General features: G+C 63.1%; 38 protein-coding genes (1 of these 38 cut by a window edge). 10 read left to right on the top strand and 28 right to left on the bottom strand.

Going from position 1 to position 45,711, the window contains the following annotated elements:
• The coding region (locus ASC48_RS08320) for an integrase core domain-containing protein (protein ID WP_244270023.1) at positions 1 to 318 on the top strand (318 nt) is incomplete at its 5' end.
• 205 nt (positions 319 to 523) lie between these two features.
• Positions 524 to 736 carry a hypothetical protein gene (locus tag ASC48_RS08315; RefSeq protein WP_141658904.1) on the top strand — a complete coding sequence of 71 codons (213 nt, stop codon included), beginning with the start codon at positions 524 to 526 and terminating at the stop codon, positions 734 to 736.
• 133 nt (positions 737 to 869) lie between these two features.
• Here the strand turns inward: ASC48_RS08315 and ASC48_RS08310 are convergent, their stop codons facing one another.
• The gene (locus ASC48_RS08310) at positions 870 to 1,406 is read right to left on the bottom strand and encodes a response regulator (RefSeq protein ID WP_072242558.1); all 537 of its coding nucleotides are present in this window, start codon (positions 1,404 to 1,406) and stop codon (positions 870 to 872) included.
• Between the two features lie 479 nt (positions 1,407 to 1,885).
• Between ASC48_RS08310 and ASC48_RS19525 the strand changes: the two genes are divergently transcribed.
• Complete coding sequence (locus tag ASC48_RS19525; RefSeq protein WP_156367091.1) at positions 1,886 to 2,059, top strand: hypothetical protein; 174 nt, start codon at positions 1,886 to 1,888, stop codon at positions 2,057 to 2,059.
• 44 nt (positions 2,060 to 2,103) lie between these two features.
• Here the strand turns inward: ASC48_RS19525 and ccoS are convergent, their stop codons facing one another.
• The 9 genes from ccoS to ASC48_RS08265 all read right to left on the bottom strand — a co-directional run bounded on the left by ccoS (position 2,104) and on the right by ASC48_RS08265 (position 11,658).
• Positions 2,104 to 2,271 (bottom strand): cbb3-type cytochrome oxidase assembly protein CcoS, encoded by a 168-nt coding sequence (gene ccoS / locus ASC48_RS08305; protein WP_055455254.1) that lies wholly within the window; start codon positions 2,269 to 2,271, stop codon positions 2,104 to 2,106.
• Positions 2,268 to 4,553 carry a heavy metal translocating P-type ATPase gene (locus ASC48_RS08300; RefSeq protein ID WP_244270022.1) on the bottom strand — a complete coding sequence of 762 codons (2,286 nt, stop codon included), beginning with the start codon at positions 4,551 to 4,553 and terminating at the stop codon, positions 2,268 to 2,270. Before ASC48_RS08300 ends, ccoS begins: the two co-directional genes overlap by 4 nt.
• 72 nt (positions 4,554 to 4,625) lie before the next feature.
• Entirely contained in the window at positions 4,626 to 5,165 is a 540-nt protein-coding gene (locus tag ASC48_RS08295) for a FixH family protein (protein ID WP_208975601.1), read from the bottom strand.
• Positions 5,166 to 5,174: 9 nt separating this feature from the next.
• On the bottom strand, positions 5,175 to 6,632 hold the full coding sequence (gene ccoG, locus ASC48_RS08290; RefSeq protein ID WP_208975600.1) for a cytochrome c oxidase accessory protein CcoG: 1,458 nt from the start codon (positions 6,630 to 6,632) through the stop codon (positions 5,175 to 5,177).
• A gap of 255 nt (positions 6,633 to 6,887) precedes the next feature.
• On the bottom strand, positions 6,888 to 7,766 hold the full coding sequence (gene ccoP, locus ASC48_RS08285; RefSeq protein WP_055455250.1) for a cytochrome-c oxidase, cbb3-type subunit III: 879 nt from the start codon (positions 7,764 to 7,766) through the stop codon (positions 6,888 to 6,890).
• Positions 7,767 to 7,769: 3 nt separating this feature from the next.
• Positions 7,770 to 7,925 carry a cbb3-type cytochrome c oxidase subunit 3 gene (locus ASC48_RS08280; RefSeq protein ID WP_055455249.1) on the bottom strand — a complete coding sequence of 52 codons (156 nt, stop codon included), beginning with the start codon at positions 7,923 to 7,925 and terminating at the stop codon, positions 7,770 to 7,772.
• Between the two features lie 10 nt (positions 7,926 to 7,935).
• Positions 7,936 to 8,670 carry a cytochrome-c oxidase, cbb3-type subunit II gene (ccoO, locus tag ASC48_RS08275; protein WP_055455248.1) on the bottom strand — a complete coding sequence of 245 codons (735 nt, stop codon included), beginning with the start codon at positions 8,668 to 8,670 and terminating at the stop codon, positions 7,936 to 7,938.
• A gap of 15 nt (positions 8,671 to 8,685) precedes the next feature.
• Complete coding sequence (ccoN, locus tag ASC48_RS08270; protein ID WP_055455247.1) at positions 8,686 to 10,341, bottom strand: cytochrome-c oxidase, cbb3-type subunit I; 1,656 nt, start codon at positions 10,339 to 10,341, stop codon at positions 8,686 to 8,688.
• 234 nt (positions 10,342 to 10,575) lie between these two features.
• Positions 10,576 to 11,658, bottom strand: a complete 1,083-nt coding sequence (locus tag ASC48_RS08265; RefSeq protein ID WP_055455246.1) for an AbrB family transcriptional regulator — start codon at positions 11,656 to 11,658, stop codon at positions 10,576 to 10,578.
• A 205-nt stretch (positions 11,659 to 11,863) separates the two neighbouring features.
• Here ASC48_RS08265 and hemN point away from each other — a divergent pair, with 205 nt between their 5' ends.
• Positions 11,864 to 13,228, top strand: a complete 1,365-nt coding sequence (gene hemN / locus ASC48_RS08260) for an oxygen-independent coproporphyrinogen III oxidase (RefSeq protein ID WP_055455319.1) — start codon at positions 11,864 to 11,866, stop codon at positions 13,226 to 13,228.
• 158 nt (positions 13,229 to 13,386) lie between these two features.
• Here the strand turns inward: hemN and ASC48_RS08255 are convergent, their stop codons facing one another.
• From ASC48_RS08255 to mscL, 6 genes are all read right to left on the bottom strand, one after another.
• Positions 13,387 to 14,103: a helix-turn-helix domain-containing protein gene (locus ASC48_RS08255; protein WP_208975599.1), complete on the bottom strand. Its 717-nt coding sequence runs from the start codon at positions 14,101 to 14,103 to the stop codon at positions 13,387 to 13,389.
• Between the two features lie 352 nt (positions 14,104 to 14,455).
• Complete coding sequence (locus ASC48_RS08250; protein ID WP_208975598.1) at positions 14,456 to 14,794, bottom strand: response regulator; 339 nt, start codon at positions 14,792 to 14,794, stop codon at positions 14,456 to 14,458.
• A gap of 159 nt (positions 14,795 to 14,953) precedes the next feature.
• On the bottom strand, positions 14,954 to 15,550 hold the full coding sequence (locus ASC48_RS08245) for a response regulator transcription factor (RefSeq protein WP_055455244.1): 597 nt from the start codon (positions 15,548 to 15,550) through the stop codon (positions 14,954 to 14,956).
• Positions 15,551 to 15,589: 39 nt separating this feature from the next.
• On the bottom strand, positions 15,590 to 16,762 hold the full coding sequence (locus ASC48_RS08240) for a two-component system sensor histidine kinase NtrB (protein WP_055455243.1): 1,173 nt from the start codon (positions 16,760 to 16,762) through the stop codon (positions 15,590 to 15,592).
• A 93-nt stretch (positions 16,763 to 16,855) separates the two neighbouring features.
• Positions 16,856 to 18,079, bottom strand: a complete 1,224-nt coding sequence (locus ASC48_RS08235; RefSeq protein ID WP_055455242.1) for a pyridoxal phosphate-dependent aminotransferase — start codon at positions 18,077 to 18,079, stop codon at positions 16,856 to 16,858.
• Between the two features lie 117 nt (positions 18,080 to 18,196).
• Positions 18,197 to 18,622 (bottom strand): large conductance mechanosensitive channel protein MscL, encoded by a 426-nt coding sequence (mscL, locus tag ASC48_RS08230; protein ID WP_055455241.1) that lies wholly within the window; start codon positions 18,620 to 18,622, stop codon positions 18,197 to 18,199.
• A gap of 244 nt (positions 18,623 to 18,866) precedes the next feature.
• On the opposite strand from mscL, the gene ASC48_RS08225 reads away from it, so the two are divergent.
• On the top strand, positions 18,867 to 22,394 hold the full coding sequence (locus ASC48_RS08225; RefSeq protein ID WP_055455240.1) for a PAS domain-containing hybrid sensor histidine kinase/response regulator: 3,528 nt from the start codon (positions 18,867 to 18,869) through the stop codon (positions 22,392 to 22,394).
• Here ASC48_RS08225 and ASC48_RS08220 read toward each other — a convergent pair.
• The 3 genes from ASC48_RS08220 to ASC48_RS08210 all read right to left on the bottom strand — a co-directional run bounded on the left by ASC48_RS08220 (position 22,384) and on the right by ASC48_RS08210 (position 25,828).
• Positions 22,384 to 24,294: a putative bifunctional diguanylate cyclase/phosphodiesterase gene (locus ASC48_RS08220; protein ID WP_055455239.1), complete on the bottom strand. Its 1,911-nt coding sequence runs from the start codon at positions 24,292 to 24,294 to the stop codon at positions 22,384 to 22,386. The genes ASC48_RS08225 and ASC48_RS08220 overlap by 11 nt on opposite strands.
• A gap of 29 nt (positions 24,295 to 24,323) precedes the next feature.
• Positions 24,324 to 24,860: a hypothetical protein gene (locus ASC48_RS08215; RefSeq protein ID WP_055455238.1), complete on the bottom strand. Its 537-nt coding sequence runs from the start codon at positions 24,858 to 24,860 to the stop codon at positions 24,324 to 24,326.
• A 293-nt stretch (positions 24,861 to 25,153) separates the two neighbouring features.
• Positions 25,154 to 25,828 carry a response regulator gene (locus tag ASC48_RS08210; protein WP_055455237.1) on the bottom strand — a complete coding sequence of 225 codons (675 nt, stop codon included), beginning with the start codon at positions 25,826 to 25,828 and terminating at the stop codon, positions 25,154 to 25,156.
• Positions 25,829 to 26,216: 388 nt separating this feature from the next.
• Between ASC48_RS08210 and ASC48_RS08205 the strand changes: the two genes are divergently transcribed.
• Positions 26,217 to 27,206 (top strand): alpha/beta hydrolase, encoded by a 990-nt coding sequence (locus ASC48_RS08205; RefSeq protein ID WP_055455236.1) that lies wholly within the window; start codon positions 26,217 to 26,219, stop codon positions 27,204 to 27,206.
• Between the two features lie 52 nt (positions 27,207 to 27,258).
• Entirely contained in the window at positions 27,259 to 28,128 is an 870-nt protein-coding gene (locus ASC48_RS08200; RefSeq protein ID WP_055455235.1) for a hypothetical protein, read from the top strand.
• 65 nt (positions 28,129 to 28,193) lie between these two features.
• Here ASC48_RS08200 and ASC48_RS08195 read toward each other — a convergent pair whose 3' ends face one another.
• The 4 genes from ASC48_RS08195 to ASC48_RS08180 form a co-directional block, all read right to left on the bottom strand.
• The gene (locus ASC48_RS08195) at positions 28,194 to 29,003 is read right to left on the bottom strand and encodes a hypothetical protein (RefSeq protein WP_055455234.1); all 810 of its coding nucleotides are present in this window, start codon (positions 29,001 to 29,003) and stop codon (positions 28,194 to 28,196) included.
• A gap of 118 nt (positions 29,004 to 29,121) precedes the next feature.
• Positions 29,122 to 29,733 (bottom strand): 2-hydroxychromene-2-carboxylate isomerase, encoded by a 612-nt coding sequence (locus ASC48_RS08190; RefSeq protein ID WP_244270021.1) that lies wholly within the window; start codon positions 29,731 to 29,733, stop codon positions 29,122 to 29,124.
• 66 nt (positions 29,734 to 29,799) lie between these two features.
• Positions 29,800 to 31,446, bottom strand: a complete 1,647-nt coding sequence (locus ASC48_RS08185) for a cisplatin damage response ATP-dependent DNA ligase (RefSeq protein WP_055455232.1) — start codon at positions 31,444 to 31,446, stop codon at positions 29,800 to 29,802.
• A gap of 116 nt (positions 31,447 to 31,562) precedes the next feature.
• Complete coding sequence (locus ASC48_RS08180) at positions 31,563 to 33,530, bottom strand: methyl-accepting chemotaxis protein (protein ID WP_167345121.1); 1,968 nt, start codon at positions 33,528 to 33,530, stop codon at positions 31,563 to 31,565.
• A gap of 403 nt (positions 33,531 to 33,933) precedes the next feature.
• On the opposite strand from ASC48_RS08180, the gene ASC48_RS08175 reads away from it, so the two are divergent.
• Entirely contained in the window at positions 33,934 to 35,979 is a 2,046-nt protein-coding gene (locus ASC48_RS08175; protein WP_055455230.1) for a DEAD/DEAH box helicase, read from the top strand.
• 87 nt (positions 35,980 to 36,066) lie between these two features.
• Here the strand turns inward: ASC48_RS08175 and ASC48_RS08170 are convergent, their stop codons facing one another.
• Both ASC48_RS08170 and ASC48_RS08165 read right to left on the bottom strand, forming a co-directional pair.
• Positions 36,067 to 36,489, bottom strand: coding sequence for a DUF4440 domain-containing protein (locus ASC48_RS08170; protein ID WP_055455229.1), 423 nt, complete (start codon positions 36,487 to 36,489; stop codon positions 36,067 to 36,069).
• Between the two features lie 47 nt (positions 36,490 to 36,536).
• A complete protein-coding gene (locus ASC48_RS08165) occupies positions 36,537 to 37,577 on the bottom strand; it encodes a ligase-associated DNA damage response exonuclease (protein ID WP_055455228.1) in 1,041 nt (346 codons plus the stop codon).
• Between the two features lie 161 nt (positions 37,578 to 37,738).
• On the opposite strand from ASC48_RS08165, the gene ASC48_RS08160 reads away from it, so the two are divergent.
• Entirely contained in the window at positions 37,739 to 40,270 is a 2,532-nt protein-coding gene (locus ASC48_RS08160; protein WP_425270011.1) for a ligase-associated DNA damage response DEXH box helicase, read from the top strand.
• Complete coding sequence (gene pdeM / locus ASC48_RS08155; RefSeq protein ID WP_055455226.1) at positions 40,267 to 40,998, top strand: ligase-associated DNA damage response endonuclease PdeM; 732 nt, start codon at positions 40,267 to 40,269, stop codon at positions 40,996 to 40,998. Before ASC48_RS08160 ends, pdeM begins: the two co-directional genes overlap by 4 nt.
• A gap of 19 nt (positions 40,999 to 41,017) precedes the next feature.
• Here pdeM and ASC48_RS08150 read toward each other — a convergent pair whose 3' ends face one another.
• The 3 genes from ASC48_RS08150 to ASC48_RS08140 all read right to left on the bottom strand — a co-directional run.
• Positions 41,018 to 41,803 (bottom strand): TIGR02186 family protein, encoded by a 786-nt coding sequence (locus tag ASC48_RS08150; RefSeq protein ID WP_055455225.1) that lies wholly within the window; start codon positions 41,801 to 41,803, stop codon positions 41,018 to 41,020.
• The gene (locus ASC48_RS08145; RefSeq protein ID WP_055455224.1) at positions 41,803 to 42,732 is read right to left on the bottom strand and encodes a sulfite exporter TauE/SafE family protein; all 930 of its coding nucleotides are present in this window, start codon (positions 42,730 to 42,732) and stop codon (positions 41,803 to 41,805) included. The genes ASC48_RS08150 and ASC48_RS08145 overlap by 1 nt, the downstream gene beginning before the upstream one ends.
• Before the next feature lie 119 nt (positions 42,733 to 42,851).
• Positions 42,852 to 45,711: the 3' portion of a peptidoglycan-binding protein gene (locus ASC48_RS08140; RefSeq protein WP_055455223.1), read on the bottom strand. The gene runs 1,439 nt beyond the window's last position; only the last 2,860 of its 4,299 coding nucleotides appear in the window; its start codon lies off the right edge, out of view; the stop codon is at positions 42,852 to 42,854.

Genomic DNA, 45,711 nt, shown 5'->3' with positions numbered 1-45,711 from the left:
GTGCAGGACTGGATCACCGCAGTCGGGGCGAAGACCGCCTACATCGCTCCCGGCAGTCCATGGGAGAACGGCTACATCGAGAGCTTCAACGCGCGCCTGCGCGACGAACTCCTCGACGGCGAGATCTTCTACACGCTCAAAGAGGCCAGGATCATCGTGGAAAGCTGGCGTCGGCATTACAACACCGTGCGTCCGCATGGATCGCTCGGCTACAAGCCGCCGGCGCCGGAGGTCTTCATCCCGGCATTCGCGCGGGCGGCCCTGCAACCCCAACCAGCAATGCCGCCCGCGCTGGCGCCACGACCATCATTGCACTAACAATCAAATTGGACCCGTCCGTGGGGGCCGATCAGGAGCAGCGGCCGCGATGCTGCTGGGAGCAGCCGCGCCTTCCATTATCTAACCGCAGCCACTGACCCGAAAGCCTTGTAAAGATCTCTTTTCAGATGATCCAGACTCAGTCATTCATTTTGCATTAACCATAAATGCCGAAGCTGTAATCGTCGATATCGGGGAGACCGGCATGGTTCGCTTGCGCAAACGCCTTGAGACTTTGGACGACTTCTTTGCAGCGGTGGAAGGCTATACACATCTGCCCACCGAACTGCTGGTCCGCTTCCTGCTCGACAACTACCTCGTTGATCTGGACCAGCTTTCCGAGTTTGCCAGCGCAATGAAACTGCAGCAGGTCAATCACGCTGCCGCCAGTTCCGCCGCCGCCTCGGTCGCTGCCTGATACGGGCCCTTTGCGGTCCGTACGCGGTTGGGACGTGCTGCAGAACGGCAGCCAGAGCACTTTCGTTGAAAACGAAGCCGCCGAGAGTGCTCGATCTCTTTGTTTCTACGAAGTTCCCGGCGCAGAACCGGCCTCAGCCGATGGCCTGAGTTTCCTGGGATTCCTGCGCAGGCGCGCCGGCATTTCCCGGCTGCGGCAGCCCGCTCTGCCAGATCTTCTGGCGGTTGCGGATTTCGCGCGGCGCAGGGCCGAAGTAGCTCGGGGTCTTCACAAAGTCACGCGGCTGCATGATCACACTGGAGACCCGCTGATAAAGCGCCTTGGCCGAGATCGGCTTGGACAACAGCTCATGCACGCCCAGACGCCGCGCTTCGATGATGCGGCTGCGCTCCGTATGCCCTGTCACCATGATGATCGGGATATAGGCAAAGGGATTGTTCTGGGTGCGGATCATGCGCACCATGTCGGCGCCGTCGAGGATCGGCATCACCCAGTCGAGAATCAGAATGTCGGGATTGGCACGGTCCATGGCCTCAAGGCCAGACGCACCATCTTCGGCTTCGACAATACGCCGCGCCCCGAAACCCTGCAGCATGGTGCGCAGGATCGTGCGCATGTAGGCGCTGTCTTCCACCAGAAGAAATGTCAGCGAGGCAAGATCAAGGCTCACCGGCCACCTCCGTTCGTCCAGATCAGACTACAGGCAAAGGATGAAAAGAGAGTTAGTCAACTCTGCCAGTGCCCGGCGCTCCGTTGTCAGGCCACGGCCGCGCAAAAGGCCTCTGCACGGGAGCAGCTCAGCGCGACTGTTAACAGGCGCACAGGGTTTGACTGCTCAAGCGGGCATTTCCGTAGCCTGATGAGGACATTTTCAGTCTGCCCACCTATTTTTCCAATAAATTCAGCCCGTTGCACGAGCGAAGCAGTGGCAGAGGATTTTCTTTTACCCAAGGGCATTTAACCGGAGATGCCGCGAATTTGACATAAGATTCAAGTTACCGGGTTTAAACCTTGGTAAAGTTGCGAAGCATTAACTCGATCCGGAGCTATGGCTTAACGCGCCTTTCAGGGAGCCGTGCTATAAAAACGTCACAGTCAGACAAGGCGGGGTTTAGCTATAGCCTTTCATCCTGACGCCCGGAGCCAGCCATGCAGAGCGAACGCATCGAGAAGAAGAGGGAGGCACGCAGGGACAAACCTGTCGCGCAGATCCCATCCTTCAGTGCCAGCTCAGGCCCTGCTCACGAGAATATTCTCCTCTTCTCCGGTCTGGCTCTGCTGATCGTCTCCGCCAGCATGGTGATCACCGCGCTCGTCGGCTGAGGCATGTGCCCCGGCATCGCATTTCCTGGATATCGCGCAGCCGGTCAGGCTTTCTTTCCGTCCCCGTCTTCCAGATCATCATCATCCAGAATACGCCAGCTGGCGCCTTCGAGATCATCATACTGGCCGCTTTTCAGCGACCACAGGAAGCCCACCAGCCCCAATCCACCGAGGAACAGGGCGACCGGGATGAGAAACAGCAGGATGGTCATTCTGCCCCCCGAGGCTTGAGAGAAATGGCAGGCGCGCGGTCAGTGGCCGCGCCGGTTCCGGGCTGGCCGGGCACCGTGTCTTGTGCCATGCGCGCATTGACAAGGCGCAGGCGCAGGGCGTTGGCCGTGACGATGAGGGACGAGCCCGACATGGCGGCGGCCGCAATCAGCGGCGTGACAAAGCCCGCCACCGCAATCGGAACTGCGATCAGATTGTAGATGACCGAGATCCAAAGGTTCTCGATCATGGCGGCCTTGGCCTTGCGGGAGATGGCAAGCGCTTCGGCGACGGGGCGGAGCGGACCGCCCAGGAACACGGCATCGGCAGCGGCCTGGCTGATGTGAACCGCGGTCACCGGCGACAGCGACACATGCGCTGCGGCCAGAGCCGGAGCGTCATTCAGCCCGTCACCGACCATCAGCACGGTGCGGCCTGCCTGCTTCAACTCCTCCAGCCGGGCAATCTTGCCCGCAGGCGTCATCCCGGCCCGCCATTCACTGATGCCAAGGGCATTGGCGGCCTGCTCCACCGCGCCCGCCCGGTCACCGGACAGGATCTCCAGATGGTAGCCCATGGATCTAAGGCTGGCGGCAACGGCCGGAGCATCAGGCCGGAGCTTCTGCCGCAGGGCGATCAGCCGCACCTGTCCCTCACCGGCCCGATAGGCCAGCAGCGAGGCATCGGGATGGCGCTGCATCAGCGCCGCCACATCTGCCTCTGCCGCGCCGCAGAAGGCGGGGCTGCCAAGCCGGATTTCGCGTGCCCCCAGATCGCAGGAGACGCCTGCCCCGCTTGTCTCCGCCACACCGGCCAGCGGCTCGCTGGCCGCCGTTGCCTGGGCAAGGCCACGGGCCAAGGGATGACGGCTGGACAGGGCCAGACGCCCGGCGAGCAGCAGATCCCGGTCCGAAAGATCCGGCTCTTCCACCAGTTCCGGCTCGGACAGGGTCAGCGTGCCGGTCTTGTCGAAGACGATGGTGTCGGCAGCCGCCAGCCGCTCGATGGCATCGCCGGACCGGATCAGCACGCCTGCCTTGAACAATTGCCCGGAAGCGACGACCTGCACCGCCGGAATGGCAAGGCCAAGCGCGCAGGGGCAGGTGATGATGAGAACCGAAATGGCGATGACAAGCGCCGGCTGCCAGCCGATGCCATAAATCGCCCATCCGGCAAAGGTCAGCGCTGCCGCCGCATGCACCACCGGCGAATACATGGAGGCGGCCCGGTCGGCGAGCACGACATAGGAGGACTTGGCCTGTCCGGCCGCTTCCAGCAGACGGTTCACCTCATCCAGTACAGTGGAACCGGAGGCAGCCGCCACACGCACATGCAGCACGCCATCGGCATTGCTGGTGCCGGCATAGACCCGGTCCCCGGGCCTCACCGGCTCAAGCGCCGTTTCGCCGGTCACAAGGCTCTGATCGACCTCGGACACACCCTCTTCAATGATCCCGTCAACCGGAATGCGGTCACCGGCGGTGACCAGCACGAGGTCACCGGGTTGAATGCGGGAGAGCGGCACCTCGCGCACGCTGCCATCCGGATTGATCCGCGCCGCGACCTCGCCCTTCAAGGCCGCGATATTCTCCGCCAGCGACTGGGTGCGGCCGCGCATGTTGTGATCGAGATAGCGGCCGACCAGCAGGAAAAACAGAAGCATGGTGGCGGATTCGAAATAGGCGTGATGCTGGCTTTGCGCGGTCTGGACCAGCGACAGCCCGACCGCGAGGCACACGCCGATGGAAATCGGCACATCCATGTTGAGGCGGCGGCCGCGGATGGCATTGAAGGCACTTCTGAAGAAAGGGCGGCCCGCATAGGCAACCGCCGGAAGGGCGATCAGCGCCGAGATCCAGTGAAACAGATCGCGGGTTTCATCGGTGATATCTGTGACATTGCCCGACCAGACCGAGACGGAGAGCAGCATGATGTTCATCGCTGCAAAGCCGGAGACGGCGATGGCGCGCATCAGTTCCCGCCCCGTCTGGTCCTGACGGTTGCGCGCCGAAGCCGGATCGAACGGGTGGGCCTTGTAGCCCATGCGTGCCAGTGTGGCGACAATCTTGTCTGCGCCGGTGGCTGCGGCATCCCAGTCCACTGCGAGCCGGTGAGAGGTGAGGTTGACGCGCGCTCTGGCGACGCCCGGCAGGCGCATCAGCCCGCGCTCGATGTCGCCCATGCAGGCTGCACAGGTGATGCCCTCGACGGCCAGGTCCATATGGGCCCTGCCCTCTTCTCCGGGTGTGACGAATGCGTCCCAGTCACGCATATGCACAGTCATGATCCGTCCTTTTCGCGGGAGAAAATGCCATGCCCGGCTCGCCCCCCGAACCGCGCAGGGCGCTTGCCGGACTCAGTCCTTGAGGAAGAGCTTGTTCTCGGACCGGAACACCCGGCCCTCGGCCCCATGGGCCTCGATGATCAGGTGCCAGTTGCCCGCGGCCAGCGGCTCCGGCGTCAAGGCCGTGTAATGCCCGCTTTCCCCTTCGGTCAGGTCCACGGTCTGATCCTGTCCCTTTGCCACCGGGTGCATCAGCTTCGCTTCGAAGGTCACACCGGAAACCGGCGAGCCGTCGGCCTTTTCGGCATTGATGGCGATCTGGGCACGGCCTTCGATACTGCGCTCGAGATGCACGCCGACCTGCCAGCCGCGAGACGCCTGTTCGCGCGCCGCTGCCACCTCATTGTTGAAGGCCTGTCCCGCCCTGTAGGAACTGTCGACGACTGTTCCGGGGAAGCTGCCGAGAGCAACCCAGAGGAAGATACCGTTGACCGCAAAGATGACCCCGAAAAAGCCCGTCAGCCAGATCAGAACCGTCCATCCGGTCATGGGGCGGCGCGCCGCCCCTGCCATTCCATTACCCTTGCCCATCCTCGCAAGTGTCTGCGTCATCTGGTCCTCCTATGGGGCCTTGAAATAATCGCTGGTGTAGACAACCTCGCCCATCACCGTGTCCGTCAGGCGGAAGATGACGGGGGTCGAGGACGCAAGTTTTGCATCAGCCGGGGAATAGACCAGCACGCGGATCTCACGGCTCTGGTCCGGGCCGACAACGATGAAGGGACGGCCATCCACATAGTGGTCGATGCCGATCGCCTCGACCCTCGTACCGCCGGGCATGCCTTCAACATTGAGCATGAAAGTGCGTTCATGGTTCTGCTTGTTCAGCAGGCGGACGGTGAAGCCGTTGCGCACCGAGCCGTCATTCTGCTGGACGAAGATCGGGTTGCGGTCATGCAGCACGCTGATGCCGGCAAAGTCGCGGGCGAGCAGCGCATAGAGCATGATGGCCCCCGTGATGGCGATGACCGCAGCATAGATGATGGTGCGCGGACGCACGATATCATAGGCCGGGTCCTTGCCCTCCAGCCGCCGCTGGATGTTCTCGTCCGTGTCATAGCCGATGAGGCCCGTGGGCTTGCCGACGCGGGTCATCACCGCGTCGCAGGCGTCAATGCACAACCCGCACTGAATGCAATCGAGCTGCAGGCCGTTGCGGATGTCGACGCCCGTCGGGCAGACGTGGAAGCATTGGCCGCAGTCAACGCAGTCACCAGCCGGCTGGCCAAGCGCTGCCAGCTGCTTGTTGCGCTTCAGCGGTCCGCGCGGCTCGCCCCGGTCCCAGCGGTAGGTGACGTTCAGCGCCTTCTCGTCCGTCAGCGCCGCCTGAATGCGCGGCCAGGGGCACATGTAGATGCAGACCTGCTCGCGCATGAAGCCGGCCAGCAGATAGGTGGTCGTGGTCAGGATTCCGATCCACACATAGGCACTCAGCGGTGCCTGGAAGGTGGCGAGTTCATAGACCAGCGTCGGCGCATCGGAGAAATAGAGCACCCAGGCACCGCCGGTCCACCAGGCGATCATCAGCCAGGACACATGCTTGGCTGCGCGTTTGCCGAACTTCGACAGGCTCATCGGTGCCTTGTCGAGCGCAATGCGCTCGCGCCGGTCACCTTCGATCTTGCGCTCGACCCAGAGAAACAGGTCGGTCCACACCGTCTGCGGGCAGAGATAGCCGCACCACAGACGCCCGGCGACCGCGTTCATCAGAAACAGTGACAGAGCCGCAATGATCAGCAGCCCGGTGAGGTAATAGACCTCCTGCGGCCAGATCTCGATGAAGAAGAAATAGGCACGCCGGCCTTGAAGATCGACGAGAACCGCCTGGTTGGGAGCGTTCGGCCCCCGGTCCCAGCGGATGAAGGGAAGGAAATAGTAGATGCCCAGCGTGATGAACAGCAGCGCCCACTTGATCTTGCGGAAGGTTCCCTTGACCGCCATCGGATAGATCTTCCGGGCAGACGCAAACCACTCTTCTGGCTCACCGCCAGCACCGGCGGCATTTGGCTCGACTCGCATCATTCCGTCCTTTCGTCCCGGTTTCCGGCCCCAACGGCACCCGGGCGGGTCCGGGCGCAGCGCGAGGGCGCAGACCCGGGTTCATGCTGACCTTCAAGACACACTAGACGGCGCGGACGCTTCGGGCCTTGAGCCTGATCAAATGCGGCATCATGTCCAAAGGCCGGACACTTGCGTGCCCGGCCCTTGTATGTCTGGTCATTTTCGGTCCTCACGGTACCTGCACATCATGCAGCTCCCGCAAGATTTCCGGACTTATTCGCCGCCACCGAAGGAGTGCACGTAGACAGCCAGCGACTTGATGGTCGCCGGATCAAGACGGCCTTCCCAGGCAGGCATCACACCATGACGCGGGGCATTGACCTGCGCCTTGATGGCCTGAACCGACTTGCCGAACAGGTAGTTCGCCGAAAGCAGGTTCGGTGCGCCCATCTCGCGAATGCCGGCGAGATCCTCACCATGGCAGGATGCGCAGTTGTCCTGATAGACGACCTCGCCCGCAGCCAGATCCACACCGGGTTCGGTTTCCAGTCCGGCGCGCGATGCGACGAAGTTGGCGACCTGATCGATCTGGGTCTTGTCGAGGAGTTCATCACGGCCGAAGGCTGGCATTTCGCTCATCCGGGCCTCATCATGACCCGAGCGGATGCCATACTTGAGGGTTGTATAGATATCCTCAAGCGTGCCGCCCCAGATCCAGCTGTCATCCTGCAGGTTCGGATAGCCGATAGCACCCGTAGCACCCGAGCCGTGGCAGGCTGCGCAGTTGTCACCGAAAGCTGCACGGCCATTCGCCATGGCAAAGTCGAGCAGTTCCGGCTTGGCTGCAATCTCTTCCACGCTGGCATCATTGAGACCCGCACCCAGCTGGGCACGGGCGGCCTGACCGGCCTCGACAGCCGTCAGCGCGTCTGCGCGCTGGCTGTTGCCAAGGACGCCGGCGGTGTAACCGCTGAGCAGCGGCCAGGACGGATAGACCACCCAGTAGCCGATCGCCCAGACGATCGTGGCGTAGAAGACATAGAGCCACCACTTCGGCAGGGGATTGTTGAGCTCCTTGAGCCCGTCCCACTCGTGGCCTGTCGTTTCGACGCCGGAGACAGCATCGATCTCCTTCTTGTGAATGTCGCTCATCTGTCAGTCCTCCCGGAACGGGATCTTGGCGGCCTCGTCAAAGCGGTCTGCATTGCGGGGCCAGAGGGCATAGGCGAGCACACCTGCAAACATCAGCACGAAGTAGATCGTGCCACCCGTCTGGGCGAAGCTGGCCAGGGTCATGTAGGTCTCGTTCATGTGAGCCTCCTCAGCGCAGGTTCGCCTTGTCGTCGTAGATCGTGAAATCCACGAGCGTTCCAAGCATCTGCAGATAGGCGATGAGCGCATCCATTTCCGTCAGGTCCTTCGGATTGCCGTCGAAGTCACGGACAACAGCCTTCGGGTAACGGGCAAGGAATTCATCCACGCCGTCTGCATCCGGGTTGGCCTGAATGGCCAGGTCGGCGGCGGCCTTTTCGATCATTTCGTCCGTGTAAGGCACGCCGACGATTGCATTCACCTTCAGGTGGTCGGCAATGCCACGGGTGTCGAGCTTGGCCGTCATGAGGAACGGATAGCCCGGCATGATCGATTCCGGCACGACAGAGCGCGGGTTGATCAGGTGATCACGGTGCCAGTCGTCGGAATACTTGCCGCCGACGCGGGCGAGATCCGGACCCGTGCGCTTGGAGCCCCACTGGAACGGATGGTCATACATGGATTCCGCAGCCAGCGAGTACTTGCCATAGCGCTCCAGTTCATCGCGCATCGGGCGGACCATCTGCGAATGGCAGAGGTAGCACCCTTCACGGATGTAGATGTTGCGGCCGGCCAGTTCGAGCGGGGAGTAGGGACGCATCCCTTCCACCTTCTCGATCGTGCTTTTCAGATAGAAGAGCGGGACGATCTCGACGAGACCGCCGATGGAGACCATCAGGAGGATGCCCACAAGAAGAAGAATGGAGTTCTTCTCGAAGATTTGGTGTTTTGCCCAGGCAGACATTGATTGCTCTCCCCCTTATTCGGCCGGAGCCAGATTGCCAGCCGTACCGGTTTCGGCCACTTCGGCCTCACCATGACGGACGGTCATCCAGAGGTTGAAGGCCATGATCACGGCGCCGAGCACGAAGAGTGCGCCGCCAAGAGCACGGATGACGTAGTAGGGGAACATGGCGTCGACGGTTTCGATGAAGGAGTATTCAAGGAAGCCCATCTTGTCGTAGGCGCGCCACATCAGGCCCTGCATGATGCCCGACACCCACATGGCGCAGATGTACAGGACGATGCCCATGGTCGAGAGCCAGAAGTGCCAGTCCACCAGCTTCAGCGAGTAGAGGCCCTTCTTCTTCCACAGCCAGGGAACCAGGCAGTAGAGCGCACCGAAGGAGATGTAGCCCACCCAGCCCAGAGCACCGGAATGCACGTGGCCAATGGTCCAGTCGGTGTAATGCGACAGCGAGTTCACGGCACGGATGCTCATGAGCGGGCCTTCGAAGGTCGACATGCCGTAGAAGGCAACCGACACGACCATCATGCGTAGCACCGGATCGGTCCGCAGCTTGTCCCAGGCACCTGACAGGGTCATCAGGCCGTTGATCATACCGCCCCAGGAGGGCATCCACAGGATCACGGAGAAGGTGGCGCCCAGCGTCGATGCCCACTGCGGCAGAGCCGTGTAGTGCAGGTGGTGGGGGCCGGCCCAGATGTAGATGAAGATCAGCGCCCAGAAGTGCACGATCGACAGGCGGTAGGAATAGACCGGCCGTTCGGCACGCTTGGGCACGAAATAGTACATGATGGCCAGGAAGCCAGCGGTCAGGAAGAAGCCCACCGCGTTATGCCCATACCACCACTGCACCATCGCATCCTGCACGCCAGACCAGACGATGTAGGACTTGGTCCCGAACACCGACACCGGAATGGTGGCGTTGTTGACCAGATGCAGCATCGCAATGGTGACGATGAAGGCAAGGTAGAACCAGTTCGCCACATAGATATGCGGCTCCTTGCGCTTCCAGATGGTGCCAAGGAACAGGAACAGGTAAGCCACCCAGACGATGGTCAGCCACAGGTCGGCGTACCATTCCGGCTCGGCATATTCCTTGCCCTGTGTCGCGCCGAGCAGATAACCCGTGCCGGCAATGATGATGAAGGCGTTGTAGCCGAGAATGACGAACCAGGGCAGGATCTTGCCCGGCATGCGGACGCGGCAGGTGCGCTGGACCACATACATGGATGTCGCGAGCAGCACGTTGCCACCGAAGGCGAAGATCACCGCAGAGGTGTGCAGCGGACGCAGGCGCCCGAAATTGGTCCAGGGCAGATCGAAATTCAGCGCCGGAAAGGCCAGCTGAAGCGCGATGATGAGACCGGCGGTGAAACCGGCGATGCCCCAGAACATGGCAGCCACGGTGCCGAACTTGACCGGCCCCATGTTGTAGTTCGGCTTGCCGCCGATTTCCTGCGGGATCTCGATCCCGCCGTCATCGAAGTAGTTCTTGAAGATGATGAAGGCACCGGCAGCAGCGAACAGAGCGCCGATTGCCGTATGGAATGCCATCACCTGGTCGTAAGTCTTCCCTGCCACGATCAGGCAGGCGAAGGCGAGCAGCACAAGGAACAGGGCGAAGGCCCCTTCCTCGAGCGATATGAGTTTGGCCTTTGATTGTGCCATTCTTCCGCCCCAGTCTTGAATGCCGCTGGCGAGGGAAGGGCCAGCAGTCCGACGCTGACCTTGCACATGGGATGGGGCCAGACGCGTTGATTCAGATCAACGGGGCGGAAAGGCTTCGGTTTGATGGCAAAAAGGTATCAGGCCGGAAGGCCGTGAAAGTGCCGCGGGGCATTTATCCCGGGTGCAGGCAGCCATCCGGCCCGGCTGGACGCTGCAAAGAGGGGAACGCCTTGGTTACGCCCCGCCGCGCGGGCTGCGGCCAAGCACCGCAAGGGTCACAGGCGGGAGAATCAGGATCAACGCAATATAGCGGGCCAGCTGATGGGCGGCGACAAAGGCCGGATCCATGTCGAGCAGGTAGGCCAGCAGCATCATCACCTCCAGCCCACCCGGCGCATAGGCCAGCAGTACCTGTCCGGCCGGAATGCCCAGCGTCAGCGCAACGGCCAGCGCGCCCACCACCGACACCGTGAGCCCCGCAGCGAAGGCTCCGGCGGAGGCCGCCAGAAGGCGCAGCAGCATGCCCGGGGAAACTTCGCAGAAACGGATGCCGATGGAAGCGCCCAGAATAACAAAGCAGGGAATCAGCGCCCAGTCCGGCACATGCGTATCCAGAAAGCCCGTGCCGCTCGCCAGCGCGCTGGCAAAGAACGCCCCTGTCAGCCAGCCGCCCGGAATGCGCAGCCGCACCGCCGCCAAACTGGCCGCGACGCAGATGACAAGGCCCAATGCCGTGTCCTGAAGCGGCACGGGAGCGGCCTCAGCGATGCCGTCCATCCCTGCCCCGCCCACTTGCCCGATGAAGAGCGGCAGAGCTGCCACCAGGAAGAACAGCCGGATGATATGGGCCGTCGAGAAACGCGTCACATCGGTCCTGCGGTCAGAGGCGACCGCCATCACAAAGGTCAGAGCGCCGGGGATGGCTGCGAAGTAGGCCTCCTCACGGGTCCAGCCGCAGACATTGCGCAAGAAGAAGAACGTTGCCGCCATGACAAGCGCCACGACCACGGCAAGTCCAGCCAGCGAAACCGGCCAGTCGCCGATGCGGTGCACCACGTCCGGCGTCACGCCGCTGCCCATGGTCATGCCCAGCAGCGTGTAAAGCGGCGGCTGGATGCCGGTTGGAAACTTCGCCCTCAGTCCCGCGAAGGTGGCCGCAGCCACAACAACCATCGCACCCGATAGCCACGCAGCAGGAAGACCCAGCCAGTTGAACCCGGCAGCGCCAGCCCCGCCGATGGCAATCGTCAGGCAGAATTGCGCCAAGGCTCTCCGGCGGGAAACGGTTGGTTCGGCGTCGATCTGGCTGGATGTCATCAGGCTGGTCGCGTATCAGGAAATCAGGGGGCTGGCAGGCATGCCATGTCACTATAGCGGCCTGCGGCAGGCCAACCAGTGCGTTTGCAGCCGGGCTGAACCCTTGCACCTGCGCGCATGACGCATGGCTTGAAGCTGCAACACACCTTCAGGAACCTTGAGGAAGATCAAGGTTTCCCTCCCGGACATCTGCCAGATTGCCCTCATGAGCGACCATCTTGCCCGGTATGCGGCCCGTAACGTGCCGCGCTACACAAGCTACCCGACCGCACCGCACTTCAGTGCGGAGGTGACACCCGGCCTTTACGGCAGCTGGCTGGCTGGCCTGCCTGAAGAGACGGACCTGTCCCTCTACTTGCATGTGCCCTATTGCCGGGAGCTGTGCCACTATTGCGGCTGTCACACCAAGGCGACCCGCAAGGACGCACCTCTGGTGCAATATGCCAAATCGCTGGAAGCCGAGATCGAGCTGGTCGCCGGGCATCTGGGCGCCCAGCGGCGCGTGCGCCACATCCATTGGGGCGGCGGCACGCCGAGCCTTTTGCCGGAAGCAAGCCTGCTGGAACTCTCCGGCATGATCCGGGTGCTGTTCGACCCCACACCGGATCTCGAACACGCCATCGAACTGGACCCGCGCTATGTCACCCGCCGCCTTGCGCTGACGCTGGCCGTGATGGGCATCAACCGCGCCAGTCTCGGCGTGCAGGACCTGAACCCGGATGTGCAGAAGGCCATCGGCCGGGTGCAGTCCTACGAGGTGCTGCAGGCAGCCGTCAATCACCTGCGGGATGCCGGACTGGACGCCCTGAATTTCGACCTGATGTACGGGCTGCCGCTGCAGACGCGCGACACGATTCTCGACACCGTGGCCCGCACCGTCGCGCTGCAGCCTTCGCGCATCGCCCTCTTCGGCTATGCCCATGTGCCCTGGATGAAGAAGCACCAGCGGCTCATTGACGAGACCACCCTGCCCGCTCCGGCCGAGCGCCTTGCCATGGCCGATGCGGCGCGCGAAGCGCTGATGGAGGCGGGCTATGTGGCCATCGGCCTCGATCATTTCGCCCGGCCGGACGACAGCATGGCCATTGCACTGGCTGAAGGCCGTCTGAAGCGCAATTTCCAAGGCTACACCACCGATCAGGGTGAAGCGCTGATCGGCCTCGGCGTCTCCTCCATCGGCCGGCTGCCGGCCGGTTTTGTCCAGAATGTCAGTGACACGGGCACGTGGCAGCGCATGGTGGAAAACGGCCAGCTGCCGGTCAACAAGGGCTTTGCCCTGTCCGATGATGACCGGGCGCGGGCCGATATCATCGAACAGCTGATGACGTCCTACACCGTGGACGTGGCCCGGATTGCCGAACGGCATGGCCTGCCCCTCAGCCACTTCAGCGAAAGCCTCGCAAAACTGGAGGAACTCGCAGCCGACGGCCTGCTGACCTGCAAGGATGCCTGGGTGAAAATCACGCCGGCAGGACGCCCTTATGTGCGCATCGCGGCGGCTGCCTTCGATGCCTATTTCGGCAAGGCCGCCCCCAGCGCCGTCGTGCCGCGCCACTCGATGGCGGTGTGAGAATTGGAAATGGCGCCCAGCCACCAGCCAGATGGCAGGCTGGGCCAGGGCAGGAGCGAGGGCGATGTCCCGCTTTTGCCCGCAAAAACGCCAACAGCCAGTCCTTGCGGACTGGCTGCAGGGCTTACAATGATCGATGGGGTCATGTGCTTGTCTGATCAGTGCTTGCCGGTGAGCTGGCAGACCGCGCAAACCCGGTTGAGGCGGATCTCGTCGTTGCGCTCCAGCGTGATGAGCCCCCGGCGCTTCATGTCCGAGATCACACGGCTGACTGTCTCGATGGTCAGACCAAGGTAGTCGGCAATTTCCTGGCGGGTCATGTGCAGCTTGACCTGACGGCTGTCCGGCAGGCCGTCTTCCACCGGCCCCGTGCAGTTGCTGCCGCCGCGGTCCGGAACCAGATGCATCAGGAAGCTGGCGACACGCTCGGTTGCCGACTTGCGGCCAAGCAGAACTGCGTGTTCATGCAGATGCTGCATCTGCGTGATCAGGCATTTGGTCAGCTGGCGCTGAATGTCGGGCGAGACTTCGATCTGGTGCAGGTCCAGCGTGTGGACGCAGGCATCGGTCAGGGTTTCAGCGGTGCAATCCTGCTCTTCACCGGCGGGCATCCCGAAGATATCTCCGGCGCGCAGCACCTCGACCACCTGACGGCGGCCATCGGGCAGCAGCTTGAACAGCATCACCGTGCCGCGGCCAACCTCGAAAATGCGGTCGGCAGGGTCACCCTGGTAATAGATCACATCATGCGGTTTGTAGCTCACGCTCTTGGCGCCAAAACTGGCGAAGTGAGAGGTGACCTCAGGGGCAGGAACGCGGGATGCGATGGTACCGGCCATGGGTGATCTTGTGAGACTGCGTTCCAGATAAGCCATGTTTCCCTCCTGTGGCTTTCAACCCGCAAAGAAACACGGCACGGGTTTCCCCATGCACCACGTTTCCGGCAACCTGCCCCGTCCGGCGGGCTGCCTGTATTGCTGCTGATGGTGACAAACTATCTTGGAGATTTGCAGGGCGGAATCCGGTCGAGTGCGTAAGGCCTTATACTCAGGACAAGATGACGCATCCGTAGAATTCAGTAGTGCAAGGAAGTTGTACTCCGCCCCTCAGAGGGGAAACAACACAAAGCAAATAAATCCGGCAGCAGATCGCAACCAGGGAATTGATGCAATTTTACTTCACAAGACAAAAGAAACGCAGGATTTTGCCGCGGCTGCAATTCCGCCTTCAAAGATAAGGCGCCAGCTCTTCTTCGGACAGAGGCTTGCGCAGGAAGGCAAAGGGATTGATGCCGCTCAGCATCTCCCGCAGGCGGTTCCCCGGCTGTCCGGAGATGACAATAACCTTGGGAGGGTCGCGGAATTCACCCAGCCAGCGCACCACCTGTGCGCCACTGACGCCGGGCAGGCCCAGGTCGACAATCACCAGGTCGCCGGAAACCGGCGGCTCGCCTTCAAAGAAGGATTCTGCGTCGGGGTATACGACCGCTTCGTGACCCATTCCCTCCACGAGAATGGACAGCGCGTCCGATACCCCGAAATCATCTTCGACAATGTGAACTGTCACGCAAATGGTCCGTGATAGAGCGTGTGCACTTCGCACTCCCCTCTTTATAAGGTTCTTTTGCCCAATATGATCTACGCACTAGTACGGGGGATCTGAATCAAATTTTTGTAATCGATGTCATCAGCCCGCTCACGGAGTGCGGGCTGATGCAGTTTCACGTCAATGAGCAAGCACGATGCGGACGAGATCGGCCGCATTCTTGGCGCCGAGTTTTTCCATGATGCGGGCGCGGTGCACCTCGACCGTGCGCGGGCTGATGCCCAGCTCCCGGCCAGCTTCCTTGTTGGAGGCCCCTGCCGTGATCCTGCCCAGAACCTCGCGCTCACGCCGGGTCAGCAGCTCAGCGCCGGGGAAGCTGCCGGTCTCACCATTTGCAGGTGCCCCCTTGTTCCGCTGCGCCTCGATGCCCTCGCGCACACGGGCAACCACCGTGTCGGCATCAAAAGGCTTCTCGATGAAATCAAAGGCACCGTTGCGGATGGCCTCCACAGCCATCGGGATATCGCCCTGGCCGGAGATGATGAAGATCGGCGCTTCATAGCTGTCCGCGCTCAGGGCCTTCAGCACGTCGATGCCGGAACGGCCCGGCATGTGCACGTCGAGAATGACGCAAGCCGGAACACGCTCCTTGGCAGCGGTGACGAAGCTGTCCCCGTCCTCGAAGGTTTCGACCGAAAAGCCCTCCATCTCGAACACGACAGACAATGCATCGCGCACGGCGGGATCATCATCAACGATGTAGATGGCTTCGGTCATCCCTAAAGTCCTCTTTCTTGCGTATAGCCCAAGGGCATATCACGACTTGGCGTCAGCGTGACGATCTGGATCAATATTGCAATTAATAGGAAGGCGGAGAACGAACGTTGCCCCTTCTCCCTCGGCAGCTTTTTCAAGGCTCAGATCACCGGCGTGATTCTGGGCGATGGTCCTGGAAATGGCGAGGCCAAGCCCCAGCCCCTTGCGTTTGTGGCCTGAGAAGGCGCGGAACAGTTCCGGAACCACCTCGGAGGGGACCCCTGGCCCGCTGTCCTGGACGCGAAACTCGATGTAATCGCCGCTCCGTTCGACTTCGAGCCGAACGGTCTTTTCCGGCGAACCCTGCACCGCCTCGCGGGCATTGCGCAGAAGGTTGACCAGAACCTGCCGGATCTGCACCGGATCGATTGGCAGTTCCGGCAGCTGCGGCTGGATTTTCATCTCGAAACGCACGCCGCTGTCACCCGATCCCAGTTCCACCAGTTCCACACAGGACCGGCAGAAACTCAGCAGATCCGTCGGCACCCGTTCCGGATCGCGCTTCTCCACCAGCTGGCGCATGCGCTGGATGATCTCCCCCGCACGCTCGGCCTCACGCATGGCCTTCTCGATCACGCCGAGGGACTGTGCATCGACGGTACCGGCATTGCGCGCCTTGCGGACAACTGCCTGAAGATACAACAAGATTGCTGTCAGCGGCTGGTTCAGTTCATGGGCAATCGCCGCGCCCATCTCGTCGATGGCGCTGATTCGGGTCATGTGAACCAGTTGCGCCTGCGCCCTCGCGAGGCTCTGCTCCACCGACTTGCGGTGCCGCAAATCCCGCAGGATGCCGATGAACTGGCGTCCGTCGGGCGTTTTCGCCTCGCCGACCGACAGCTCCACCGGAAACTCCGTGCCATCCTTGTGGCGCGCGGCGACTTCACGGCCGATGCCGATGATCCGCCGCTCGCCGGTTTCCAGATAGCGCTCCACATAGTGGTCATGCTCGCGGGCATAGGAGTCCGGCATGATCAGGGTAACGTTCTGCCCCAGAGCTTCAGCCGCCGTATAGCCGAAAAGGCGCTCGCAGGCCTTGTTGAAGGCAAGGATCCGCATGCGGTCATTGATGACGATGATGCCGTCGACGGCCGTCTCCAGAACACTGGCCAGACGTGCGTCAGATACGGTCCAAGCCGCGCCCTGACCGCAATGTCCCTGTCCCTCGTCCATGCCCTGCCGCCAAAATGTCCCGAGCGCGGCAAAGCACGACGCTGGGCACCAAGTCCTTACGTGGAAATCCGTAACGCATTCTACGAAGCTGCGTCAACGCTTTAGCCAAGCGGCAAGGCGCCTCATCCCCTCTCCCACATGATCGGCCCGGCGGGCAAAGCACAGCCGCAGGAAGCCCTGCCCGGTGACACCAAAGGCCGAAGCAGGCGCCAGCCCCACCCGCGCCTGGAGGGCCAGATCCATCGCCAGCTGCCGCGCATCCGTGTACCCCTCGATGCCGAAGAACATGTAGAAAGAGCCATCTGGCACGGTGAAACGCACGCCATCCATGGCCGCCAGCGCATCACAGACGATCTTGCGGCCCGCCAGCGCACGCGCTTTCTGCTCCTCAAGGAAGGCATCCCCTTGCGCAGACAGCGCCGCAATCGCCCCGCGCTGCATGAAGGCAGCAACGCCGGAGGTGGAGTATTGCACCATGTTCTCAATGACCTGGCCCAGCGCTTTGGGTGCGGACATCCAGCCGATACGCCAGCCGGTCATGGCCCAGTTCTTCGAGAAGGTATTCACCTGGATCACCCGGTCGTTCTCTTCCACAATTTCGTGGAAGGACGGCGCATGATTGCCGGCCCCATAGTAGAAACGGCCATATACTTCGTCGGCAATAATCCAGATACCGTAACGGCGGGAGATATCGAGAATCTGTTTCAGATCCTCGCGGCTTGCCACCCAGCCGGTTGGATTGGCCGGCGTGTTGATGAAGATGGCGCGGGTGCGCGGTGTGATTGCCGCTTCGAGACGCGCCACATCCAGCGACCAGCCGCCTTGCGTGAAATCGAGGGGCACGGAGACCGGCACCCCGCCCATCAGCCCGACAGAGGCGGCAATGTTCGGCCATGCAGGCACCGGGACCAGCACCTCGTCCCCCTGCCCGGCGATCATCTGCACCGCGATCTGGATGGCCTGCATCCCGGACCCGGTGACGAAGAAACGCTCCGGATCAAACGGGCGGCCGAAGACGCGGCCATGATAATCCGCAAGCGCCTTGCGCAGTTCCGGCAATCCGCGCTGATAGGTGTAGAAGGTCTCGCCCGCCTTCATCGCCGCTTCCGCCGCCTCGCAGATGAAGGGCGGCGTTGGCAGATCGCCCTCGCCCACCCAGAGCGGGATCACATCCGGCAGCTCGCGCGCCGCATTGACGACTTCGACGATGCCGCTTTCCGGCGCATTGCGGGCAGGCGCCCGGAGTGCATCAAGGATAGGATCGTTGGGGGTGTGCAAGGTCACGTCAGGCTCCGCCGGAAGTATGTGTCTGGTCATCGACCTTACAAATCCTCTCCGGCAAAAGCACATGAATCTGCGTGAAGCTGACTTCACCCAAAGCGATGATTGCCGCCGGGTGCCATCCCGGGCGGGACAGGCCTATCCCGGCCTAGCTCACTTCTTCAGAAGATCGCGGATCTCTTCCAGCAGCAGTTCCTGGCGCGGCGGCTTGGCCGGTTCTGCGGGCATGGCCTTTTCTTCGCGCCGCAGCCGGTTGACGCCTTTCACCACGATGAAGAGGGCGAAGGCCACGATGGTGAACTTGACCACGGCATTGACGAAGAGCCCAAGGTTCCAGGTCACCGCCCCCGCCGCCTTTGCGGCATCCACGGTCGGATAGGGACCTTCGGGCACCCCCTGCTTCAGGACGAGAAACAGCTCGGAGAAGTCCACGTTGCCGAGGATCAGGCCGATCGGCGGCATGATGATATCATCCACCATGGAAGAGACGATGGCACTGAAGGCCGCGCCGATGACTATGCCGACGGCCATGTCGAGCATGTTGCCCTTAACGGCAAATTCCTTGAATTCCTTGAGCATTTCCGCCCCCGTGATCTGGTGCTCCTGGTCCGGGCCGTCCGCCCGGCCTGCCTGACAGTGTTAACACATTCCATCCGCAAGGGAAGGTTCGGGCCGGTACGCCCCCGCCGCAAGACGAATGGACAAGGCGGCGCACCTATGGTCCGATCAGCACGGGAGGACGGGGACGCACGGTAAGAAACGGCGCATCCGGCCAGAGGCAACAAGGCTCCGGTTCAACCGGGCATGGGCGGACAGGATTGCGATGCTGGACGGCTGGATCGTCACCTTAAGCGCACTGGGCTATATCCTGCTGCTCTTTGCCATCGCCAGTTTTGGAGACCGGCGCTCGCGCCTGCCGCTGGCGGTGAAGAGCCGGCCCTTCATCTATGCGCTGTCTCTCTCTGTCTACTGCACATCCTGGACCTTCTATGGCTCGGTTGGCGGTGCGACGCGGGACGGGCTGGAGTTTCTGGCGATCTACACAGGCCCGATCCTGCTCTTTGCCTTCGGTTTTCCGCTGCTGCGGCGGATCATAAGGGTCGCCAAGACGGAGCGGATCACCTCGATTGCCGACTTCATGGCCGCCCGTTACGGCAAGAGCCAGACGGTTGGCGCAACGGCGACGGTCATCGCCGTCATCGGCATCATTCCCTACATCGCCCTGCAGCTGAAGGCGCTGTCCCTGTCGGTCACCACCATGATCGGCCCCTTCGGCCCGCCGGACGGGGTATCGCTGCTCACATCCTTTGGCGACATCACCCTGCTGATCGCCATCGGCATGGCCGTCTTTGCCTGGCTGTTCGGCACCCGGCACATTGATGCGACCGAGCACCAGGAGGGGCTGATGCTGGCGATTGCGCTCGAAGCGGTGGTCAAGCTCTTCGCGTTCCTGGCGGTTGGCTTCTGGGTCACCTATGCCCTTTATGACGGGCCGCTGGATCTGGTGGCGGCAATTGCCACAAGCCCCAAGGTCGCCAGCGTCTTTTCCCAGCCGTTCCAGCCGGCGGAATGGATCGCCATCACGTGCCTGTCGCTGATCGCCTCACTGCTGCTGCCGCGCCAGTTCCATGTGGTGGTCACCGAGAACAATTCCGAGGCGGAGCTGCGCCTCGCCACCTGGTTGTTCCCGCTCTACCTCATCGCCATCAACATCTTCGTGGTGCCGATTGCCGCGGCGGGCATGCTGACGCTGGATCCCGGCATCAATCCCGATTCCTACGTTCTCGCCCTGCCTATGGCATCGAACCAGGGTTTTCTCGCCCTTTTCGCCTTCATCGGCGGCCTCTCGGCGGCCACAGCCATGATCATCGTCGCCACGGTGGCGCTGGCGATCATGATTTCCAATGACATCGTGGTTCCGCTCATTCTGCGCCAGCGCGGCAGCGACGATATCGCCTCGACACGGGGCAAGGATCTCAGCCGCATGCTGCTGCGTGTGCGCCGTGCCTCCATCTTCGTCATCCTGCTGCTCGCCTATGCCTATTACAGGGCAGCCGGTGACACCGCCGCCCTTGCCTCGATCGGCCTCCTCTCCTTTGCCGCGATTGCCCAGTTCGCTCCGGCCTTCTTTGGCGGGCTTTTCTGGCGCAAAGCAACGGCGCGCGGTGCCATTGCCGGCATGGTGGCGGGCTTTGGCCTGTGGCTCTACACCCTGCTGCTGCCGACCTTTGTCCAGTCCGGGCTCATTGCCGAAGCGATCCTCTTCGACGGGCCGTTCGGCATCGAATGGCTGCGGCCGCAATCCCTGTTCTACAGCCCCGCCGACCCGTTCCTGCACGGGGTAGCCTTCAGTCTTCTGGCCAATCTCACCTGTTTCATTCTCTTCTCGCTGACCCGGGCGCCCGAGCCGTCCGAACGGCTTCAGGCCAATCTCTTCGTGCCGCAGGAGCTGGCCTCGACGCCGTCCTTCCGCCTGTGGCGGACCCATGTGACGGTTGGTGATCTGAAGGCCACCGTCGCCCGCTATCTGGGGGTGGAACGCTCCGAGCGTTCCTTCCACCGGTACGCCCGTGAACGCGGCCTGACGCTGGATCTCAACGCTCCGGCGGATGCGCAGGTGCTGCGCTACTCAGAGCAGCTGCTGGCCTCGGCCATCGGCGCGGCCTCCGCAAGGCTGGTCCTGTCTCTGTTGCTCAAACGGCGCGATGCCACCATCAAGGGCGCCATGAAGCTGCTGGATGATGCCTCGGAAGCCATCCAGTACAATCGCGACCTTTTACAGACGGCGCTCGATCAGGTGCGTCAGGGCATTGCCGTGTTCGACCGGGATCTGCGGCTGATCTGCTGGAACCGTCAGTTCCGCGACCTGCTAGGCCTTCCACCTGAATATGGCCAGGTGGGCATCCCGCTCGACACCCTCATCCGCTTCAATGCGGAGCGGGGCGAATTGAGAGGCAGTTCGGCCGATGCGATTGTGGCCGACAGGATCGAGAAGCTGGTGATCCGCCAGGAGACGTTCCAGGAGCGCCTGTCAATCACGGGCACCATTCTGGAGGTGCGCATCAGTCCCATGCCGGATGGCGGCATCGTCACCACCTTCACCGACATCACCGAGCGCGTGCTGGCCGAGGAAGCCCTGTCCAGATCCCACGAAACGCTGGAGCGCCGGGTGCGCGAGCGCACAGAGGAGCTGACCCGCGTCAACCAGCAGCTCGTGCAGGCAACCCATGCCGCCGAAGAGGCCAACATCGGCAAGACCCGGTTTCTGGCCGCCGCCGGGCATGACATCCTGCAGCCGCTGAACGCCGCCCGCCTTTACGCCTCCGTGCTGGTCGACAGGTTCCGCGAGGGGGAGGCAGGGGATCTGGTGCGCAATGTCGAAGCCTCGCTCGAATCCGTCGAAGACATCATCAGCGCCATTCTGGATATTTCCCGCCTCGACACCGGCGCGCTCAAACCGGAATACGGCACCTTCCGCCTCGACGAGATTTTCCGCGCCTTGCAGCTGGAATTCGACCCGGTCGCGCGCGAACGGGACCTCAGGCTGAGTTTCGTGCCGACCTCGCTCACCGTCCGCTCGGACCGCCGCTTGCTGCGCCGCCTGTTGCAGAACCTTGTGTCCAATGCCCTGAAATATACCCTGACGGGCCGCGTTCTTGTCGGCTGCCGCCGCCATGGCTCACGTGTCATCATCGAGGTTCATGACACGGGTATCGGCATTCCGGCCTCCAAGCAGAAAGCCATCTTCATGGAGTTCCACCGGCTGGACGATGGCATCCGCACGGCCAAAGGGTTGGGACTCGGCCTGTGCATCGTGGAGCGGATCAGCCGGGTGCTGGATCATCCCGTCACCCTGCGCTCGCGGATGGGGAAAGGCTCCTGCTTTGCGGTGGAAGTTCCCTCAGCAGCCCCTGTTCCCGTGCTGCCCAGCGTTGGCGAGCCGGTTGCCGTGACCAGCAGCCAGCTGGATGGCATGCTGGTTCTGGCCATCGACAACGAGCCAAACATTCTCGACGGCATGCGCCGCCTGCTGGAAAGCTGGAGCTGCGAGGTTCTGACCGCCAGCAACGACATGGAAGCAGCCCAGCACGTGACGCAGCTTGGCCGCCCCCCCGACATCATGCTGGTCGACTATCATCTTGATCAGGGCAATGGCATTGAATGTGCCGTGCGGCTGCGCTGGAAATTCGGCCGCAGCATTCCTGCGCTGCTCATCACCGCGGACCGCAGCCGCTCCGTGCGGGCGGAAGCGGCGGAGCGGGACATCGGACTGCTCAACAAACCGGTCCGGCCGGCGGCGCTCAGGGCCCAGCTGGCGCGTGTCCGGGCAGAAATGCTGGTTACTGAGTGACGATCTTTCGCGACCCTGCCCGGCTGGCGCCATAGTCAGGACGCGGCACGAGCGTGTCCGGGCAGTTTTCCACCGGCAGGCCAAAATAATAGCCCTGCAAGCTGCCACAGCCCATGAGACGCAACTGATTGGCCTGTTCTTCTGTCTCGACGCCTTCTGCCGTCACTTCCATCTTCAGGCTGCGCGCCAGGATGATGACCGCAGAGATGATGGCCATGCTCTCTCCGCCATCGCCCAGTTCGCTGACGAAGGACTTGTCGATCTTGATCTTGTCGAAGTGATAATGACGCAGGTAGCTCAGCGACGAATATCCTGTTCCGAAGTCGTCCAGAGCGATGCGCACGCCCAGCGCCTTGAGCTGACTGAGGATCTCGGCCGTTGACCCTGCGTCCTGGATCAGCACGGATTCGGTTATTTCCAGGATCAGCCGCTGTGCCGGCAGTCCCGATTCCTCCAGCGCCCATTTCACCGCGTCAACAAGCCCCGCCGCCGCGAACTGCAGCGGCGACAGATTGACCGCAATGGATATCTCGTGCTTGCTCCCGGCGGCACGCTTGCACGCCTCCCGCAGCACCCATTCCCCGATCGGAACAATCAGCCCGGCCTCTTCGGCGATGGGAACGAAGACGGCGGGTGAAACCGGACCGATGAACGGATCGTTCCAGCGCAGCAGGGCCTCGCAGGACTGGATGTGTCCGGTTTGTGCCGAGACAATCGGCTGGAAAGCCAGCGTGAGGCCGCCTTTTTCGACGGCCCTGCGGAGCGCTGCCTCCATCTCGCGCCGCTCACGCTGTTCCCGGTCCATCTCGGCTTCGAAATACAGGGCCTGTCCCCGTCCGCTGCGCTTGGCCTTGTAGAGCGCGATATCCGCACAGCGCATCAGGTCATCGATGGTGTCCGCCTGACGCGGCGCGCAGGCGATGCCAATCGTTGCGCCCACGGTGTAGCTGCCGCTATCGGTCAGCAGCGGCGCCTTCAGGCTGTTGATCAGTTCGCTCGCCAGCGCCTCGGTGTTCTGGCGGCTTTGCCCCACATGCAGAATGGCGAATTCATCACCGCCAATGCGGGCAAGATCCGCGCGCCCGGCACAGATTTCACTGAACCGCTGCGCGACCAGATTGAGGATCTCGTCGCCCACGGGATGACCGCGCATGTCATTGATGGCCTTGAAGTTGTCGAGATCCACCATCAGCAGGCTGACATTGCTGCCATCGGCCAGCGCGTTCTCCAGGCTCTCGCCAGCCCGGCCCAGCAGCCAGTTGCGGTTGCCCACTCCCGTCAGCGCATCATGCTCAGCGAGATATTTGACCAGATCGTGGGCGCGGCGGGCATCGGTGATGTCAGACCCGACGCCGCGATAGCCGGTGAACTTGCAGGCACGGTCAAAATAGGGCCTGCCGGTGAGAGACCACCAGCGGCGCTCACCATTGACGATGGTCAGCACGGGCATGTCGCGGAAGGGCTGACAGGCGTTCATCACCTTCCGTACCTCATCCCAGCCATCCCCCTGCTCGGCACTTGTCTGCAGGGCATCGATCAGGCCGTATCCCTGCAGGTCTTCCGGGGCGCGGCCGCAAACCTCGCAGAACCGGGCAGATGTCCGTTTCAGATTGCCCGCGCTGTCGGTTTCCCACAGCCAGTCGCTGGCGCTTTCCTCAAACTCGTTGAGCAGCAGGCCGATCACCTGTCCCCGGTGTTCGAGTTCCCGCTCCGTTATCACACGGGCCACAAACACCCGGGAAACCGCCAGAATACAAACCACCACCATAAAGGAATAGGCCGAGAGCAGGCTGGCAAGCTCGACCATCGGCCCCTTGCCGATCTGCATGATCTGGAACACCGATCCGCACCAGATCGTCACAACCCAGGCAAGGCCTGCCAGAGGCACCGTCGCCAGCACAAAGCCGCCCGCGCAGATCAGTCCGGCAATCAGGCAGGGGCGACAAGGATGAGCGTGTCCTCAGAGCCGTAATAAAAGGTCATGAACAGTGCCAGGCACCACAGGATGCCCAGTACGCCGGCCTGTATGGTTGCGGAAACAATGCCCCTGGAGGACGCCGTCGTAAATGTCCGCTTCCGGCTCTTCTGCCAGACGGCGACACCGCGGCCGATGACAAACATGATGGCTACTGACCAGGCGAGCAACAGGTAGAGCGGCGTCACACCGAAATTCAGATTGATGATGATGAGAGCGCTGAAGACATTCCATGACGTAATATACGGCATGAACCGGACAATCGCCGTGATCTGCTGCGCGCGTATCCGGCCGCTCAGCTCATCCTCATCCAACAGTCCCCGGAAGATGAAGCGCACGGCGCCGGTCAGATGATGAAGTGGACGCCTCAGAAAATCAGCGACGCTGAGTTCCCCGTTCATGCACACGTCTTCCCCTGCTGCAGCACGCCCGGCATCACCGGGCTCTGCTGCTCCGAATGCGACCTGCTTCTCGGCCTTCGCCTGGCTCATCCACTATCCGGTCAATATTTGCGCACAGGGTACATGTGTCGCCAGGGAACGTAATGTCTCATATCTCCGTAAAGAGGGGGTAAAAATCACGATCTGATTTAAAGAAGCGAAGATTTCCAAATGAGTTCAACAGGAAACGGCCAATCAATTTAATCAATTTGATAAAATACCTGTCCACGCTCTCCAGCCTGCGCAGCATTGCTCAATAAGCATGCTCAAAGGGTGGGCATGCCCAAAGAACAGCGTTTGACTGTTGGCGGATTCTGGCAGGGCTGAAATCCAGAGCAGCAGGATCAAAGATCCTGGCTTGCTTCCGGTATCTGCCAGCTTCCGGCTTCGATCCTGGAGGCAGCAATCACCGCTTGCGTCCGGCTTTCAACGCCCAGTTTCTGCAAGATGGCAGACACATGCGCCTTGACGGTTGCCTCGGATACGGACAGCTCATAGGCGATCTGCTTGTTCAGAAGACCTTCCGACAGCATCATGAGGACGCGCACCTGCTGCGGCGTCAGACTGGCCAGCCGGCGCGCCGCATCAGAATCCTTGTCGGCGATGGTAAGGTCGATTTCCGGCGGGGTCCAAAGCGAACCGGCCATCACCTGCTCGATCGCATTGCGGATGACTTCGATGCCATGGGACTTGGGAATGAACCCTGACGCCCCAAAGCCGATGGCCCGGCGAATGGCCTGAGGCTCTTCATTGGCCGAGACAATCACCACCGGGACCGAAGGGTGCTGGGCGCGCAGGAACATAAGGCCCGAGAAGCCGCGCATGCCGGGCATGGACAGATCCAGCAGCACCAGATCCACGCCGCCAGCATCCTCCAGGCGGGCGGTCACATCCTCCAGCGTACCGGCTTCGTCGATCACCGATCCGGGATAGAGCAAATCAAGCGCCTGCCGCAGCGCCCCGCGAAACAAAGGATGATCATCCGCAATGATGAAATGGTAATTGTTGATGTCCGCCAATGCTTTCCCCCCCGATTTTACACCCCGGCACGCCTGACCGCGTCTGGGCCGCTCCACGGCTCCCGGCCCCTTATCACATACTGTCCGGGCGGACCGGAATGCTGACGCATCGGCCCCCGGATCCGCACGAACGCAAGTCCATCCGGTCAGGCCAGCGCACACCGCACAACGGGCGCAGCCATCCCGGTCAGAAGGCTCTGCCTTCACAGTGCACATCACCTTGCACCAGATCAAGCCTTGCCCGAATCTCCCGCAAGTGACCTGGGAGAAACGGCAACGCGCTGCAGCTTCTCCGGATTGCCCCCTGACGCCCCCTGGCTGAAGCAGATTGGCAGTCACGATCCGACACCTTAGCTTTTCCGCAGTCACCGGAACCGGAGAATCCTTGATGCTGAGTCTTAACCATTCCCTCTTCCTGCCCGAAGCCGTGAGCGAAGAAACACGCGCCTTCAATGAGGCTCTCGCGGCGCGGCTGGCTGCCGAGCCGGATCAGTGGAGCTTCCCCCCGCAGGTGGTCCGCGACCGGCGGGAGCAAGGCATAGGCCCCTTCCCGGCCCCCGTCCGCAGCCCGCGCGCTGAGGATGTCTGGATCGAGGGTCCTGCCCGTGGCGGGGCAGCGGGCAAGCTCCGCCTCCGGCTGTTCCGGCCACAGGACAGCCGGCCGGAGGGCGCCTTCCTGCATATTCATGGCGGCGGCTGGACGTTCGGCGGGGCGGACCTGCAGGATCTGCGGCTGGCCGAAATGGCTGACAGGACGGGACTTCTGGTTGCTTCCGTGGACTACCGGCTTGCTCCGGAACATCCCTATCCTGCCGCGCCGGATGACTGCGAAGCTGCGGCCCTCTGGCTCATCGGGCCGGCCGCGCGGGAATTCGGGCTGAGACGGTTTTCCATCGGCGGGGACAGCGCAGGCGCCAATCTGGCTGCCGTCACCCTGCTGCGCCTGCGGGACAGGCACGGCCTGACACCCTTCGGCGCCGCCGTCTTTATAGCCGGCTGTTTCGATCTGAGCCTGACGCCAAGCGCCAGATCCTGGGGCACGGAGAAGCTGGTCCTGAACACGCGCGACATCGAAATGTTCGTCCGTTTGTATCTGCAGAACGGCGAAGACCCCAAGTCTGCGGACATTTCCCCCCTGATGGCAGACCTGAGCGGCATGCCGCCCGCCTATTTCGTGGTGGGAACCCGGGATCCTCTTCTGGATGACACGCTGTTTCAGGCTTCCCGATGGATATCGTCCGGGAACTCCGCCACGCTGGACGTCTTCCCAGGCGGATGCCATGTTTTCCAGAGCTTTCCTCTCGAAATAGCGGACCAGAGCAAATCTCTTATTGATAATTTCCTTAGCGTAAATATGAATATCTATAATATTACCTGAAGGTAATTTACATATTTTTTCCGGCTACAGCAACCATCAGGGCCACCACACGATGCTGACTGAAGAAACCCTGTTCTCCTATGTGAGCCAAGGCGATTGTACAGAACAGGGTATTTTGAGCGAACATGGTTGCGTCCAACGGCTCGATGAGGCGGACAGGCAGTTCCGGCTCATCTGCGCGCTGAGTGAGTCTCTGGTCGGCGCCCGCCGCGTGCGGCACATCCGCTTCCACACTCCGGCCCCCTGCAGCACGCTGCTTGTGGTTTCCTCTCTCGTCTGTTTCGATGGCCCGCATATTCTGACCATCGTCCATCAGATGAAGAACGCCGTGACCGGAGAGGTTCTGGCCACAGCTATCGATGGCTATACCCCGCCTGCCGGCACCGCCCGCACATTCCGCAGCAAGTTCAAGGATGTGGTTCAAGCCATGCCGGAAGAAGCGGCTCCCCGTGCCTTGCCCCCTTCTCCATTGACCAACAAGGTAACCCTGGAGAGCATTGTTGAGGGGGGAGGATCGGTCATTTACCGCGGCACCGTGCTCCCAAGGCATCTTGGGGCGGACAACAAGGCAGATGATTGCTTTGTCGCGCAATGCATCGGCGAGGCTCTGCCTCACGTCTGGCAACAGACTCCCCTGAACCTCGGCTGGCAACAGGAAACAGGCAGCGGGCGCCGTCTTTTCGAGATGAAACTGACCTGGATCAGTCCGCTTAAGGCAGGAGAAAGCTTCGTGATCGCCGTCAGTCTGACCGGCACCCAGGCAAACATGCTGGGCGCGCGTTTCTTCGTGTTCGAAAGCCGCGCCAGCCGTCTTTGCGCCATCACCGACACCGCTTTCGGCCCGGTTTGCCGGGAGAGCGGCGAGCCAGCGGGCCTGCCCACTGGCACGCAGGAAGCCCTGTCACGCCTGCGGGCAGACTGAGCAGAGGAGACAGCCTGTCCCGCCAGAGCCGGCAACGCGGCCATGAGATGCGAGGAAAAGACAGTCTACTGCCCCGTTTCTCTTTGCAGATCCCGCATCAGACCGAAGAACCGGCGCATGGCCTGCTCCGTGAAGGAGAGCATTTCGTCGAGCTGTTCTTCATCCTTTTGCGACAGCTCCGGCGCTGGCCGGGTGTTGCCGCGGGGCGCTTCTGCGGATGGGCGGCCCGGGACACCGCTGTCCGAGTTCCCCTTGAGAGCCGCAATTTCTTGCCGCAGGGCTGCGTTTTCCTGCCGCAGCTGCTCGATTTCACCCAAATAAGCGGCTTCTGCATCCGGAGAAGGCATGCAGCGCCACACCCCATTAGCCGGTTTACAGAAGGCGATCGTTCCGGCCACCCTGTCCAGCCGCAGGTAGCTGCCGTCCACTTTCACGAGCGCGTAACGCTGCGGATCAGCGACCGGAGCCTCAGAGGGCGCGGTTTCCTGCGCCGGATTTGCCTGCTGGTCCGCCACCGGGACAGGTGCCGTTGCAGGCCCGCTCACCGGCACTTTCGCTGGTGAGTCCGCTTGGGATCTGCCTGCAGCGTTGTTCGAGGTCTTGCTTGCGGGAACGGCGGGAGCAGGCTTGGGCTTGGTTTTAACCTGGCTCTGACTCTGGCCTTGAGCTTTTGCCTTGGCGGCAGGCTTGCCCGAGGGCCGGGTCTTTGCGGGAGCCCCCTGACCTGCCACCTGGCCCGCCGCAAGGCTGCCCTGCGGCGCCGCGCTTTTCGCCTCTGCCACTTGTCCAGGCAGGAAGCCGGACAGGGCCAGAAGAGCCACGGCGAGCGTTCCTGCGCGCAGCCGCGCAGATGATGCCAGTTCCGGATCAGCCATCGCCTATGCCTCCATTCGCCGCGCGCCGGGGGACTCGCCCACACAAACTGCATGTTAGCGGGGGACTATGTCAAAAGCACGCCGTCGCGGCAGTTCTGCCCAGGAACCTTGCCCCGCCTCAAACCGGCCGGAAGGCATCCCGGCCCGAGACAAGCGCATCTTCCAGCAGGTCCAGCCTGTCCTGCCCCCAGAAGGGCTCACCTTTCAGCACGTAGCAGGGCGAGCCGATGACACCCAGTTCGATGGCACGGCGCTGGTTATCCTGATAGGCTTCCCGAATGGGTTCGCTGCCTGCTGCTGCAAGCAAGGCGTCTGCATCAAGGCCCATCTCGCGCATCAGCCCGGCCAGAACCGCTTCGCCGGCGATGTTGAGGTCTTCCACCCAGACGGCCTGGAAGAACCGTGCTGAACAGGCCGCCACCGGACCACCTGCCTCGGCCACGGCAATGGCGCAGCAATCGGCCAGGGTGGGATCGGCGGGAAAGAAGGCAGGCTTCAGTGTCAGCGGCATGCCGCGCTTTTCCCGCCAGCGCTGCAGCTCGACAAAACGGTAGGCCTGACGCACCGGATGGCGCTTGGCCAGCGGCAGACCGCCAGACACCTCGAAAACCCCGGCCAGATTGACCGGCCGGAACCGGATCTCCTGCCCATGCGCCGCCGCAAGATCCACAAAGGCCTGATGGCCGAGATAGGCCCAGGGAGAAACGTGGGTGTAAAAATAGTCGATCACTGACAGGTCTCCCGTCGAACCGGCTTTTCCGGTCAGGGCGAACCTTGCCGGTTTCGCGCCGGAGACTCAAGTCACGCTGGCAGGCATTGGCAACAGAGCCTCCAGAGTCCCGATCCGGTCAGCCTCATGCGGCGGCTTGTCCCAGCGCAGGCGGGCGATGCGGGGAAAGCGCATGGCAAGGCCGGATTTGTGCCGTCCGGAGCGGTTCAACCCCTCAAACGCCACTTCCAGCACCAGCCCCAGATCGGGCGTATGCACCACTTCCCGCACCGGGCCGAAGCGGTTGACCGTGTTGTTGCGGACGAAGCGGTCGATCTCCAGCAGTTCCTCATCGGTAAAGCCGGAATAGGCCTTGCCCACCGGCACAAGCTCCTCGCCCCGCCAGACGCCGAAAGTATAGTCCGAATAATAGGACGAGCGCTTGCCGTGGCCGCGCTGCGCATACATCAGCACCGCGTCCACCGTGAAGGGATCGCGCTTCCACTTGAACCATTCCCCGCGCGGACGCCCTGCCAGATAGGGCGACTGCCGCCGCTTCAACATCAGCCCTTCCACGGCACCTGCATCCGCTTCCGGCAGATGCGCGGAAGGCTCTTCCCGCCAGCGGGCCAGTTCCTCCCAGTTCGCAAAGGGCACCAGCGGCGACAGGTCAATGCGCGGCGGCACCTGCGCGATCAGGAAAGCCTCCAGCCGCGCCCGCCTTTGCTCGAACGGCAGGGCGCGCAGGTCTTCTCCATTGTCCACCAGAAGATCATAGGCCCTTATGGCGGCCGGAAGCTGCTGCATCAGCTTCGGTGCTGCCGTCTTGCGGTTCAGCCGCTTCTGCAGCTCGGAAAAGGGCTGCACCGCACCATCGCGCAGGATCAGCAGTTCCCCGTCGATACAGCCCTCGAAGGTCAGGCTCTCCAGTACATCGGGAAAGGCGGCGGAAATGTCATCGCCGGAGCGGGAGTACAGCCTTGCAACATGCTTGCCCGCCGCATCGCGCCCGGCTGCGGCCTGCACACGGATGCCGTCCCATTTCCATTCGGCCAGAAACTGAGCCGGGTCCAGCGCCTCCATATCCCGCGCCTCATCCAGCGGGTGTGCCAGCATCGGCGGCCGGAAGGGCGCCGGGTCCCGTGCCTCGGGCTTACCACCCTTCCCCTCCACCCAGGCCAGAAGCGCCGCATAAGGCGGCTTCTGCGCGTTCCAGACCTCCTCGATCTCGTCCACGCTGACAGTTCCAAGCCGCGCCAGCGCGGTCTTGGCGAGGCGGGAGGACACACCCACCCGCAAGCCGCCGGTGACAAGCTTCAAAAGCGCCCAGCGGCTGGTCTCATCCAGAAGGTCCAGCCATCCGGCAATCAACTGCGGCACCTCGCTGCGGCCAGCGCCAGAGAGCCGCTGCACCACGGCGGAAAGTCCCGGCCCCTCACCATCAGCTTCGCCGGCCCGGTCCGGTGCAGGCCACATCAGCGCCACCGTCTCGGACAGATCGCCGACGAAATCATAGGACAGCGCGAACAGCACCGGGTCCGTCCGTTCCCCCGCCAGCGCCCGCAGCATTGCAGGCTTGGCGTGACGGAACTCCAGCGTGCCCGTCAGCGCCGCAAGGGCATAGCCCCGGTCCGGATCGGGCGTGCGGTGGAAATAGTCCACCAGCAGCGCCTCCTTGGCATTGCGGGAGCTTTCAAAGGCAAGACGGTCCAGAAGGCGGGAAAAGGCACGCATACCCGGATGATAACGCGCCGGGGGCCCAAGTCCACGAAGTTGGCTCGTGGAACAGCAAAAGGACGCCGGCGGGGCTGCCACCTGCGTCCTTCATCAACATGTCTCTGCTGCGCGTATCAGCTCGCCATCTGGCGGCGCAGGGCCGCGCGGCGGGCTTCCACATCCTGAACCATATCCGCAAGGAAGGCATCGACCGCCTTGGACAGGTTCTCGGAGACGGACTTCACATCACGCGACAGGCTGTCGACCATCTCCGCCTCGGTACGCGTGTCCTGTGCGGTCCGGGTCACATTGGCGACGCTGGCCGCAACCTGATCCGCGCCATCGGCCGCGATGGTGATGCTCTGGGTGATCTCGCGTGTTGCTGCGCTCTGTTCGCCGACCGCGTTCTTGATGGCCGTCGTCATTTCCATCACGGATTCGATTGATCCGGTGATGCGCTGAATCGAGGTCACCGCCTTGCTGGTCATGCCCTGCACCGAAGTGATCTGGGCGGCGATTTCCTCCGTCGCCCGGGCCGTCTGATTGGACAGTTCCTTCACTTCGGCCGCTACAACGGCAAAACCCTTGCCCGCTTCTCCGGCACGGGCTGCCTCGATGGTGGCGTTGAGGGCGAGAAGGTTCGTCTGCTCGGCGATGGCGCGGATCATCTCGACGACAACGCCGATCTTGTCCGTCGCTTCCGCCAGGCTCGACACATGCACATCCGTCTCGTGCACAACTTCGGTGGCTGCGGCAATAGCAACAGACGACCGGTCGGACTGGTTGAGGATCTCCGAGATAGCGCTGGAGAGTTCCTCAGCCGCAGCGGCCACGGTCTGGACACTGCGCGAGGACGTGGCAGAGGCTGCCCGCGCCTGATCGGCCGCGGCAAAGGCCCGCCCCGACACTTCCGTCACCCTCTGAGCACTGCCGGCCATCGCTTCCGTCTTTTCGGCCACGGCCTGCATGCTGGCATCGATCATGTTGCGGAAACGGTCGATGATGGCCTCGACCTGCGACTGGCGGCCGCCTTCGAGCGAACGCTCCTGCTCCATTTCCTTTTCCAGGGCCTGACGGCGGCGGGCATTGTCCTGGAACACGGTGCCTGCACGGGCCAGATCGCCGATTTCGTCGCCCCGCTCCAGCAGCGGCATGGTGAAGTCGGTTTCGTCCTGCGCCACCCGTCCCAGCGCTGCGCGGATCTGGCGCAAGTTGGCGAGGATCGCACGCAGATTGAGAAGGCTGATGATCACCGTCACCGCGATGGCCGCGGCAGACATGAGCCCGGCAACCAGCGCGCGGGAATAGGCTTCGCCCTCCATGACTGCGACGGTCTCACCGGCGGCCTTGAGCAGGTCCAGCGTCTCCTTGCGGATGATGTCGAGCCGGGCCGTTGCCGCCTCGAACCACTGCGGTCCCGTCACCCCCTGCGCATTGTCCGTCTGCGGCAGGGTGAGAAGCACCTTGCGCCAGTCCCTGACCTGTTGAACGGCGCTGCCGGTCATCATCCGGTCAAGCGCTGCGGCCTGTTCAGGCGCCGCCAGCATATGGAAACTCTGAAGATAGGCCTCGCCGGCAGCCACCCGGTCGACAAAAGACAGGAACACCGCATAGTCGGTCACCTCCCCCTTGCTGGCCGCCGTAAACAGGCGCGCACCGATGGCGCGCTCCAGCCCGCCGGCTTCCTTGGCCTGAATAAGCGCCGTGAACGGCAGCAATTCTGCTGCCAGGCGCGGCTCGCCCGTATCAAGCGCGATTGCAGAAACCGTGCCCATGAGGCCGGAGATCAGATCTGTGTAAACCTTCAGGTTGTCAGCGCCATTGACCGAACGGGCATCGACCGCGGACCGGTGGCTGACAATGACGCGCGGGAGGCTGGCCATCTCCTTGAGCTCGGCAGGGGCATCCGCCACAGCAGCCTGCGACAGGAACGCCTGCAGAGCCAGCAGATCTGCATCCGTTGCGCCCCTTTGTTTGGTGACAGCCGCTGCCGCTGCCTGGTCATAGCCGGAGGCAATGAGCACCGCCGTCTGGCCACGTTCCTTCTGCAATTCGTCCACGACAGCCTCGACAAGGCCCAAAACCTCAACGAGTGGCCTCATGTCTTGCATCTTGCGCAGGTATGTGAATTCGCTCAGAAGAAAATTACTGGCATAAACAACAACTGCCAGAAGCGGTACTACCGCCATGAAAGCGATTTGCAGACGTATATTGCGCATCGAAGCCCACCATCTATCAGTCCGGAGCTGCAACCTGAATATGCTTCGGTAGGTACTCTGAGTTAACGCCAGACTAACCAGACAACCTAAAATCGTGATTTGTGGCATATTAGGTGTTTGGACCTATCCGGACCGCACGCATGCAGCTCCCGGCAAGCAGCCGTGTGCCAGAGGTTTGCCGCAGCCAGTGGACGGCAGGCCACTTTTGCCGTATAGGGGGGTCCAACATGACGGGCACGCCGGACATATGAAGGCTGCTCCGTCTCCTTTTTCACGAAAGACACACATGATCGAGACGCACGCCGTTGCACCGGCGCTGGCCGCCGCTTTGGCAAAACGGGGCTATACCAGCCTTACTCCGGTTCAGGAAACCATCCTGGCCGACGCCCCCGCAGACGCTGACCTTCTGGTTTCCGCCCAGACCGGCTCCGGCAAGACTGTTGCCTTCGGCCTCGCCCTTGCTCCGACGCTGCTTGGAGACGATGAACACCTCGGCCCCGCCGGTGCGCCGGTGGCCCTTGCCATCGCCCCGACCCGTGAGCTGGCCCTGCAGGTCAAGGCTGAGCTGACCTGGCTTTATGAGCAGGCCGGCGCACAGACCGCGTCCTGCGTTGGCGGCATGGATCCGCGCGCCGAGCGCCGGGCCCTCGAACGCGGCGCCCACATCGTCGTCGGCACGCCTGGCCGCCTGCGCGACCACATCGAACGCGGCACCCTCGACCTTTCCGGCATCCGCGCCGTGGTTCTGGACGAAGCCGACGAAATGCTGGACCTCGGCTTCCGTGAGGATCTGGAGTTCATTCTGGACGCCGCTCCGGAAGACCGCCGCACGCTGATGTTCTCGGCCACCGTGCCGAAACCGATTGCTGATCTGGCCCAGCGCTTCCAGCGCAACGCCGTCCGCCTGACCACGATCAGCGGCCGCGAGCAGCATGTCGACATCGACTATATCGCCATGCCGGTCGTGCCGAACGAGCGCGAGAACGCCATCATCAACATCCTGCGCTTCCATGAGGCCCAGAAGGCCATCGTGTTCTGCGCCACCCGTGAGGCGGTGAACCGGCTGACCTCACGCCTTGCCAACCGGGGCTTCTCGGTCGTGGCGCTGTCGGGCGAGTTGAGCCAGGCCGAGCGCAGCCACGCGCTGCAGGCCATGCGTGATGGCCGTGCCCGCGTCTGCGTCGCCACCGATGTGGCCGCACGCGGCATCGACCTGCCCAACCTTGATCTCGTCATTCACGCCGACCTGCCGACCGGCAAGGCCGCCCTGCTGCACCGTTCGGGACGCACGGGCCGCGCCGGGCGCAAAGGCTCCAGCGTCCTCATCGTCCCCTATCCGCGCCGCCGCGCCGCAGAGCGCCTGCTGCAGCTGGCCGGTGTGAAGGCCGAATGGCGTGAAGCCCCCTCTGCCAATGCCATCCGCGCCCAGGACAAGGCCCGCCTTCTTGCCGATCCGGTGCTGAACGAACCGGCAGAAGAAGAAGATCTGGAGACGGCCCGTGAGCTTCTGGCCGTGCATGATGCCGAGCGCATCGCGGCGGCCTTCGTGCGCCTGTACCAGCTGCGCCTGCCGCCGCCGGAAGAGCTGACGGAAGACAGCTTTGAAGCCCGCGGCCCGCGTGAGCGTGGTGACAGGGGCGACAGAGGTGACAGGGGTCCGCGTGATGACTTCGGCGGCGGCAAGAGCTTCGAAGTCCGCAACAAGTTTGAAGATGGCGTCTGGTTCCGCCTGTCCCTCGGCCACAAGCACCGCGCCGACCCGCGCTGGCTGCTGCCGATGATCTGCCGCGCAGGCCATGTGACGAAGAAGGAAGTGGGTGCCATCAAGATCGGCAACACCGAAACCCTCTTCGAGATCATGGGCGGCCATGCGGAGAAATATGCCGATGTGATCCGCCGCGATGGCTCCGGCGAGCGCGGTGTGGTGATCGAGCCCGCCGACGTGCGCGGCGGCTTTGCCCCTTCCTTCCGTGGCAATGACGAGGACGGCCCGAGCCGTTACGAGCGCGCCCGTGAACGCAACACCGGCCGTGGCTTCGGTGGCGGTGCCCCCGCTGGCCGTGGCGGCCCGGCTCCGCGCCGCAGGCGTTTCGAGGACGATGAACCGCGCCCAACGCATCCGGCCTTTGCCCCGATGGACGAAGCTCCGCTCGACCGTGGCCCGAAGCGCGGCAAGCGCGGCGCTGACGGCGGCGGCTTCGGCGGCGCACCAGCCGGTGAAGGCTTCGCCCCGCGCAAGGGCAAGCCGGCCTTCAAGGACGGCGGCCCGAAAAAGGCCGCCCACCGCAAGGGCGACGGCGTGAAGAAGAAGTCGAAGAAGCAGGACGGCTGAGGCAGGCCATCCTTTAATCAAAAGGCCCGCGTCTTTCCCGGACGCGGGCCTTTTTTCTATCTGCTTCAGGCAACACCCGCCGCAGACTTATTGCTCGTTGACGATCATGGCAATGCGCCAGACCTCGCCATCAGACACGAGGTGATAGTGGCAGGTGAATTCGAAGACGCTCTCGCCATCAGCACTTTCCTGACGCCAGTCGAGGGTGACCAGCGCCGTGGGGCCGGAGATGTGGGCAGAGACCACGTCGAACTCGGAATAGGAGATATTCTCCTTGTCGAGCGCATCCAGCAGGGCGTCGATGTTCTCCGCCAGCTCTTCCTCGTCATCAAAGACATAGCCCTTTTCCATCTGCCAGATGGTGGCCGGCAAGGAAAAGCAGTCGATGAGCGACTCTGCATCGGCATCGTTGAAACCGGCGAGATAATCCTCGAAAAGCTCCGCAATGGCTGCTTCCAGCTCCTGCTCGGCAGGTTCTGCGGTGTCTTCGGTCTCGTTCTTGTCCGCCATGGCCGTCTTCCCGGAAGGGCGCGGCAGGTCTGCAGCGCGCCTCAAGCTTAAGTGTCAGTGTCAGCCGGGGCAGAATCGATTTCGGTTTCCTCTTCCCCGTAGCCGATCATATGAAGAGGCCGGGCCCTGCGTCCAACGGTTTCACACCAGTGCACCAGAGCTTCCTCGGCGCCATGTGTGACCCATGTTTCGGCAGCCCCGGTTTCCAGCACCGTGCGGGTGAGATCGGGCCAGTCCACGTGGTCGGAAATGACCAGCGGCAGTTCGGCCCCGCGCTGGCGGGCTCTGGCGCGCACGCGCATCCAGCCGGAGGCCACCGCCGTCACCGGATCGCCGAAGCGCCGCGCCCAGCGTCCGGCAAGCTCGCCGGGAGGGCACAGCACGATTTCCCCGGCCAGCTCCTTGCCGAGCCGTCCCACTGGCTCCACCGGCCCCAGTGCAATGCCCCGGCTCTGGTAATAGGCGGTGATCTTTTCCAGCGCGCCGTGGAGATAGATGGTCCGGTCATATCCGGCGCGGCGCAACTCCGCGACGACCCGCTGCGCTTTACCCAAGGCATAGGCCCCGACAAGATGCGTGCGCTGCGGAAACAACGCCAGCGAGGCCAGCAGCTTGGCCATTTCCGCGCCGGCCTCGGGATGCCGGAAGACCGGCAGGCCAAAGGTTGCCTCCGTCACGAAGACATCGCAGGGCACCAGCTCGAACGGCGCGCAGGTGGGATCAGCCTGCCGCTTGTAGTCGCCGGAGATGACGGCCCGCGCTCCCCCCGCCTCCAGCACCACCTGCGCCGATCCCAGCACGTGCCCGGCAGGCTTTAGCGTCAAGGTCACGCCACCCAGATCCAGCCGTTGTCCATAGGCAACCGTCTGGCGCTGGCCGCAAAAGCCTTCGCCGTAGCGCAGGGCCATGATGTCCAGCGTTTCTTCCGTCGCCAGAACTGCCCCATGTCCGGCCCGCGCATGGTCGGCATGGGCATGGGTGATGATGGCCCTCGCCACCGGGCGCACCGGATCAACATAAGCGTTCGCCTCAGGGCAGAAGAGCCCTTCCGGGGTCAGATGCAGAAGGCAGGATGCGGCAATGGACATGGGGCAGAAGCATAGGGCCTTCTCGGCACTTTGCCAAAGGCGGTGAACATGCGGATTTTTCCTGTCCCGAAAGAGCTTGGAGCGGCAACCAGCTGACCTATAATCAGAAGCCATGGCCCCAGGCCTTTCCTCTCTCACAGCCTCAGGCTCCGGCGCAACCCTTGCACATGACCGCCTCCCCTCAGGATCAGCTTCTGCCCGAACGGTTCCGTGCCTGGTTTGCCGCGCGCGGCTGGAGCCCGCGCACGCATCAGCTGGCCTTGCTGGATGTGCTGGGGCGCGGGCAGTCCGCGCTGCTGATTGCCCCGACCGGCGCAGGCAAGACGCTGGCGGGCTTCCTGCCGAGCCTCGTCGAGCTGACGGAACGGGGACGGCCGAAGCCGGGCACGGTTCAGGCAATGCGGCAGGGCGTGCATACGCTCTACATTTCCCCGCTCAAGGCGCTCGCCGTCGATATTGCCCGCAATCTGGAAACGCCGGTGGCGGAGATGGACCTGCCGGTGCGGATCGAGACGCGCACCGGCGATACCCCCACCCACAAGCGCCAGCGGCAGAAGCAGGCACCGCCCGATATCCTGCTGACAACGCCGGAACAGATCGCCCTGCTGCTGTCCGATCCCGCAGCTTCCGGCATGTTCAAAAGCCTGAAGACCATCGTTCTGGATGAGCTTCATGCGCTGGTCACCTCCAAGCGCGGCGATCTGCTGGCGCTTGGGCTTGCCCGCCTGCGCCGTATTGCCCCGGACGTGCGGCTCGCCGGCCTGTCGGCAACGGTGGCAGAGCCGGATGACCTGCGCGCCTATCTGGTGGCGCAGACGGAGCCGGAAGGCCGCTGTCTGAGCGAGCTGGTGACTGTCACCGGCGGAGCAGCCCCGGATATCACCATTCTCGATACATCAGAGCGCGTGCCATGGTCCGGGCATTCGGCCCGATACGCTCTGCCGGATGTCTACCGCCTCATCAAGGCGCACCGGGTGACGCTCGTATTCGTCAACACCCGCTCGCAGGCCGAAAGCCTGTTTCAGGATCTGTGGAAGATCAATGAGGACACCCTGCCCATCGCCCTGCACCATGGCTCGCTGGATGTGGGGCAGCGGCGCAAGGTGGAAGCGGCGATGGCCTCGGGTCAGCTCCGCGCCGTGGTTGCCACCTCGTCGCTCGACATGGGCATCGACTGGGGCGATATCGATCTCGTCATAAACGTGGGCGCGCCAAAGGGGGCGAGCCGCCTTGCCCAGCGCATCGGCCGCGCCAATCACCGCATGGACGAGCCCTCGCGTGCCGTTCTCGTCCCCGCCAACCGTTTCGAGGTGCTGGAATGCCGGGCCGCGCTCGAAGCCTCCACCAGCGGCGGACAGGACACCCCGCCGCTGCGGCGCGGCGCGCTGGATGTTCTGGCCCAGCATATTCTCGGCATGGGCTGCGCCGCACCTTTTGATGCGGATGAACTTTATGCGGAAATCCGCGAGACGCAGACCTACCGCCATCTCGACCGGGAAACCTTTACCCGCGTGCTCGATTTCGTGGCCACCGGGGGCTATGCGCTGAAAAGCTATGACCGTTACGCCAAGCTGAAACAGGGGCCGGACGGGCTGTGGCGCATCACCCACCCTCGCATTGCCCAGCAGTACCGGCTGAATGTGGGCACCATTGTCGAAGCCCCCATGCTGAAGGTGCGGCTGGTGCGCGGCAAGGAGCAGGGCCGCCGCACGCCGCTGGGGCGCGGCGGCCGGGTGCTGGGCGAGATCGAGGAATGGTTTCTGGAGCAGCTTGCCCCCGGCGACACATTCCTCTTTGCCGGCGAGATCCTGCGGTTCGAGAGCATCATCGAGAACGAGGCCTATGTCTCGCGGGCCAAGGCCGAAAAGCCGATGGTGCCTTCCTATCAGGGCGGCAAGTTTCCGCTCTCCACCTATCTGGCCGATGGCGTGCGGCGGCTTTTGTCCGAGCCGGACCACTGGCCGGCCTTGCCGGATCAAGTGCGCGACTGGCTGGAACTGCAGCGGGCCAAGTCCCTGCTGCCCAGCCGCAGCGGCCTGCTGGTGGAGACCTTCCCGCGTGCGGGCAAGCATTACCTCGTCTGCTATCCCTTCGAGGGGCGCCTTGCCCACCAGACACTCGGCATGCTGCTGACCCGGCGGCTGGAGCGGCTGGGCGCCAAGCCGCTGGGCTTTGTCGCCAATGACTATGCGCTGGCGATCTGGGGGCTGGGAGATCCGGATCTTCTCATCCGTACCGGCCGCCTGTCTCTCGATGCCCTGTTCGAGGAGGATCTTCTGGGCGATGACCTGGATGCCTGGCTGGCGGAGTCCAGCCTTTTGAAGCGCACCTTCCGCTACTGCGCCGTCATTTCCGGCCTGATCGAGCGGCGCCATCCGGGGCAGGAGAAATCCGGCCGTCAGGTCACGGTTTCATCCGATCTCATCTATGATGTGCTGCGCCAGCACGAGCCGGACCACATCCTTCTGCGTGCAACATGGAACGATGCAGCAGAAGGACTTCTGGATATCTCCCGGCTTGGTGAACTTCTTTTAAGGATCAAGGGTCGAATCACGCATACTCATCTCGCAAGAGTTTCGCCCCTTGCGGTTCCTGTTCTGCTGGAAATCGGAAGAGAACCCATTTATGGCGAGGCTCAGGAAAGCATCCTTGCAGAAGCAGCGGATGATTTGATCGGGGAGGCCATGGCATGACGGCGCTCAGACAGCCGGGACCAATGCGGCGCACCACGCCCGTGTGTCACGATATTGCCGTTGCCGGAACCCAGCTCGGTCTGCATGACAGCGGCGTCGCCTGGTGGGCCGAAGAAGCCACCCTCATCGTCGCCGACCTGCATCTGGAAAAAGCCTCCTCCCTCGCCCGCCGCGGCGTTCTGCTGCCGCCCTATGATACGGCGGCCACGCTGGAACGCCTGGCACTGGTCATCGAGGCTTTCGACCCGTCCCGCATCATTGCCCTGGGGGACAGTTTCCATGATGCGGAAGGCTCGGACCGGCTGCCCGCACCTTACCGCGCCTTCCTTGCCACGCTGCAACTCAACCGCGAATGGATATGGGTCACCGGCAATCATGATCCTGTAGCGCCCGTCCGGCTCTGCGGGGAATGCGTCGATGAACTGACGCTGGGCGGCCTCACCTTCCGGCATGAGCCCTCAGAAGGCAACGGCGCCGCAAAGGGTGAAGTCTGCGGCCATCTGCATCCGGCGGCCAAGGTGCGCCGCTATGGCCGCTCCATCCGCCGCCCCTGCTTTGCAACCGATGGCACACGGCTGGTTCTGCCGGCCTTCGGCGCGCTGACGGGCGGCCTGAATGTGATGGATCCGGCCTTTGCGGCCGTTTTCCCGCCCCGCCGTTTCTCGGCTTTCCTTCTGGGAGCGGACAGGCTCTACCCCTTCACAGCCGCCAAGCTGATCGCAGACTGATCCCGCCAGCGGCTTACGCTCAATCCCTGCGGAAGACGACACCGGCAAGCCAGCCGGTAAAGACCGCCAGCACAATCGCTGCAAGCCCGTAAAGCGCAGGCTGCTCATGCGCCATGTCGAAGGTCATCTGCTCGAAGCCGGTCTTGGCCACCGTCAGTCCCTTCTGATCCTGCGCCAGCATTTCTCCGCCCTTTAGAAGAAACGTGTCCACCGTATAGACACCGACCGGTGTCGTCGCAGGCAGTGAAATGGTCGTGCGGAACATGGTCGGGGTCAGAAACTCCACCTTGCCCGGCTGGTCCACGTAGGTGCCATGCTCCTTGCGCAGCCGCAGGAAGGCCTGGCGGAAATGGGCTCTCTCGGCAAGCGGCATCTCGGAATCGGCCCTCATGGGCAGATTGACGTAGCTCGCACCGATACTGTTCTCCTCCAGCATCTGCCGCGGGCCCAGTTCGCTCGCCGGATCGGTCGAGGACATGACGTAGAACGAGGGCACGCCGTAAAACGTCTCAGCTTCCCGGTTGACCCACAGCACACCCAGGAACCGGCCCTTGCGGCGTGTCGTGACGTTTTCGGGTGGACCTTTCAGCACCACTGCGAGGTCATAACCTGCATCAGGCGCAGAGACGCCGGGCGGCAATTCCACCTGGCCAAAGACAACTATCTTCGCACCGGTGAAATTCGAGGCGATGCTGACCGTATCCGCAGACAGGGCCGTCACCAGACCTTCGGCGCGCGCTGCAGACGGCAGCAAGGTCCCTGCCAGCAGAAACACAGCCACAAGATGACGGAAGAGCAAATGCATTACAGGCCCTCCCCCTTGCGCACGGCGACTGAGTAGAACTCGTCCGGCATGACGACAAGATCCACGGCGAACCGCACGCCAACCGCCAGCACCAGCAGGGCAAGGAGAAGGCGCAACTGGTCACCGCGCAGCTTCTGGCCCATGCGGGCACCGAACTGCGCGCCGATGACGCCGCCGATCATCAGCGTCAAGGCCAGCACGATGTCGATCGTCTGGGTGCTGATGGACAGGAACAGCGTGGCAAAAGCCATGGTGAACAGGATCTGCATCAGCGAGGTGCCGATGACGATGCTGGTCGGCATGCGCAGCAGATAGATCATGGCCGGAACCATGAGGAAGCCGCCGCCGATGCCCAGAACCGTGCCGATGAAGCCGATGCCGGCACCAAGCACGATGATCGGGATGACGCTGAGATAAAGCTTCGACTTGCGGAAGCGCACCTTCAGCGGCAGGCCATGGATCCAGTTGTGCTGGCCGGGCTTGCGGGCCGCGCGGGCCGTGCCTGCCCGGCGCTGGCGGATCGCCCGCAGGGATTCCACCAGCATCAGGCCGCCGACGGTGCTGAGGAAGGTCACGTAGGACAGGGCAATGACCACATCGAGCTGGCCGATGGCCTGCAGCTTGCCGAAGAGCCAGGCGCCGGTAGCCGAACCGGCAATACCCGCCGTAAGCAGAATGCCGGCCATCTTCATGTCGATGGCCCCGCGCCGCCAGTAAGTCAGCACGCCGGAGGCCGACGAGGCCACGGTTTGCGTGGTGACGGTGGCCACGGCGACGGCGGGAGGGATGCCGGAGAAGATGAGAAGCGGCGTCAGCAGAAAGCCGCCGCCAATGCCGAAGAGCCCGGACAGAAAGCCCACGGCGCCACCCATGCCGAAGATCATGAACATGTTCACCGAAATCTCGGCGATGGGCAGATACAGTTGCACGGGCTTAATACCGGCTTGCGGCAGCCGCGCGGGGCGCGGCGCCTGAACGGAAAGACACGTGTTAAAAGGGCTGCTTTTGCAGCCCTGTCAACCTTGGAATTTCAGCAATCTGCTCACATTCAGATTGAACGCCCAAGCAGAGCCCTGATCAGACCAGCATCCACGTTTCCGGTTACCGGAAGGTTGGCGCTGCGCTGAAAAGCTTCAATCGCAGAACGGGTCTTCGGCCCCATTGAGCCATCAGCCACGCCGGGGTCGAATCCGAGCTTCTGCAGCAGCGCCTGCGCCTGCAGGATTTCGTTCACCTCACCATCTGCCGATGCGTTGACGGGCATTGCCGCAGCTTCATCCCATGCGGGGTCAAGGAGAACTGTATTGGCCGCAGGGTTGAGATCTTTCAGCTTGAAGGTGTCCACAGCAAGGCGGGCAGCAGCAAGACCTTTGGCATCCAGCATGTTGGCCACATCATCGCGCTTGCGGGCAGCTTCCGCGTCGCCGCCGCGCGCGGCAATGGCGAACCACTTGTAGCTTTCGACCAGATCCTTCTCGACGCCGATGCCCCGGGCATAGAGGATGCCCAGATTGTAGAGGCTGTCGGCAACACCGTGTTCAGCTGCCGACTTGAACCACTTGGCAGCCGCTGCCATGTCCGGCTGGGCTTCGGCGCCCTCGGCATAGATGACGGCGAGATTGTGCATGGCCTTGGCGTTACCGGCCTCCGCAGCCTTCAGATAGAGGTCGCGTGCCTTGGTGATGTCGCGCGGCACACCACGGCCCTTTTCATAAAGGCTGGCAAGGCGGTACTGCGCCGGAGCGAGCCCCTTGGCGGCTGCGCGCTCATACCAGCGGGCGGCTTCCGCCAGATCCGGTGTGACACCCTTGCCTTCGGTGTAATGAACCCCGATCTGGAATTCCGCTGCGGCGTTGCCGGCAGCAGCGGCGCTGCGCAGGGCCATCGGACCCGCCGTTTCCGGCGGCAGGGCACCGGTGCCGGCACCGGACTGCGGATCGGCGGCGGCGAGGCTCGCGGACGGCTGCTGCGGCCCGGTGACAAAAGGTGTATCGCCAAACTTACCGCTGATCGCAGGCGGAGCGAAGGCGAGGTCAGGTGCCATTTCCGGAGCCTGAGCAGAAGGCTGTGCGGAGACCGCTGGCGGCACTTGGGCGGCAGGCACCTGTTCCAGCGGCATGGCCCCACTGGATGGCGGGGTCACATTGCGGGCGGGCGCTTCGGCCATCTGCGTCTGCCCGGCCGTTGAACCGGGCTGTGCCGTGGCCGCGTCCAGAGCCCCGGCAATGTCCTGCTCGGTCAGCTCCAGAACGGGCTGCGTGCCGGTGCCATCGGAAGCTTCCGCCAGCTGCTTGCCTTCGTCCTGAGCACCCGGAGCAGAAGCCGTATCGCCGCCTCCGGCCGACAGGCGGAAGACCTGCAGCGTGCCGATTGCCAGAACGACCGCAGCCGCCGCCAGCAGGATCGCGCGCTTGCGGCCGGTGCCGAACAGGCTGCTGCCGCTGCCCGCTGCGGCTTCGTTGCGGATATCCGCAGCAAAGTCCGCCAGATCAAGATCACCTGCAGTCTGACCCACATCTGCGGGGGCCTTCTGCGGCTTGCCGACCATAGGCTCGATCTTGGCGCGGTTGCCCCCCTCCGCAACCGCTTTCTCCGGCTTGCGGGCATCATCCTTCGCGGCAGTCTTTGCCGTATCCCGGCGCAGGGCGCGGCGGAACCAGCTGGCGCGGCTATCGCTGGCAGCGTCCTGGCCTTCGCCTTTCTCAAGCTTGGCCTGCTGCTGAACTTCGGCGGATGCTGCATGGGCTGCGCGGCGGGCGGCTGCAATGAAATCGGCCTTGCGGTCGCGGGTGCGATCGCGCGGGCGCTCTTGTTCGCCTGCGGCTGCGGCACTCAGCGGCAAGCCGGGCAGCGGAGCACGGCGGACGCTGCTGCTCTCACCGGCCGGACGGGAGGCGCCGCCACGGCCCAGCGTGCTGCGTTCCAGTGAGTCGAGCCGGTCGGTGATGCCCGTCAGAATGGACTGAACGCCATCAAAGGTGTTGCGCGTGCGCGTCTCGGAGCCCTGTGCAGCATCCATGAGACGGCGCAGATCGTCGCGCAGCGCACCGATGGCGCCGTCATATTCGTCCATGGCCGGGGCCTTTTCGATCACGGCGCGGCGTGCGGCCTTTTCGGCCACCTTAATCACTTCCTCGCGGGTGTCGCGCAGATTGCTCTCGATGCGCGACAGCGCCTTCTCAATGCCGGCAACGCTGGACAGACGCCCTTCCGTTGCCTGCAGCTGATCCGCCAGCGCGCTGATCTTGCCGGTGATCTGGTCAAGGCGCCGGTCATCGAAACTGTCGCCGCCCCGGGAGACGGCGTCCGCCAGTTCGCTGATGCGTGCCTCAAGCGCAGCTACAGAGGGCGCGGGCTGCTCGACCGAACGGCGGATCCCGGCGATCTCGCTGCGCAGCGCGGCCATGTCCTCGGCCGTTACGCTGTCACGCGGCGCGGAAAGACGGGCGGACAAGTCCGAAATCTGCCGCTCAAGCTGGGCGAGCATCTGCGCTTCAAAGACACTGCCTTCGCCAAAGGACGGCAGCTTCACCGGCTGGCTGGCACGTTCCTCAATGCGGGCAATCTGGCTGTGGATGCTGTCGAGACGGTTTTCCAGCCCGGCAAAAGCTCGGTCATAGACGGGCTGCGCCGTGCCGCCCTGCTCGATGCCGGAGAGCCGGTCCATGATTTCGTCGAGACGGTGGTCCACCTGGCCGAAGCGGACATCATCACGCCCTGCGCGTCCGTTCTCGCGCGACAGCATGCCGAAGATCTCTTCCAGCCGCCCGTTGAGGCGGTCAAGAGCTTCGGCATCCGGCATGCGCTCTTCCATCGCGGACAGCCGGTCATCGAGGCCGCGCTGTTCGCGCGCCAGGATTTCCAGCTCGTCCAGACGGCTGGCGACAAAGCGGATGCGGTCGTCCACC

Origin of the sequence: Pannonibacter indicus (assembly GCF_001418225.1) — a bacterium.
Lineage (GTDB): Bacteria > Pseudomonadota > Alphaproteobacteria > Rhizobiales > Stappiaceae > Pannonibacter > Pannonibacter indicus.
Note: the sequence above shows the minus strand (reverse complement) of the source record. Positions and strands in the feature narration are given on the sequence as shown.

Bases quoted from the DNA above. Each gene is read 5' to 3' on its own strand.
- ASC48_RS08315 (WP_141658904.1), top strand. From the start codon at position 524: ATGGTTCGCTTGCGCAAACGCCTTGAGACTTTGGACGACTTCTTTGCA.
- ASC48_RS19525 (WP_156367091.1), top strand. From the start codon at position 1,886: ATGCAGAGCGAACGCATCGAGAAGAAGAGGGAGGCACGCAGGGACAAA.
- ccoS (WP_055455254.1), bottom strand. From the start codon at position 2,271: ATGACCATCCTGCTGTTTCTCATCCCGGTCGCCCTGTTCCTCGGTGGA.
- ASC48_RS08300 (WP_244270022.1), bottom strand. From the start codon at position 4,553: ATGACTGTGCATATGCGTGACTGGGACGCATTCGTCACACCCGGAGAA.
- ASC48_RS08295 (WP_208975601.1), bottom strand. From the start codon at position 5,165: ATGACGCAGACACTTGCGAGGATGGGCAAGGGTAATGGAATGGCAGGG.
- ccoG (WP_208975600.1), bottom strand. From the start codon at position 6,632: ATGCGAGTCGAGCCAAATGCCGCCGGTGCTGGCGGTGAGCCAGAAGAG.
- ccoP (WP_055455250.1), bottom strand. From the start codon at position 7,766: ATGAGCGACATTCACAAGAAGGAGATCGATGCTGTCTCCGGCGTCGAA.
- ASC48_RS08280 (WP_055455249.1), bottom strand. From the start codon at position 7,925: ATGAACGAGACCTACATGACCCTGGCCAGCTTCGCCCAGACGGGTGGC.
- ccoO (WP_055455248.1), bottom strand. From the start codon at position 8,670: ATGTCTGCCTGGGCAAAACACCAAATCTTCGAGAAGAACTCCATTCTT.
- ccoN (WP_055455247.1), bottom strand. From the start codon at position 10,341: ATGGCACAATCAAAGGCCAAACTCATATCGCTCGAGGAAGGGGCCTTC.
- ASC48_RS08265 (WP_055455246.1), bottom strand. From the start codon at position 11,658: ATGACATCCAGCCAGATCGACGCCGAACCAACCGTTTCCCGCCGGAGA.
- hemN (WP_055455319.1), top strand. From the start codon at position 11,864: ATGAGCGACCATCTTGCCCGGTATGCGGCCCGTAACGTGCCGCGCTAC.
- ASC48_RS08255 (WP_208975599.1), bottom strand. From the start codon at position 14,103: ATGGCTTATCTGGAACGCAGTCTCACAAGATCACCCATGGCCGGTACC.
- ASC48_RS08245 (WP_055455244.1), bottom strand. From the start codon at position 15,550: ATGACCGAAGCCATCTACATCGTTGATGATGATCCCGCCGTGCGCGAT.
- ASC48_RS08240 (WP_055455243.1), bottom strand. From the start codon at position 16,762: ATGGACGAGGGACAGGGACATTGCGGTCAGGGCGCGGCTTGGACCGTA.
- ASC48_RS08235 (WP_055455242.1), bottom strand. From the start codon at position 18,079: ATGACCAGACACATACTTCCGGCGGAGCCTGACGTGACCTTGCACACC.
- mscL (WP_055455241.1), bottom strand. From the start codon at position 18,622: ATGCTCAAGGAATTCAAGGAATTTGCCGTTAAGGGCAACATGCTCGAC.
- ASC48_RS08225 (WP_055455240.1), top strand. From the start codon at position 18,867: ATGCTGGACGGCTGGATCGTCACCTTAAGCGCACTGGGCTATATCCTG.
- ASC48_RS08215 (WP_055455238.1), bottom strand. From the start codon at position 24,860: ATGAGCCAGGCGAAGGCCGAGAAGCAGGTCGCATTCGGAGCAGCAGAG.
- ASC48_RS08205 (WP_055455236.1), top strand. From the start codon at position 26,217: ATGCTGAGTCTTAACCATTCCCTCTTCCTGCCCGAAGCCGTGAGCGAA.
- ASC48_RS08200 (WP_055455235.1), top strand. From the start codon at position 27,259: ATGCTGACTGAAGAAACCCTGTTCTCCTATGTGAGCCAAGGCGATTGT.
- ASC48_RS08195 (WP_055455234.1), bottom strand. From the start codon at position 29,003: ATGGCTGATCCGGAACTGGCATCATCTGCGCGGCTGCGCGCAGGAACG.
- ASC48_RS08185 (WP_055455232.1), bottom strand. From the start codon at position 31,446: ATGCGTGCCTTTTCCCGCCTTCTGGACCGTCTTGCCTTTGAAAGCTCC.
- ASC48_RS08180 (WP_167345121.1), bottom strand. From the start codon at position 33,530: ATGAGGCCACTCGTTGAGGTTTTGGGCCTTGTCGAGGCTGTCGTGGAC.
- ASC48_RS08175 (WP_055455230.1), top strand. From the start codon at position 33,934: ATGATCGAGACGCACGCCGTTGCACCGGCGCTGGCCGCCGCTTTGGCA.
- ASC48_RS08170 (WP_055455229.1), bottom strand. From the start codon at position 36,489: ATGGCGGACAAGAACGAGACCGAAGACACCGCAGAACCTGCCGAGCAG.
- ASC48_RS08165 (WP_055455228.1), bottom strand. From the start codon at position 37,577: ATGTCCATTGCCGCATCCTGCCTTCTGCATCTGACCCCGGAAGGGCTC.
- pdeM (WP_055455226.1), top strand. From the start codon at position 40,267: ATGACGGCGCTCAGACAGCCGGGACCAATGCGGCGCACCACGCCCGTG.
- ASC48_RS08150 (WP_055455225.1), bottom strand. From the start codon at position 41,803: ATGCATTTGCTCTTCCGTCATCTTGTGGCTGTGTTTCTGCTGGCAGGG.